Origin of the sequence: Butyrivibrio sp. NC2007, from assembly GCF_000421405.1 — a bacterium.
Taxonomy (GTDB): Bacteria; Bacillota; Clostridia; order Lachnospirales; family Lachnospiraceae; genus Butyrivibrio.
The window spans coordinates 1-57671 of sequence record NZ_ATWY01000016.1; the positions used below are offsets into that span (position 1 = coordinate 1).

The 57671-nt window shown below is 44.5% G+C and carries 41 protein-coding genes, 1 tRNA gene and 2 riboswitches (1 of these 44 running past the window's edge); of the genes, 8 read left to right on the forward strand and 34 right to left on the reverse strand.

Going from position 1 to position 57671, the window contains the following annotated elements:
* Window positions 1–616 precede the first annotated feature (616 nt).
* From G632_RS0112820 to G632_RS0112845, 6 genes are all read right to left on the reverse strand, one after another.
* Window positions 617–3556 carry a glycoside hydrolase family 3 protein gene (locus G632_RS0112820; RefSeq protein ID WP_022769700.1) on the reverse strand — a complete coding sequence of 980 codons (2940 nt, stop codon included), beginning with the start codon at window positions 3554–3556 and terminating at the stop codon, window positions 617–619.
* A gap of 38 nt (window positions 3557–3594) precedes the next feature.
* Window positions 3595–4149: a GtrA family protein gene (locus G632_RS0112825; RefSeq protein WP_022769701.1), complete on the reverse strand. Its 555-nt coding sequence runs from the start codon at window positions 4147–4149 to the stop codon at window positions 3595–3597.
* Between the two features lie 13 nt (window positions 4150–4162).
* The gene (locus tag G632_RS0112830) at window positions 4163–6583 is read right to left on the reverse strand and encodes a glycoside hydrolase family 3 C-terminal domain-containing protein (protein WP_022769702.1); all 2421 of its coding nucleotides are present in this window, start codon (window positions 6581–6583) and stop codon (window positions 4163–4165) included.
* Window positions 6584–6681: 98 nt separating this feature from the next.
* Window positions 6682–7806 carry a GGDEF domain-containing protein gene (locus G632_RS0112835; RefSeq protein WP_022769704.1) on the reverse strand — a complete coding sequence of 375 codons (1125 nt, stop codon included), beginning with the start codon at window positions 7804–7806 and terminating at the stop codon, window positions 6682–6684.
* Window positions 7803–9113, reverse strand: coding sequence for an ATP-binding protein (locus tag G632_RS0112840; protein ID WP_022769705.1), 1311 nt, complete (start codon window positions 9111–9113; stop codon window positions 7803–7805). Before G632_RS0112840 ends, G632_RS0112835 begins: the two co-directional genes overlap by 4 nt.
* A 1-nt stretch (window position 9114) precedes the next feature.
* Complete coding sequence (locus tag G632_RS0112845) at window positions 9115–9819, reverse strand: LytR/AlgR family response regulator transcription factor (protein WP_022769707.1); 705 nt, start codon at window positions 9817–9819, stop codon at window positions 9115–9117.
* A gap of 81 nt (window positions 9820–9900) precedes the next feature.
* Here G632_RS0112845 and G632_RS21350 point away from each other — a divergent pair, with 81 nt between their 5' ends.
* Window positions 9901–10560 (forward strand): 4'-phosphopantetheinyl transferase family protein, encoded by a 660-nt coding sequence (locus tag G632_RS21350; RefSeq protein ID WP_022769708.1) that lies wholly within the window; start codon window positions 9901–9903, stop codon window positions 10558–10560.
* On the opposite strand, the gene G632_RS20035 is transcribed toward G632_RS21350, so the two are convergent.
* From G632_RS20035 to G632_RS0112865, 3 genes are all read right to left on the reverse strand, one after another.
* Window positions 10538–12043, reverse strand: coding sequence for an alanine/glycine:cation symporter family protein (locus G632_RS20035; RefSeq protein ID WP_022769709.1), 1506 nt, complete (start codon window positions 12041–12043; stop codon window positions 10538–10540). The genes G632_RS21350 and G632_RS20035 overlap by 23 nt on opposite strands.
* A 116-nt stretch (window positions 12044–12159) precedes the next feature.
* Window positions 12160–13089 carry a cysteine synthase A gene (cysK, locus tag G632_RS0112860; protein WP_022769711.1) on the reverse strand — a complete coding sequence of 310 codons (930 nt, stop codon included), beginning with the start codon at window positions 13087–13089 and terminating at the stop codon, window positions 12160–12162.
* Between the two features lie 89 nt (window positions 13090–13178).
* Window positions 13179–13250 (reverse strand) — tRNA-Trp (locus tag G632_RS0112865).
* A gap of 123 nt (window positions 13251–13373) precedes the next feature.
* Here G632_RS0112865 and G632_RS0112870 point away from each other — a divergent pair.
* Window positions 13374–13892: a PD-(D/E)XK nuclease family transposase gene (locus G632_RS0112870; RefSeq protein ID WP_278246622.1), complete on the forward strand. Its 519-nt coding sequence runs from the start codon at window positions 13374–13376 to the stop codon at window positions 13890–13892.
* Between the two features lie 59 nt (window positions 13893–13951).
* Here the strand turns inward: G632_RS0112870 and G632_RS21355 are convergent, their stop codons facing one another.
* Together G632_RS21355 and G632_RS0112880 are read right to left on the reverse strand one after the other, a co-directional pair.
* Window positions 13952–16831, reverse strand: coding sequence for a hypothetical protein (locus G632_RS21355; protein ID WP_022769713.1), 2880 nt, complete (start codon window positions 16829–16831; stop codon window positions 13952–13954).
* An 18-nt stretch (window positions 16832–16849) separates the two neighbouring features.
* Window positions 16850–18964, reverse strand: coding sequence for an efflux RND transporter permease subunit (locus tag G632_RS0112880; RefSeq protein WP_051154946.1), 2115 nt, complete (start codon window positions 18962–18964; stop codon window positions 16850–16852).
* A gap of 204 nt (window positions 18965–19168) precedes the next feature.
* On the opposite strand from G632_RS0112880, the gene G632_RS0112885 reads away from it, so the two are divergent.
* A complete protein-coding gene (locus G632_RS0112885; RefSeq protein ID WP_022769716.1) occupies window positions 19169–19792 on the forward strand; it encodes a TetR/AcrR family transcriptional regulator in 624 nt (207 codons plus the stop codon).
* 57 nt (window positions 19793–19849) lie between these two features.
* Here the strand turns inward: G632_RS0112885 and G632_RS0112890 are convergent, their stop codons facing one another.
* From G632_RS0112890 to G632_RS0112950, 13 genes are all read right to left on the reverse strand, one after another.
* Window positions 19850–20605, reverse strand: a complete 756-nt coding sequence (locus tag G632_RS0112890; protein ID WP_022769717.1) for an SDR family NAD(P)-dependent oxidoreductase — start codon at window positions 20603–20605, stop codon at window positions 19850–19852.
* A 134-nt stretch (window positions 20606–20739) separates the two neighbouring features.
* Complete coding sequence (locus tag G632_RS0112895; protein ID WP_022769719.1) at window positions 20740–21789, reverse strand: tetratricopeptide repeat protein; 1050 nt, start codon at window positions 21787–21789, stop codon at window positions 20740–20742.
* A gap of 30 nt (window positions 21790–21819) precedes the next feature.
* The gene (locus tag G632_RS0112900; RefSeq protein WP_022769720.1) at window positions 21820–22194 is read right to left on the reverse strand and encodes a RidA family protein; all 375 of its coding nucleotides are present in this window, start codon (window positions 22192–22194) and stop codon (window positions 21820–21822) included.
* 108 nt (window positions 22195–22302) lie between these two features.
* Window positions 22303–22545 carry a hypothetical protein gene (locus G632_RS0112905; RefSeq protein ID WP_022769721.1) on the reverse strand — a complete coding sequence of 81 codons (243 nt, stop codon included), beginning with the start codon at window positions 22543–22545 and terminating at the stop codon, window positions 22303–22305.
* Window positions 22546–22549: 4 nt separating this feature from the next.
* Window positions 22550–23524, reverse strand: a complete 975-nt coding sequence (locus tag G632_RS0112910) for a GDSL-type esterase/lipase family protein (protein WP_022769723.1) — start codon at window positions 23522–23524, stop codon at window positions 22550–22552.
* Window positions 23525–23539: 15 nt separating this feature from the next.
* Window positions 23540–24901: an MBOAT family O-acyltransferase gene (locus G632_RS0112915; protein WP_022769724.1), complete on the reverse strand. Its 1362-nt coding sequence runs from the start codon at window positions 24899–24901 to the stop codon at window positions 23540–23542.
* The gene (locus G632_RS20045; RefSeq protein ID WP_022769725.1) at window positions 24894–26249 is read right to left on the reverse strand and encodes a tetratricopeptide repeat protein; all 1356 of its coding nucleotides are present in this window, start codon (window positions 26247–26249) and stop codon (window positions 24894–24896) included. The genes G632_RS0112915 and G632_RS20045 overlap by 8 nt, the downstream gene beginning before the upstream one ends.
* 2 nt (window positions 26250–26251) lie before the next feature.
* Window positions 26252–26416 carry a hypothetical protein gene (locus tag G632_RS22175; protein WP_022769727.1) on the reverse strand — a complete coding sequence of 55 codons (165 nt, stop codon included), beginning with the start codon at window positions 26414–26416 and terminating at the stop codon, window positions 26252–26254.
* A gap of 25 nt (window positions 26417–26441) precedes the next feature.
* A complete protein-coding gene (locus G632_RS0112930) occupies window positions 26442–27821 on the reverse strand; it encodes a bifunctional folylpolyglutamate synthase/dihydrofolate synthase (RefSeq protein WP_022769728.1) in 1380 nt (459 codons plus the stop codon).
* Between the two features lie 21 nt (window positions 27822–27842).
* Window positions 27843–30515: a valine--tRNA ligase gene (locus G632_RS0112935; RefSeq protein ID WP_022769729.1), complete on the reverse strand. Its 2673-nt coding sequence runs from the start codon at window positions 30513–30515 to the stop codon at window positions 27843–27845.
* A gap of 36 nt (window positions 30516–30551) precedes the next feature.
* Entirely contained in the window at window positions 30552–32189 is a 1638-nt protein-coding gene (locus tag G632_RS0112940) for a tetratricopeptide repeat-containing diguanylate cyclase (protein WP_022769730.1), read from the reverse strand.
* Between the two features lie 441 nt (window positions 32190–32630).
* Window positions 32631–35126 carry an ATP-dependent DNA helicase gene (locus tag G632_RS0112945; RefSeq protein WP_022769732.1) on the reverse strand — a complete coding sequence of 832 codons (2496 nt, stop codon included), beginning with the start codon at window positions 35124–35126 and terminating at the stop codon, window positions 32631–32633.
* A gap of 85 nt (window positions 35127–35211) precedes the next feature.
* Window positions 35212–35445 carry an HPr family phosphocarrier protein gene (locus G632_RS0112950; RefSeq protein ID WP_022769733.1) on the reverse strand — a complete coding sequence of 78 codons (234 nt, stop codon included), beginning with the start codon at window positions 35443–35445 and terminating at the stop codon, window positions 35212–35214.
* Between the two features lie 246 nt (window positions 35446–35691).
* On the opposite strand from G632_RS0112950, the gene asnA reads away from it, so the two are divergent.
* Entirely contained in the window at window positions 35692–36702 is a 1011-nt protein-coding gene (gene asnA / locus G632_RS0112955) for an aspartate--ammonia ligase (protein WP_022769734.1), read from the forward strand.
* A 49-nt stretch (window positions 36703–36751) separates the two neighbouring features.
* On the opposite strand, the gene thiT is transcribed toward asnA, so the two are convergent.
* Window positions 36752–37453 carry an energy-coupled thiamine transporter ThiT gene (thiT, locus tag G632_RS0112960; protein WP_022769736.1) on the reverse strand — a complete coding sequence of 234 codons (702 nt, stop codon included), beginning with the start codon at window positions 37451–37453 and terminating at the stop codon, window positions 36752–36754.
* 97 nt (window positions 37454–37550) lie between these two features.
* Window positions 37551–37655: riboswitch (TPP riboswitch) on the reverse strand.
* 53 nt (window positions 37656–37708) lie between these two features.
* Here thiT and G632_RS0112965 point away from each other — a divergent pair.
* Window positions 37709–38167 (forward strand): CPBP family intramembrane glutamic endopeptidase, encoded by a 459-nt coding sequence (locus G632_RS0112965; RefSeq protein WP_022769737.1) that lies wholly within the window; start codon window positions 37709–37711, stop codon window positions 38165–38167.
* Here G632_RS0112965 and addA read toward each other — a convergent pair.
* The 4 genes from addA to pdxR form a co-directional block, all read right to left on the reverse strand.
* Complete coding sequence (addA, locus tag G632_RS0112970; protein WP_022769738.1) at window positions 38164–41817, reverse strand: helicase-exonuclease AddAB subunit AddA; 3654 nt, start codon at window positions 41815–41817, stop codon at window positions 38164–38166. The genes G632_RS0112965 and addA overlap by 4 nt on opposite strands.
* Window positions 41818–41822: 5 nt before the next feature.
* On the reverse strand, window positions 41823–45332 hold the full coding sequence (locus G632_RS0112975; protein ID WP_022769740.1) for a PD-(D/E)XK nuclease family protein: 3510 nt from the start codon (window positions 45330–45332) through the stop codon (window positions 41823–41825).
* Between the two features lie 14 nt (window positions 45333–45346).
* Window positions 45347–47455, reverse strand: coding sequence for a GGDEF domain-containing phosphodiesterase (locus tag G632_RS21360; RefSeq protein WP_022769741.1), 2109 nt, complete (start codon window positions 47453–47455; stop codon window positions 45347–45349).
* A 63-nt stretch (window positions 47456–47518) separates the two neighbouring features.
* Window positions 47519–48592, reverse strand: a complete 1074-nt coding sequence (gene pdxR, locus G632_RS0112985; protein WP_022769742.1) for a MocR-like pyridoxine biosynthesis transcription factor PdxR — start codon at window positions 48590–48592, stop codon at window positions 47519–47521.
* A 132-nt stretch (window positions 48593–48724) separates the two neighbouring features.
* On the opposite strand from pdxR, the gene G632_RS0112990 reads away from it, so the two are divergent.
* Window positions 48725–49261 (forward strand): ECF transporter S component, encoded by a 537-nt coding sequence (locus tag G632_RS0112990; protein ID WP_022769744.1) that lies wholly within the window; start codon window positions 48725–48727, stop codon window positions 49259–49261.
* A gap of 32 nt (window positions 49262–49293) precedes the next feature.
* Entirely contained in the window at window positions 49294–49857 is a 564-nt protein-coding gene (locus tag G632_RS0112995; protein WP_022769745.1) for a TIGR01440 family protein, read from the forward strand.
* A 60-nt stretch (window positions 49858–49917) separates the two neighbouring features.
* Here G632_RS0112995 and G632_RS0113000 read toward each other — a convergent pair whose 3' ends face one another.
* The 5 genes from G632_RS0113000 to G632_RS21365 all read right to left on the reverse strand — a co-directional run bounded on the left by G632_RS0113000 (window position 49918) and on the right by G632_RS21365 (window position 56570).
* A complete protein-coding gene (locus tag G632_RS0113000; protein WP_022769746.1) occupies window positions 49918–51678 on the reverse strand; it encodes a methyl-accepting chemotaxis protein in 1761 nt (586 codons plus the stop codon).
* Between the two features lie 10 nt (window positions 51679–51688).
* Window positions 51689–52981, reverse strand: coding sequence for an ABC transporter substrate-binding protein (locus G632_RS0113005; RefSeq protein WP_022769748.1), 1293 nt, complete (start codon window positions 52979–52981; stop codon window positions 51689–51691).
* 122 nt (window positions 52982–53103) lie between these two features.
* On the reverse strand, window positions 53104–54381 hold the full coding sequence (locus G632_RS0113010; RefSeq protein WP_242826726.1) for a phosphoribosylaminoimidazolecarboxamide formyltransferase: 1278 nt from the start codon (window positions 54379–54381) through the stop codon (window positions 53104–53106).
* Window positions 54284–55006, reverse strand: a complete 723-nt coding sequence (locus G632_RS0113015) for an IMP cyclohydrolase (RefSeq protein WP_022769750.1) — start codon at window positions 55004–55006, stop codon at window positions 54284–54286. The genes G632_RS0113010 and G632_RS0113015 overlap by 98 nt, the downstream gene beginning before the upstream one ends.
* Window positions 55007–55140: 134 nt before the next feature.
* Window positions 55141–55227, reverse strand: a riboswitch (ZMP/ZTP riboswitch).
* A 32-nt stretch (window positions 55228–55259) separates the two neighbouring features.
* Window positions 55260–56570 carry a histidine kinase gene (locus G632_RS21365; protein WP_022769752.1) on the reverse strand — a complete coding sequence of 437 codons (1311 nt, stop codon included), beginning with the start codon at window positions 56568–56570 and terminating at the stop codon, window positions 55260–55262.
* A 118-nt stretch (window positions 56571–56688) separates the two neighbouring features.
* On the opposite strand from G632_RS21365, the gene G632_RS0113025 reads away from it, so the two are divergent.
* On the forward strand, window positions 56689–57671 hold the 5' portion of the coding sequence (locus G632_RS0113025; protein WP_022769753.1) for an alpha-amylase family glycosyl hydrolase. 553 nt of this gene lie beyond the right edge of the window; the window shows 983 of its 1536 coding nt (coding positions 1–983); it begins with the start codon at window positions 56689–56691; the stop codon falls past the right edge of the window.

A 57671-nucleotide genomic window follows, 5' to 3' on the forward strand; every position in this document is an offset into this window, starting at 1 on the left:
CTTTTGTGCATATATATAGAAAAATAGCTCAATCATCCTTTTCAACACGAATTTTTTCTATACCCATCAGGCACTTTTTCTCATATATGTAGAAAATTAGATGAATAAAATTTCTTCAGCATCACAACCAGCAGACCACAGATTCTTTGTGATGCATTCCTCGACAATTCAAGACAATCGCCATAGTCTCTGCATAACCCGTGCCCACTTTATCGGCCCGCCTTAGTGACCGACCGCTCATATAAATACCGGAGTCAAGGGACAGTACGCTGGGCGCCGCCCTTTGGCGCCCGGGCAGCCCTTGGGTCCGGTATTTATGTGAGCTACAATCCCATGGCGGCGGGCCTATATCCCCTAACGCCTGCCCCACTCGCTTAGCGAGTCAACAGAACCCTCCCCTTGACTCCCCTTGACTCGCGAGAGTCAAAGAGAACCGTCCCCATTGACTCTCCCTTGACTCATTTTTGTGAGTCAAAGTGAAACGTCCCCGGTGACTCAAAATGAGTCAATCTGAAACGTCCCCTGTGACTCAAAATGAGTCAATCTGAAACGTCCCCTGTGACTCAAAAAAACTCCCCGGCGTATACCGGGGAGTTCTGGAATAATTATCTTTGTTTTATACCTCAGCGCTTACACTCTCTGAAGCCATCTCTTTCTTCTTGGCAAGGTACTTCTTGATTGCCTTGTACTCAAGGAATGCAATCAGAGCAAGAAGAAGTGCATCTACAGCATAGAGGATCTTAACCCATGTAGGAAGTCCTGTGCTGATGTTCTTGTCATAAGCGCGGCTGTTAACAACAGTGTAGAGAATGTTCTTTGAAGCCTGTCTCATGGCAATAACTGATGTAGCAGAAGTCTGATCTGTAACTGTTGACTGAGGTGTCTCATATGTAGCAAGCATCAGGTCACAGCCGTTTCTGATCATTCTGTCTGAATCCTGGTAACCGTAGCCACCGAAGTAGTCAGTCTCTGCAAGACCTCTGAAGCCCCACTCGCCACGAAGTACTGTGTTAAGGAGCTCTGAGCAAGCCTCAGCGGGAACTGTTCCGATGTTGTTGAAAGCTACCATGGTTGCTGCAGGGTTTGCCTTCTTGAATGCGATCTCGAAGGACTTAAGGTAAACTTCACGAAGTGACTGCTCGTTGAGCCATGTGCAAAGGAAGCCTGTTCTGTTGGTCTCCTGATCGTTGGTTGCAAAGTGCTTAACGTATGAGTAAACACCGTGAGCTCTTGCTCCGTCTACTGCCTTTGCGCACATCCAGCCTGCGAGAACGCCGTCCTCTGAGTAGTACTCGAAGTTACGTCCTGCAAAAGCGCTTCTGTGTGTGTTTGTTGCAGGTGCATACCAACCTGAAACATCCATTTCGTCAGCCATCTGTCCGATTGAATCGCCGAATGCATAAGCAAGATCCTTGTTCCATGTGCAAGCGATCATTACTGCTGCAGGGAATCCGATTGAACCCTGGCCTGTGAAGTTGTTGTTGATGGAAGCAGGTCCATCACAGTCATAAGTCATGACTTTGTCTATAGAATCAACTGCTGATGTCTCATATCCGCCGAGTGCGATAAGGGTGTTCATCTCTGAAACTGTGAGCTCATCAAGCAGTGAATCCCACTTAGCATCATCGTAATCTACGCCGCGAAGATCTGCGAGTTTAACTCCGTTCTTAGCGCCTGTTGTAGGCATTACATCTGCATCGTTGTTGTATGTAGTAGGATCATAGTTTGTCTCGTTAAAGTATGTAGCCTTGTAAGCATCTGACATCTCAGTAGTTGCAGGTGCTGCAGTAGCCTCATCATAGTTTGCAAATCCGTCTGCTCTTGAGAGATATGTAAATGAATCTCCCTCAGCAAATCCGAACTGGTTTGTTGCTGCAACAAAGTCAGACTCACGCTTGTTTGACTCGTCGTAAACAACCTTTGTATCTACTGTTACGTTCTCACTTGCGATCTTGTTGTGAGCATCTGTGTTGATTGAGATCTCGTAGTCTCCTGCCTCAAGTACGTAGCATCCCTCGCCGTATGTGTCGTATGAAGCCATATCTTCAAGGGCAAAAGAGATATTAAGTGTCTGAGATGCACCAGCCTCAAGAAGGTCTGTCTTTTCAAACGCGATAAGGTTTGCAGCTGACTTCTCAATTCCGCCGTTTGTATAAGGAGGATTGTAGTAAACTTCAACTACGTCCTTACCTGCAACGCTACCTGTGTTTGTAACTGTTACGTCAAAAGAAACTGTCTTACCGTCGTTGTTTACAGGACCCATCTCCTGAGTGAAGGTTGTGTATGAAAGGCCGTATCCGAAAGGATATACAACAGCGCTGTCATAATCAAACTCCATGTTGCCTGCCTCTGCTTCAGCAAAAGCTGTCTCGTAGAATCTGTATCCAACATAGATACCCTCTACATAGTTAACGAATGTAGGATAAGCCATTCCGCCCTCAGCGAACATGTTCTCATATCCGAATTCTGTCATGTTTGTGTAATCAAAGTCGCCAAAGTTGTTGGCTGTAGGTGTTGCATGAAGGTCAGCAACGAATGTATCTGCTGTCTTACCTGAAGGATTAACCTGACCTGCAAGGATCTCGCCAAGTCCGTCAAAACCTGTCTGACCTGTTCCGGGACAGTAGATAACTGACTTGATCTGTGAGTAGTCATTTACAAAGCCAAGCTCCATAGCGTTAGCTGAGTTTACAATAACGATAACCTTGCTGTAGTCAGATGTAACCTTGTCAAGAAGAGCCTTCTCTCTGTTTGAGAGCTCAAGGTATGACTTGTTTGCATCAAGGTCATCAGCCTGCTCTGAGTAACGTGTTCCTGTTCCACCGAACCAGCTGTTTGGATCATAGTTATATGTGTCAACGCCGTCGTAGTTTACAGGAAGATCGGCGCCCTCACCACCTGAACGGGCAATGAAGAAGATTGCTGTGTCAGAATAGTCTTTTGCTGATGTAAAGAGGTCCCCGTACTCATCAATTGTAGGCTCCGGAATTGTCCAGTCCTGACCCATCATTCCAACTGAAGGTCTTGAATCTCTCCATCCCTTGTAGAAGTCTACGAGTTCCTGGTTGTACTCGATTCCTGCATCTGTAAGTCCCTGAAGGAAATCAACTGTAGGATATGCTGCTGAGAGCGCTCCTGAACCTGTTCCGCCGTAGATAGGATTGGTTGATGACCATCCGAATACGTTTACCTTTGTGCCTGCTGCAAGAGGAAGTGCTGCGGAATCATTCTTTAAAAGAACTATTCCCTCCTCTGCGATCTGTGTGCAGAGCTCTTTTGCCTGCTCAGAGGACTCCTCGGAAATCTTTCCGCCGCCCATTGCCATGTTTACCATGGAATACATAGGTACCAGTAAGATATTGGTAACAACAAGTACCAGTGTCAAAAGAAATACAAGCCATGCCTGCTTTCTTACAAAGCCCTTTAAAGGCTTCTTGATTTTGATTGCTGCGATCGTGCAGATGATAGCTGCGACAAGTACCACCCCAATGATAACCAGCTGTGGGATCATTGTGCCAAGTACTGCAATGACGTCCGCAATGTTGATTTGTAACATATTCTTTTTCTCCTTCCCATTAAAAAAAGCTTGTTATTTTACTCGGCGCTTTTTGGTGTCTCGGGGAATATTATCTTGTTAACAAAGAAGAATACCACCATTGACACTCCGCCGTTTAAAACCGTAGTTCCGATATTGTAAACCCATGCAGGAACGAACTTTCCTGCAACAGCTACCCAGATGCAGTTGATGGAATTTACTATGCAGGTGATAACAATAAATGCCAGCACATACCATGCAATCTGCTTTCCCGGCTTGTCGTGATTTCTAAACACGAAGAGCTTCTGGATTGGAAAATTTATACACTCGCCGATGATCATTGCGATCATGTAAGCTGTGAAGTAAGCAAGTCCGCCATGAGCCTGATCATATCCCAGGATGTTCCACTGGAAAGTCTCTCCAAAGAGTGTCAGCGGAATTCCCGGCCAGCCAAAGCTGCGATCTCCAAGAAAGGCAAATGCAGCCGGCAGAAATGTGAGCAGCAGGTACTTAAATACTGTGATGGCGTTACTTACGATAACGAAGAGTCCGCCTTCCCTGACCCACTTTGCTATGGCAGGATGCTTTGTAGCAAAATCATTCCAAAATTTCATTTCTCTTATCCCCTTACTTTTTCATCTTTGCCTCATAGGCTTTGTTCTTCTTGCTGTTTCTAAAGTAGCCGCCTATTACGGCTCCGATTCCTTTAAAGAAGTGTCCGTTTACAAGATTTACGATTCCGTCCACCATTTCCATGCTCACGGCTCCGCCTGTCATCTTGGCCATAGCCCTGAATGGCATGTTATAAATGAAAAGAGTGTTCAGATCCGGGATACCTTTTTCGTCAGCCTTTTTCTTCATGGCTGTCAGCCTGCCGTACGCAAATCTCGCAAGTCCGCTCTTTGCGTAATACATCTGGCACATAGCATCGTTTCTTGTGAGCTCTCCGCTCCACTTTCCATCAGGTATTGGTCTTCCGAGGAGTTCCTCGAATTCGGAGTCCTTAACATTCTCAATCTTGCCTGTATAGTAGGAAGCCATCTTCTCTTTGTCATAAGGGAAATCAAATGTAGTTCCCTCAATCTCAACATCAGCGCATGCTCTGATATCTGCGCTGCTGCTTCCTATCATCACCCTGTACTTTCCACCTTCAACTTCCCATTTACCGGTCTTTACGTTGTAATAGCGGAATGCTTTATCGTCAAAAGAGATTGTGACCTTCTGACTTTCACCGGCTTTCAAATAAACTTTCTTAAAGCCCTTTAACTCTTTTGCAGGTCTGAAGACATTTCCATCCGTAAGGGATACATAGAGCTGAGCAACTTCTGCTCCGTCCTTATCACCTGTGTTTGTTAAGGTAAAAGACACTCCGCTTTCATCTGCTGTAATGTCTGTATATAAAAAGCTCGTGTATGAGAGTCCGAAACCGAAAGGATAAAGCACAGGAACATCAGCTGTGTCATAGTATCTGTAGCCTACGTAAAGGCTCTCTCTGTACTCTGAGTTCCTCTCCTGGCTTGGATAGTAGCGGTAAGCAGGTGTATCCTCATGTCTTCTCGGTATTGTCTCTGAGAGCTTTCCGGAGGGATTGACCGCTCCTGTAAGGATATCCAGAGTAGCTCCCGCTCCTGCCTGTCCGTTGAGGTAACAGTGGAGAAGCGCCTTGAAGTAGTGGTGCCAGGGCATCTCGATTGCTGAGCCTGCGCTGATAACACCTACCAGGTTTGAATTAACCTGTCCAAGTTCCTGAAGCAGATTTATCTGATTCTGGGGAATTCTCATATGAGTTCTGTCCATTCCCTCAGACTCTGAATTCTCATTAAGTCCAAAGAAGAAAAGAACTATATCAGCCCTTGAAGCAAGATCCAGTGCTTCCTTCTTTGTCTGTGCATCCTCTTCTCCGCTCCTTGAATATCCGCGGCTCATGCCCACAACCTGGAGGTCATAGCCTTTTACCATCTCTGAAATGGTCTCAACCCTGGTTGGATTAACAAGGGAAGATCCTGCTCCCTGGTATCTTGGAACAAAGGCGAAGTCACCGATTATTGCAACCTTGGCTCCCTTCTTAAGAGGAAGAATACTGTCTTCGTTCTTTAACAGGATTGCGCTCTCAGCTGCTGCCCTTCTGGCAATGCCGTGGTGTGCATTCTTATCAAAATCCTCTTTTCTGCCCTTTGCATTTGCAGATAGAGTTATAACTGCATCTAAGAGTTCATCCACTCTCTCATCAAGGTCTTTTTCCGAAATCTTGCCGGAACTTACTGCTTCAACAAGCTCTCTTGCTGAATCCAGACCAGGATTTGGCATCTCAAGGTTTGAACCTGCTGCAACTCCGAGTGCGTGATCATTACTTGCACCCCAGTCGGTAATTACGATTCCGTCAAATCCCCACTCATCTCTGAGGATCTCTTTTAACAGATGTTTATTCTCATTGGCGTAGGTGCCGTTGACCTCGTTGTAGGCCGACATGATCGCCTTAGCACCGCCCTCTTTAACTGCTATTTCAAAGCCTGTAAGGTATATCTCTCTTAAGGTTCTTTCATCCACAACGGAGTTCATGGCCATTCGGCGAAGCTCCTGTGAATTTACCGCAAAGTGCTTGGGGCAGGCATATACGCCCTGTGACTGGATTCCTCTAACATAGGAAGCTGCCATCTTGCCTGCAAGGTACGGATCCTCTGAGAAATATTCGAAGTTCCTTCCGCAGAGAGGACTTCTCTTTATATTAAGACCGGGTCCCAAAAGGACGTTCACGCCCAGCGCCATAGCCTCTTCTCCCAGTGCATCACCAAGGGTTTCGCCCAGGTCCTCGTCCCAGCTGTTTGCAATTGTGGCTGCTGTAGGGAAGCATGTGGCAGGAAGTGACTCGTTAAGTCCAAGATGGTCTCCCGCTCCGGCCTGCTTTCTGATACCGTGAGGTCCGTCTGAACAAAAGATTGAAGGAATTCCTACTCTTTCAAAATCTCTTGTCTCCCACTCGCCCTTTCCGCTAAGGAAAGCTGCCTTCTCTTCTATTGTCATTTTTGAGATAATGTCCTGATGTTTCACGATCTTACTCCTTTCTCATGACTTTATCCTAGCACGCAAAAAAAATCGTGCCGTTTTTGTCACAAACGGTACGATTTTTGTCATGAACGGTAATTAAATTATCTGGAATGCTTTTCCTTCTTTTCCTCATACATGGCGTCATCCATGCGCTTTAGGAAGTTATCGATGGAGTCATGAGCCGGCTGGTAAATGCTGTATCCTAGAGATAGGGAAAGCTTATATCTTCTCTCTTCTGTATCGTTAAAGAGCTTAAGCTCATCCCTGATGCTGTTAACGATGTTCTGGAGCTGTTTCTCCGAGACACCCTTAACAAGGATTATGAATTCGTCTCCGGCAAATCTGATGGCTACTGCCTTGTCCGGCTTACCAAAAGTAAGGATCCTTGCCACGTCTATAAGGGCCTCATCACCATAGGAATGTCCGAAGGTATCATTGATCTGCTTAAAGTAGTCAACATCAATCATGATTCCGCCAAGATTGTTTTTTTCTCTTGTGCTGGTCTCAAGTAGATAGTCAAGATAGGCTCTGTTGTATAGTCCTGTCAGCTTATCGAGGTATGAAAACTCGTTCTGTATGGACATATAGATTGCTGTAAGTCCAACAGCTGTCGATATCCACATCAGTGATACTCCGTAAATAACCACCTGAATGGCACAGCCCAAAACTATTGGACCGATCATAAGATAAAGAGGGAAAAACCTGATCTTTCCGTATCTTCTCTCATAGCCCTTGTAAATAAATATACTGAAAAGAACATATCCGATATCTACAATATAGTACACATAACTAAAGGGAAGCCTGCTGTAAACATTCTGCTCATCAATCCTGAAGATGATGGGCACAAACATATTGACAAGCGCTATAATAACCATTATTACTGCCGGTATAAAGGCATAGGTATAAATTCTTTTTACCCTGGTCATGGAACGGTATAGCTTAAGATCCTCATAAAGACACCAGGAAGCAACAAAAAGAGGATTCGCCGCAAAACAAAACGTATTGGTCAGAATATTGACCAGCCTCATGCCGGGTTTATTTATCCCATCCACATAAAATGAAATAAAGTCAACGACACAGGCCACCATGGTAAGAATAGCTATTACGGTATATATCTTGAATTCCGGGTGTTTGTCATCGGTCCTTCTGATCTTGCTGCTGATAAGCAGGGCAACAAGCAGAATAAATCCCATAAAATCCGATGTGCCTACAGCTCCTATATTCATAAAGTGCCTCCGCGAGGTATTAGTATTTTAAGCTCAAACCAATTCTTGTTTACGTCAAAAGTTACAGTTCCATGATATTTATCGACAGTATAACGTATACTCTTTAACCCAAAACCGTGACTTGTTTTATCGGCTTTTGTTGTCACAGGGTAACCATTCTTGATCTTTATCTGATTTTCGCAATAGTTATTTATCTGTATTATAACAAAATTCTTCTTCGTAGACACTGACAAATGAATGAGTCTCTTTTCCGGATCCTCTATGAGCGATACGCTCTCAATGGCGTTATCAAGGGCATTTCCGAATATCGTACATATATCTGCCACGTGCATGAAATCCAGGATATTGCCATCCGCAACACAGGTCACCTTGATGTTGTTAGCCCTGCAGTTCATCATCTTACCTGCAATCAGCGTATCCAGAACGCTGTTTCCTGTCTCAAGCTCAGGGCTGTAGGACTCAAGCTCCTGCTCCATGTCATCAATCCACTTCTGTCGCTGTTCATCGCTCATCTCCGCACGCAGTCCCGCGATCTGGTGCTTAAGGTCGTGATACTTGACGTTGATCATGTCAAAGGTAGTCTGGTAGTTTCTGTACTTATCGTACTGGGCTTTCAACATTGAGTGGATGTTACTCAACTCTTTTTCCGCAAGGAGCTCACAGATACGGCTCTGGTAAACGTATAGGATCATGATTCCCGCAACGTCAACAAGAGTCCTTATATAGAACACATCCGCAGCAACACCTGCAGAAAAGGGAGTGTTTGAGAAAATGAAGCTAAGGTTACTGAAAGCAAAGATAGCTGCAGCAATGATCACCGCAGCAAATAGTTCGTGGGTGTTTATCTCCAGCTGGAAGATTCCCCTCGTAATGCTCTTTTCCATATGGAGCGCCCAGATAAATACAAAGGCATACACAGCAACGAGGATGATGATCTGAAGTATCTGCGAGTCATTGAGCCTTGCAAAAAAGCATGCCAGCTGCCATTCAAGGGACGCAGCAAGCTCTGCCAGAAGGAAAGCCCTTGCGCAGTAATAGCCGACGACATTTACCGTGTCCTCACAGACACTGTACATGAATACGAACATAAAAAACACAGCCATCAGCATGCAGGGAACCCACATGAACAGCGGAAGGTCTTTTGTAAACACGAGAAAAAGAGACTGCACAATGAGTGCAGTTACTGAGATCAATATAAATTTGTTCCTGCTCACCTTGCGCTTAAGGACAAGGCAATATATAAAACAGGCCAGCCACTCTGCTATGGCTGTGTATAGTCTTGGTATATCCTGATAATAATTTTCCATATTATGATCCTGCCATGTAATCCGTCAGTGCCGCCATGAAGTCGTTTTTCCTGGCGCGGCTGATAAGGAGCTGCTTGCCTGCTATGATGCACGCACCCTTCTCAACACCGTCCACATACTTTAGGTTCACCAGATACCCCTTGTTGCTCCTGAAGAAATTGTAGGGTGCAAGCTGCTGCTCGAAGTCCGAGAGCTTGGCTCTTATGGTAAACTCACCGGCTCCGGTGTAGAAATTCAAGTTGTGCCCCTGGCTCTCTATATAAAAGATATTGTCGATATCAAGCTTTTTAACGCCGGAGGACATCTCTATGGAAATGATGTTGGAATCCTCTTTTTTGACCCTGCCAAGCGCTCTGTCGAGCTTCTGCGAAAAGGCAAAGTAACTCACTGGCTTAAGGACATAGTCAAGGGCGTCAACCTGATACCCTCTTATGGCATAGTTGGTCATGTTGGTGATAAACATAATGACCACGTTCTGATCAAGCTTTCTGATCTCCTCCGCCGCCGTCATGCCGTCCATGAGCTTCATCTCTATGTCCATGAGAATGATATCAAACTGACTCTTATAGCCGTTTGTTATCTCATCTCCATCCTTAAACCTGGTGATCTTGAAATAATTACCGCTCTCCTGCTGATACTTATTCACAAATTCCACAAGCTGGTCCGCGTATGAATCTTCATCCTCTACGATTGCAAGATTTATCATCCGTAATCTCTCCTGTCTCTGTTACGAATTATTATACACTATTTTTGCATTCTTCATTTCTATTGCTATAATGTGTGTATTATGAAGATAGAAAACACATTATACGTTATGAATATAGATATACTTGAGGATCAGGTGCAGTTTGATCTCTGGTATGATAAGATGCCTGAATTCAGGAAGAGAAAAGTCGACGCCCTGAAGCCTCATCGCTCTAAGCTGTTATCTCTCGGAGCAGGAATGCTTTTGGACAAAGCTATGAAAGATTGTGGTTTTGATGATTATGAGATAGAGCTCTCAGAGAATGGAAAGCCACGCATTAAGGGGCGTGGAGATGTCTTTTTCAACATATCCCACTCAGGCGAAATGGTTGTTCTTGGCATTTCGGATAAAGAAATCGGCGTGGATATTGAGAAGGTCAAGCACTTTAAGGAAAGCCTTGTCAATTACGTATTTATGCCACAGGATCAGGATCTGGCAAAAGAGCTGATGATGAGCGAAAGTGACATGGACAAAGTCTACACGAGGCTCTGGACTGTAAAAGAGAGCATCATGAAACACTGCGGAAAGGGAATCTCCCTAAGTCCAAAGAACATTCTTTTGAGGCTTGAAAACGGCAAAATAAAGGCCTCATCAGCCGCGTGCGACTGTGAGGCGCTAAATCTGATACCTTATGAAATCGATGATTATCAGATAACTATCTGTTCAGAGTGCGAAGATTTCACTCTCCTGAAGCCATTTTGAGTTCTTCTTCGTGAAGCTCCTGAATCTCATCTACAGCGGAAAGCATGGGTTTAACGTGCTTTCCTTTTATTTTTCTGTCAACATAATTCTGTGTTATCTTCATTACTGTTCCCGAAAGTGCAAGAACACCTATAAGGTTTGGAATAGCCATCATTCCGTTGAAGGTATCCGAAAGATCCCAGGCAAGTGTAAGGTCCATAGTTGCACCAACCATGATGAAGATTACGAATATCAGCTGATAGATCTTGGCTGACCTGGTACCAAAGAGATACTCAAAAGCCTTGCTTCCATACTGGCTCCAGCCAAGTACAGTTGAGAAAGCAAAGAACAGGATCGCAATGGCGATAAATGCTGCTCCGGCACGACCGTATACTGTTGAGAACGCTTCTGCAACAAGAGCTGTTGATACTGCATCAGAAATAACTTCACCTGTATCGAGATTAACAAGTCCGCTGGAAAGAACGGCGAAAGCTGTAAGTGAGCATACGATGATGGTGTCTGCAAATACCTCGAAGATTCCCCACATTCCCTGAACTACAGGTTCTCTTACGTTTGAAGATGAGTGAACCATAACGGAAGATCCAAGACCTGCTTCGTTTGAGAATACGCCACGCTTCATTCCCCACTGCATAGCATAAGCAACTCCGCTACCTACGATTCCGCCGCCAACTGCTCTCATACCGAAGGCTCCCTTGATTATTGATGCAAATACAGCACCTGCCTTATCAAAGTTGAGAACAATGATAACGATTGTGCAGACCAGATAGATAACAGCCATGAAAGGCACCAGTCTCTCGGTTACGGATGCGATTCTTTTAAGACCGCCTACGATAACGAGGCCTGCCAGTGCCATAAGGAGTGCTCCTGTAAATACGTGAGGAATTCCAAAGGCAGAATTCATGTTGACAGCAATTGAGTTGATCTGGCTCATGTTGCCGATACCAAAGGAAGCTATTACGCAGAACAAGCTGAACATTACTGCAAGAGCTGCACCGATATGGCCAAAGCCCTTCTTGGAGCCAAGGCCGTACTTAAGGTAGTACATGGCGCCTCCGCACCACTCATTGCGTTCGTTCCTTCTTCTATAGTAAATACCAAGGACATTTTCAGAGAAGTTGGTCATCATTCCGAAGAATGCAACGATCCACATCCAGAAGATCGCTCCGGGACCACCTGAAAGAATAGCCGCTGCAACACCCGCGATATTACCTGTTCCGATGGTTGCTGCAAGCGCGGTACAAAGACTCTGGAACTGAGAGATCTGCGTGTCATCCTTACCTGTGTGCGCTGTGACATGCTTATCCTTAAAGATTCCACCGATAGTACTCCTGATCCAGTGCTTAAAATGTGAAATCTGGAATACCTTTGTAAGAATTGTCATAAGAATGCCGGTTCCCACAAGCAGAATCAGCATGGGAAGTCCCCAGACAAAACCGTTTACAGCATTGTTGACGTTCTCAACGTTACTTAGTAAATTGCCCATATACATCTCCTCCTAAAACCACGATAAAGCAAAAAGGCGCACGAAATGAATCGAAACGCCTTTGTTTTGAGATAGTATATCATACTGCACTGCATTAAAGCAATAAAGATTTTTAATTAATCATCAAATAGTGGTGTAGAGAAATATCTTTCTGCCGTATCCGGAAGAACTGTAACCACAGTCTTGCCCGGGCCAAGCTTTTTAGCCAGCTTCAGGGCTGCTGCCACATTGGTTCCGCTGGATATTCCGCACATAAATCCCTCAAACCTTGCCAGGTCCTTGGATGTATTGATGGCTTCATCATCAGTCACAACACAGATGTGATCGATAATGGACTGGTTTAAGATATCAGGAATGATTCCGTCGCCGATGCCCATCTGCATATGGGTTCCAATGTTTCCGCCTGCAAGGATTGCAGCGTTTTCAGGCTCGGCAGCCCAGATCTCGATATCCGGGTATTTATCTTTTAACACTTCACCGATACCTGTAAGGGTTCCACCGGTGCCGATTCCTGAGCAGAAGCCGTGGATTGGTCTGTCTGCCTGCTTAAGGATCTCAAGGGCTGTTCCGTTCTTGTGAGCCATGGTATTGTTGGGGTTCTCAAACTGCTGAGGTACAAAGACCTTTGGATTCTCATCGCGCATCTTAAGAGCAGTCCTTAGGCACTCGTCTATGCATTTGCCTATATCGCCGTCGTCGTGGATAAGAACAACCTCAGCGCCGTAATGCTTAATGAGTTTTCTTCTCTCCTCGCTGACAGAATCAGGCATGATGATTATGGTCTTATAGCCTCTGACTGCACCAACCAGCGCAAGGCCGATTCCCTGATTGCCACTGGTAGGCTCAACAATTATCGTATCCTCATGTATAAGGCCCTGTTTCTCAGCCTCTAATATCATGTTAAGAGCAGTTCTGGTCTTGATGGATCCGCCGATATTGACCCCTTCAAACTTAACCAGTATCTCAGCGCTGTCCTCTCCTGCCATTCTTCCAAGCTTAACCAGCGGAGTATTCCCGACTGCATCAAGTACATTCTCATAAACCATGTGAGCGCTTCTCCTTCCAACAAATACCTATGCAAAGAATAATACAACAAAAGGCTGAAACCATCTAGATTTCAGCCTTTTATAAAGAGCAGGGGAAGCAGGATTCGAACCCGCATGAACGGTTTTGGAGACCGTGATACTAGCCATTGTATGATTCCCCTATTCAGCTTATGTGGCTTTCTTAACGCGAACCACGAAAGCTATTGTAGCATCTATATTGAATCCTGGCAAGAGCAAATATTAAGTTTTTTAATTTATTTTTATGTCTACAAAAAATCTTAAGAATACTTGCATATCTGTGTCGAGAGTTTGACAACCTGGATCATGGCGATGATTACGATAATGTACAACCCACATATCAGGTTGGGTTTCTTGGTTTTTCTCTCTTTGAGGACCACCCTGAATTCTGTGCAAGGTACCAGATGCGCAATGAAAAAGATGGATACCTATATACTGACAGATTCAATCTGATTGTGATAGAATTAATGCATGAAGGACTCGCAACAAAGGAAGACATCGCCTGCGGTATCGATAAGTGGGTACGTCTTTTCAAAGCAAAGACATGGGAGGATCTTAAGATGGTAGCACAAGATAACCCTTATATGACTTCTACTGTTGAATCAATGTATCTATCAAACACAGACAGAAATATCCTGAAAGTTGCAAGGGAACGTGAAGATTTTCTTCGCAGCCAGGCTTATAAGGATAAGAAGCTTAAAACCCAAGAAGCAGAAATTAAATCTCTGACTTCTGAAGTTGACCGCCTTCGCAAGTTATTAGAGGATAATGGTATAACTCCATAACAAATTGATCAAAAATAAACACCAGCTCATCACGAGCTGGTGTTTATTTTTTGATTGCCTTAAAGACTCTTTATGCTGTCAGTCTTGAAGATGAACTTAACGCTGCTGTTCTCCTCTTCGCTTGATCCGCCGAAGCTGTTGTAATTGCTGCCGGCTTCCTGGATAGCGCTCATTCTGTCAGCGAAATCTGAAAGGTCACCGTCGAATGCCTCGTAAAGTCTCTTGATTCCTTCTTCATCAAGCTTGATCACACCATCAAGGAGCTGCTGCATACCATCCTCAAGTGTTACAACGCCGTCATCAAGCTGCTTAGCACCGTCATTAAGCTCTTTTGCACCATCATTGAGGTCGCCTGCGCCCTTTAAAAGCTCCTTAGCTCCGCTGTCAAGCTGACCTGCGCCATCCTTGAGTTCTGCTGTTCCATCGCTGAGCTTGTTTGCTCCGTCAGCAAGCTTGTTTGCACCATCATTAAGTTCGCCGTTCTTTGAAACAAGAGTACCTGTTCCTGCTGCAAGCTTATCAGCACCTGCGCTGATCTCCTGAAGGCCACCATCAAGCTGAGCTACTCCGCCATATACCTGCTTTGCACCGCTTTCAAGAGCTGCTGTGCCATTCATAAGATCACCGGCCTTAGTCTCTACTGTTGTAATGATGCCTGCCAGTTCCTGAGGATCAAGACCGATATTTCCAAGACTTGCAAGTGTCTCATCAATTGCCTTAATTGCAGCATCTGTAGCTCCTACAAGCTGCTCATACTGTGAAACTGCTCCAACGCCAGCCTTAAGGGTAACAATACGATCTCTGTACTGCTTAGCTGCATCATAATATGACTGCATTCCATCTGCTGCTGCCTTAGCCTTAGCTCCGTACTCCTCAGCCGCTGCCTGTGCTGTCTGAGCAGCCTGTACTGCCTGATCAAGCTGTCCCTGAAGTTCAGCAATAAGTGCCTCATATTGAGCTGCACTCATTTCTCCATCTGACTCTGAATCCAGAGAAGTTGTAACTACTGTATCATCACCTGTAGGCTCTACATTAGTAAGATCAAGTGTAGTTGTAACAGGCTCTGCTGCCTTAGGTGTCTCCTCATCATCGATAGTCACAGGTGTTGTCTCGGTAGGCTCTGTTACAACCGGCTCTGTAACCTCAGGCTCTTTATCATCCTCAGTAATTGTATCTGTCTCAACTTCCTGTACAAGTTCATCGAAGTTATCCGGTGTATCTACACTGCCTGTTTCAGTAGTCTCAGTAGTATCTGTGCTTGCCCCTGTCTGAGCAGTATTTCCACCCTGGCTTGTCTGACCAGCCTGATCTGTTGCAGATTCATCCTGAGTAGGCGGAGCAGGAAGCTCCGGTGTCTTCTCAGCAGCTGCTGCCAGAGTTGCCTGTGCACCAAGTACGAGCTCTTTAGCCTCTGCTTCAGATACCTCATGCTTTGCCATCAGAGCCATCATCTCAGCAACGTCTGCATCCCAACCCTCTCCTGTTGCAAGGAAGTTCTGAGTCTTAACAAGCTTAGCTCTCTTTGCTGTAAGAGCTGTAACATTAGCATTCATTGCCTGTGTAAGTCCGTTGATCTTGGTCTTGTAAGCAGGAAGAAGCTGTCCAATACCGCCTACCTTTTCATTCATCTTTGTAGCGCCTTCTGCAAGCGCTCCTGCTCCGGCCTTAAGTGCCTCTGATCCCTGTTTTGCTGTATTAACCCCCTTTGAAAGAGCTACAGCACCGTCATTAACCTGTGAAACACCGTTTGTATAAGCAGAGATACCATCTCTGAGTGTAGCTGTTCCGCTTGCAAGTGTGCCTGCTCCGTCGCGAAGTGTTACTGTTCCTTCGTAGAGCTTACCTGTTCCGTCAGAGAGTGTTCCTGCTCCGTCATAGAGCTTGCCTGTTCCATCATAGAGCTGCGTTGTTCCATCATAGAACTTACCTGTTCCATCCTTAAGCTCTACTGCGCCGTCCATAAGAGCCTGTGCTCCGTCAACCAGCTTGTTTCCACCGTCATTAAGGTCTCCCATATCGCTCTTTAAATCAGCGATCTTATCAGAACCTGTAATATCAGTGAGTCCGAAATCCGAGAGAATATCTGAGCTTGCCATAGTAATGGTCATACCAAGCTCGAAATCAGATGTATCTGCTGTGATCTCGAAGGAGTTTGAAAGCTTCTCTTTTATCTCATCTGCATCATCAAGCTTGTCCCACTTATCTTCAGAGATATCAAGACTCTCCTTAAGTCCGGGGAGTGCAACACCCATAACAACGTAGTTGCCACCTTCTGAAATAACCTTACCATTTGAGATCTCAACATTTGTGAACTTGTCGGCATCAAGCATCATTCCGGATACCATTGCAAATGGTGTGTAGACCTCGATGTCTTTTCCGTCAACATTTACTGTCTGTTTGGCGTTGTTTTCATACTCGAAACGGATTGTTACTCTTCCGCTCTTTCCGGCAAGTTCCTCGGGAGAAATCTCTTTTCCGTCAAGTGTATATGTGATCTTCATGTTTACAGGAAGCTCTTTGTCTGTTGTTCCCTGATAGAAAATGTCTGACCCTTCTGCATCCCAGGTAAGTGTTCCGTCGCCGTTATCCTTGAAGGTCTCATCACCCTTAACATTGACGATATTCTTAAGTTCTGTTGAATCAGCAATCTCTGAAGAAGCTGTAGCGTTCTTGAGCCACTCGCTTACGATGACATCATTTACAGCGCCGTTGGCATCTGCTGTTACGTAGACTGTCTCAACCTTGCCTGCATCTGACTCAGTTCCTGTAACCACTGAGTTCTTTACAATGCTATCTTCAAGAGCAGCTTCCTCAGCGCTCTCTTCTACTGCTGCCACTGTCTGTGTATCTGTGGTAGCCTGGCCACAAGCCACTGTCATAACAGCCAGCATTGTTGCCATAACTACTGATAATGATTTGATTAAATTCTTTCTGATCATGGTTATTCTCCTCCTAAATCAAGCTACTTTATGTCTGTGGAACATTTCTGTAATGTGATGATGTTCTTTATCATCTGTTCCAAGTCCGAATGTTGTCTTCATGATGAGTCCGTCGAATAACATGTACATAGCCGGCAGAACCAGAAGTACGGTAAACATACTGATAATGGCGCCTCTTGCCATAAGCATGCACAGAGATCCGATCATATCGATACTGGAGATAAGTCCAACACCGAAGGTTGCTGCAAAGAAGCTCAGTGCACTTACTATGACTGACTTCATGCTGGTTGAAAGAGCTATCAGAGTAGCTTCCTTCTTATCATGGCCCGAGTTTCTCTCATTTAAGTACCTTGTTGTCATCAGGATCGCGTAGTCAACAGTTGCACCAAGCTGAATGGTTCCGATAACTACTGAAGAGATGAAAGGTATCGTTGTATTTGTGTAGTATGGAAGACCCATATTTACAAAGATTGCAAACTCAATAACTGCTACCAGGATAAACGGCAGTGATACTGACTTAAGCACGAAGGCGATGATCAGGAACACAAGACCGATGGAAACGATGTTTACAACCTGGAAGTCGTGGTCTGTTATGTTGATCAGATCCTTGGTACAAGGCGCTTCACCAACTACCATGGCCTTTGGATCATAGCTCTTTACAATCTGGTCTACTTTTGCGATCTGAGCATTGATCTCATCGGAAGCGATCTTGTAATCAGTTGTTAAAAGAATCATCTTCCACTCTTCACTCTGAAGATCATCCAAAAGATCCTCAGGAATGAACTCTCTTGGGAAAGCAGGTCCCACAACGGAATCTTCACCGAGAACGGAAAGAATTCCGTCTGTATTTTCAAGCTCGGATATCATCTCGTTCATGGATGCTGTATCCAAGTTCTTATCAACAAGGAGCATATATGCGGAGTTCATATCAAAGTTCTCATCGACCTTGTTTGCTCCCTGAACACTCTCAAGGCTGTCAGGAAGTGTCTGAGTCAGGTCGTAGTAAACCTTTGTATGGTTGTTTCCGTAAAGTGCCGGGAAGATCAGTGCCAGGAAGATTGCAAAGAATGCAAGATAATGCTTTGCAATAAACTTGGGCAGCTTTTCAAACTCAGGCATCAAAGGCTTATGTTTTGTCTTCTCAATAAGGCCGTCAAATATAAGGATCATACTAGGAAGGATTGTTACACATCCGATTACACCAAAGATAACGCCCTTAGCCATTACAACGCCCAGGTCAATTCCCAGTGTGAAGCTCATAAAGCAAAGAGCAACAAAGCCTGCGACTGTTGTTATTGAACTTCCGATAACTGACTGGAAGGTGGCTGAAATTGCTGCTGCCATGGCTTCGTTCTTGTCAGATGTCTTTTCCAGTTCTTCCTGATAGCTGTGCCAGAGGAAGATTGAATAATCAAGGGTAACTCCCAGCTGAAGTACTGCACTAAGTGACTGGGTAATAAAAGAAATCTCTCCCTTAAATATATTCGTTCCCATGTTGTAGACGATTGCCATTCCTATACTAAGAAGGAAGAACAGCGGAATCAGGTAGGAATCCATTGTCAGTGAAAGAACTATGACTGCCAGAAGAACTGCGATACCCACATAAATAGGTGTTTCCTTCATGGCCAGGTTCTTGGTATCTGTAACGATGGCGCTCATTCCGCTCATGAAGCACTGCTTGTTGGAAATCCTTCTGATCTCCTCAATGGCATCCATGGTGCAGTCCTCAGATGTTCCGGAATCAAATATTACAAACATCATCGTTGCTGTGTCTGAGTTGAAGGCTTCATAGACCTTACTTGGAAGCATCTCCATTGGTACGCTCAGATCCATGAAGGAATCGTACCAGAGTACATTGGCTACATGGTCCACATTCTCTATTTTAGTTTTCAGAGCTGCAACATCTTTCTCTTCCATGCCCTCAGCTACATATAAGACAAAAGAGCCTGTCCCGAACTGGTCAAGAAGAATATCCTGGCCCTTCATGGTCTCAATATCCTTGGGCAGATATGTCAGGATATCGTAATTGACTCTTGTGTTAAAGTAACCGATTGCTGATGGAATCAGAAGTGCTACAGCTGCGATCAGGATTACATATCTCAGCTTTACAATCAGTTTTGAAAGCTTATTCATAACACTCACTCCTCTTTTATTAAAAATAATTATTGACCGATGGTCACTTTCTGTATTATGGTATATCACATAAATGACCACTGGTCAATAATATTTTTGACCATTAGTCATAATTTTATTTCATTTTAATAATTTTCATTTGAAATAAATGGAAACGAGCGCTTTGACGCTATGCTATAATATGTTTAAAAGGGAAGTGAACAAATGGGAAAAGCAGATCTAAACAAGAAACTGAAGATGGAAAACCTTCTAAATGCCTCCTTTGAGCTCTTTACATCTCAGGGCATCAACAAGACTTCTATCTCCGACATAGTGAATAAGGCAGAGGTTGCCAAGGGAACCTTCTATCTTTATTTTAAAGACAAATATGATATAAGGAACAGGCTCATCGCCCACAAGTCCTCGCAGCTCTTTATGCAGGCCTACAATGCCCTTCAGGAATCGGGCATAACAGACTTTGAAGAGCGTATCATCTTTATAATGGACCATGTCCTTGATGAACTTGCTGCCAACAAGGGACTTTTATCCTTCATCTACAAGGATTTGTCCTGGGCAGTGTTTAAAAGAGCTCTCATCACCCCTATGAGTGATGAAGACGTGGACTTTACCAAAGTTTATGAGAATATGATCGCAGAGTCGGGACTAAACCTTAAGGACCCGGAGGTCATGCTCTTTATGATAATTGAACTTGTTGGTTCAACCGGCTACAGCTCCATAATGTACAGCGATCCCGTAAGCCTTGAAGAGCTTAAGCCCCACCTTGCAGAAACCGTTAGGGGCATAATAAGAGCCCACACAGACAAGCCCAAAAAGAATAAGACTAAATAAAAAAGCCCTACAGACTATCATGAGTCTGTAGGGTTTTATTATATGCCTGATATTTAATTACTGAAGAACGAATCCACCGTTAGGTGAGATAACCTGTCCTGTTACGTAAGGTGCTGTAAGGAGATATCCAAGAGCGCCTGCGATATCTGAAACGTCACCGATGAATCCTTCCGGAATAGTTGCTGCAAGAGCATTGAGCTCATCCTGGTTAACGCCGCGGAGCATATCCGTCATGATCATTCCGGGAGCGATAGCATTTACTCTAACGCCTCTTCCTGCGAACTCAAGAGCAAGAGCTCTTGTAAGACCGATGATACCTGACTTGGATGCGCAGTAGTCTGCCTGATTGATAACACCTGTAAGTCCTCCGACTGAAGATGTGTTAACGATGCAGCACTGGTTGTCCTTGCTTGAGTGGTTGATCATGTGAGGAAGAACAAGGTGTGTCATGTGAAGGAAGCTCATAAGGTTTGTATTGATAACGTTCTCATACTGCTCTCTCTTGATGTCGATCCAGTTACAGTTATTTGTGATGCCTGCGTTGTTTACAAGAACGTCGATATTCTCACCGAACTTATCTACTGCAGCCTTTACAAGTGCTTCGCAATCCTCATACTTACTAACGTCAGCTCTAACTACTAAAGTCTCTACTCCATACTGCTCAGAAATCTTAGCTGCAAGATTGTCTGAAAGAGTCTTTGAAGACTCACTTCTGTAGTTGATAACTACGTTGTACCCAAGCTCTCCAAGCTTAAGTGCCATTCCTTCTCCAATACCCCTGGAGCCGCCTGTGATAATTGCTGTTTTTGCCATTTTTACATACCCTCCTGAAAATATTTTGTAATCCCCCGTGCCCGTTTACGGACACTAGTATATGATAACATATTGATATTTTTTTGTCAATTTAGTGAACACAAAAAGCCATGCAAAATTGCATGGCTTATACATCATCTTGTGGATAGGAATATATTTTCTCTTATGGCTTCCTGATCATCAGGGTACTTGGCAAGATAGGTCTCCATCATGCTCTGCGCCACATCAAAATCACCGCTGTATTCATAGGCAGTGATCTCATTGAGCATAAGCGCCTGATTGAGATTCTTGTCATCAAGGGCAAGTCCGGCTTCAAAGGAAGAAACAGCAGACGAATAATCCCCCTGCCTGATCTGACACATACCCAGCTGATTGTAAACAAGAGCGCTGTCAGGCTCTTCGCTTAAGTAGTTCCTGTAAACACTGATGGCATAGTTATAGTCGCCCTGTTTTTCTCCGGTCTGACCAAGAAGAATGACAACAGGCTCTTTTTCCTGGTTTCTCTCGTTGTTGGCAGCCTCCAAATAGCTCTGGGCCTCTGCATTGTTCCCCAGGTAGTAGGAAATCTGTCCCTTTTCAAAATTGGACATAAACTCCCTGCCGTTGTCGATGGCAGTCTGAAGAATAGCTGTAGCCTCATCGGTATAGCCATACTCATCAAGTGCCTTATAAATCATTATGATCATTGAATAATCTCGGGAATTAAGTGCTATAGCCTTGGTAAAATCCGAGTATCCGGCATCATGGTTGCCTGAAGCCAGTTCTGCTGTGCCTCTTAGGTAATAGGCGTTGCTGTCATTACTTCTAAGAGACAAAATGGCGTCATACACCTCTTTTGCCTTGTTATAGTCCTTGGTGTTTAAATAGGCTTCTGCCAGGTAATAGTTGGTATCAAAGTCCATATCATCAACTATTCCCTCATCTGCAGCAAGAGAAGCAAGAAGATTCTCAATAGCTTTGTCGTACTCTCCCCTGTTAAGGTATGCAATGCCTCTTCCCCTGTAAATAAGGCATTTATCCTCCTCACCCTTCTCAGCCGCATCAAAGCTCTCCAGAGCGCTCTGATACTCATGGCTCTCGATATAGCTAAATCCCGAATCAATATTGTGTCTGCCGTTTAGGCTTCCGCATCCGGTCAAAAGTACCGCTGCAAGCGCCGTGCAGGCAATAATATGATATCTCAAATTGATTCCCCCATGTATATCGCCAGGTAATTACTTAAGGTACGCTACAACCTCAACTTCGCAAAGAACGTTTCTCGGAAGCTGTTTAACTGCTACGCAGCTTCTTGCAGGCTTTCCTGTAAAGTATCTCTCGTAAACAGCGTTGAATGCTGCAAAATCGCTCATCTCAGCAAGGAAGCAGGTTGTCTTTACAACGTGCTCATAGTCTGTGCCTGCTGCGTGAAGGATCTCACCAATATTTCTGCAGACTCTGTCAGCCTGATCAGCAATAGTTGTTGTATCGATCTCTCCATCCTCAGGATTGATCGGAATCTGTCCTGATGCATAGAGAAAATCTCCTGCCTTGATGGCCTGTGAATAAGGGCCGATTGCCTGTGGTGCCTTGTCTGTTGAAATGTATTCCATGATTTCTCCTCCTTTTATTTATGTGCTCTGCTCTGGGATTCTCACCAGGCTCGAAAATACCTCGCCAGGTGTTCACCCATGGCTCGCACTAAGCTCGAAAACACCTCGCTAAGTGCTCTGCTCACCAAAAACAGCTGTAACATAGAATCCTCTGGCGTTTTCTTCTACCTTGGTCACTACACCTTCTCTCTCGAGCATCCTCTCACGGAACGGGAAATTACCGCTCATTGCAAGGGATGGATCGATGGTATAGTAATAGTTACTTGGAAGCACTCCCTCCGTTACCGTTACATGATCTCCCTCGTTTAACAGTCCCGGTCGCTCCATTTTAAAAACCATCTCTCTAGCCATTTTATCACCTCACTATAGCATTATGAAGTAAAAACTCATGCCATCTTTCATAAGCTGAAGCTTTTAAGTGAACATCATCTGAAGAAAGCGTTGAATCAAGGTTTCCTTCCTCATCATCCACCGACTCGTTCATATCTATGAAAAAGATGGTCTTATTGTCTGCAAGCTCCGCAAGTGATGCGTTTCTTGAATTGATCTTTTCATTGTTGAAGTTCTTGTCGACCCTACTCTTTGCAGCAGCAACGTGCATAATGCCCTGAATGTAGATTATTGCATCCGGCTGAAGTTCTCTGATCTTATTTATTACCTCAGCATAGGCATTCTTGAAATACTCGTTGTCACCGGTTCCGATCTCGTTAAGTCCCAGCATGATATAGACCTTGCCGTACTGATTCTCTGTAAGGGCCTGTTCGAGTCCAATCTTGCCGTCATCAGTCTTGATGTACTCCTTCTTGAACACATCATAGATGGTCAGGGATACCTTGGCATAGAAGGTTGCACGTGTATCCAGTGGCTCACAGTACTCTGAAAGTCCAACGGTCCTGGAATCGCCTATAAATACTGCATCTGTAAAGTAATCATCGTCAACCTCTGTAAACTCATAGGTAATATCCTCAGAATTTCCCGAAACATCGTTACCTGAAATATCATTTCCTGAGATGTCATTTCCGGAGATATCAACAACCTCTAAAGGTTCTTCGCTTCCTTCCGGTTCACTCTCCTCTTCAGTAAGCTCTTTTCCCTCATCAGGACCTTGTGTATCCTCAGGTAAAAGAGCTTCCTCCTCAGTGCTGCTCCATGGAAAAATCTCATCTGTCGCACCCTTAAGTGCCAGAGCCATAAGAGGTATATCACCGGACTCATACTTATCGGCATATCCGGCATATACAGTGTCCTTGAAAATCAGCGACACTATCGATAATGCAATTGTAATGACCACAATTCCCACAAGGATCGGGCATTTCTTTAGGATCTTCAAATCATTTGCCTTTCATCAGAACTTAAAATACATAAATGGATTGCCTGCTGCTCCTGCAAGGCTGTAGATACATGCCCAAAACAGGATCAACCATAGGATGTTAAATATCCATCTGTTCCTGCGATTTACCCAAAAGTCATAGACTTTCGGAATCAAGAGAATTAGCGATGGAAGCAGAACAGTCCAGTAAATACCGATATTTTTCAAAAAGTCGCCCTGATTTACCGCTATTCCCGAACCTGTAAAGGGAAACAGCCTTGAAAAGTATGTTCCAAGCATGTCGAAATCAGATATAGCGAATACTACCCAGGTAAGCGGAATGAGAATAAGTACATTCACTTTGCCAACAAATTTTGAAAGAGGCGCAGGAAATCTCTTAAGCACAAAGAGCCTCTCGCAGATGATAAGAAAGCACAGTGAAAGTCCCCAGATGATAAAGTTTAAGGTTATTCCATGCCAGAAGCCGGTAACGAGCCAGACAACCAGGAGGTTAAAGACTGTCCTTGCTTCTCCCTTTCTGCTGCCGCCCAGAGGAATGTAGATATAATCCCTGAACCAGGATCCAAGGGTTGCATGCCATCTTCTGTAGAATTCTGATACACTGCCACTTCCGTAAGGGTGGTCAAAGTTTGTGATAAAGGGAAATCCGATCATTACGCCGATTCCTGCTGCCATAAGCGAATATCCCCAGAAATCAAAGTAGAGCTCAAGTGAATAGGTAACGGCTCCAAGCCAGGCAAGAGGCGTTGAAATACTCTCATAGCCTATGGTTCCGATATCCTTCCAGAGCATGGCCAGGTGGTCGGCCAGAAGAACCTTCATTGCAAGACCTGCCACAAAGAAGCGAAGTCCGTCCTCTATGGACTCTGCTATCTGACTTAAGGATGTCTTTTCCCTAAGGGCGGTATTCTCAAGGTACTTGTCAAACCTCATGATAGGTCCTGATACCACCTGCGGGAACATGCAAAAATAAGCCGCAACATCAACAAATGATGCGTCTTTTTCTACTTTGCCCCTATATACATCCATCTGATAGCTGATCATTTTGAAGATGTAGAAACTGATGCCAATCGGCAAAAGAGACTTGTCCACATACTGACCAAGGATCTTGAATTCTATGAGCATTCCTGCGTCTATTGCAAGAACGAAGAATAAAAGAGACTTACTCTTTTCTCCAAACTGTGCCTTGGCAAAGAGGAAGTTTACTATAACTGCCGCTAAAAGGGCAGGGAACATCCTAAGGTCTCCCACCGCATAAAACAAAAGACTCCCAAAAAGAAGAGTCCATGTTCTAAATCTAACCGGTGTAAGATAAAAAGCCACCAAAAATACAGGTAAAAACCTGAATATAAAATTAAGGTCAGAAAAATTAACCATTTGAGTTGTTTATCTCCGCAAGCTTAGTTTCAGCTGCTGCAGCGCTCTTTGTGTCCGGGAAATTTGTAACCACAGCATCAAAGACCTCTTTGGCCTTATCAATATCACCACTGTCATTGTAAGCATTTCCCAGATAATACAATGTGTTGACGTTGGTGTTGTCGTACTGATAAGCCTTCGAGAGGTTGGCAATTGCTGTCTCGTAGTCCTCACTCTTATATGCTTCATAACCTGTATTGTAATAGGACTTGGCAAGCTGAGGTCCAACCTGGGACATCAGATAATCGTAGAGTGAAGTAAATTCCGAAGACACATCTGAACTGATGACATCAAGGTCTATGCTGGCAAGAGCTTCTGCCATACCCTCGTAGTCCTGTGAGTCCTCCATGTAGATGTTAACTGCCTTCATAAGTGAATTCATGGCTGCAGATGTTGAATCCACGCCTTCATATTCTGTAACGGTAGCTCCGAGCTTGTCGATCTCTTCCTGAAGAGATGCAATCTGCTGCTCATAAGCTACTATCTGTGCTGACTTTGAATCTGACTCCTCGCTGATCTGAGCAATCTTTTCCTGATTCTTGGTATTGATGCTCTGAATGCGCTGAGGAAGTATAAGGAAGCACGCTACTGCCACTCCCAGTACTATTCCAAGAAGGATTCCCCAGATGGAATTACTTCTTGCGATAGCAGATTTCTTGACAGGCTGAATGATCATCTCATTGCCACTGTTGTATCTGATCACATCATCGCTCTCGGAGGAAGCAACGTCAGATACGAGCTTGCCACTCTCACCCGGAAGCAGCATTGAATCGGCTTCCTTGAGGTAGCGCTTGGCCATAAGATTGCCTGTATCGAGCTTAAGTGCCTTCTGAGCCTCGATCTTGGCTCTGTCAAAGTTTCCGTTCTTCAAGTATAAAAGCGCAAGCAAAAGATGCGCTTTTATAAATCCGGGATTTAAAGAAAGCACCTTCTTAAGCTGGATCACTGCAAGATCAAGGCTGTCCTGATTGCAGTAATTGAGCGCTATATTGAATTTCTTAATGGTCTGATTGATATTATCGAACTGACCGGGATTACTTCTGACCATATCCATGTAGCTGTCGGCCAGGTTATCCTCAGGCTGAAGGTTCTTGCTGATTACCCACTCGGAAAGGGCAGGTACAGCCTCACCGGTCTCATAGTAGACAAGACCTAAAAGGTTTCTTGCATCAATGTTGTTCTTGTTGAGCTTAAGACTCTGGCGAAGTGACTCCACAGCTCCTGTCATATCTCTTACTGTGGCCTTTTCAAGTCCTTCGTTGTAATATCGGTTAGACAAACTTTCGAGCTTTTTCTTGGTGGTTGCCATTATTACTTAGACCTCTTTGCAGTATCTGCTTCTACTTTTGCATCTTTCAGGAGCTTGACCAAAACATCGGACATATCATCGATATCCTGGTTGTAGATTATCTCCTCTGCATCCTCGATCTCGAGGCTGGGTCTGAACTTTTTAAGCTCTTCGTCAAAATTTAGCATTACTTTTCCCTCTAAAAATACACAATCAGATGACTGACTTTATCTGTCCTGCCAGGTAAAGCGAACCTGCGGCAAATACATAGTCACCGGATTTTCTCATAGCTATTACATCTGTTACAGCATCCCTCACGTTGCTGTAATACTTAATGGGCAGGCCGATAATGCCCAGCTCATCCTTGCAGTCCTCAAACGCGATCTTAAGGTCTGATGTGGATACCGTCCTGCTTGTTTCAAGAGTCGCCACATATATGGAATCAAAAAGACCTCTCTTAAGGATCTCGTATACGATATCCTTGTACTGCTTGTCGCCTACGATGCCAAAAAGCAGCATCTTGCGGCCATCACAGCCTATGTCCTCCACGCTGTCGAGGAAAGCCTCGATTCCGTCAAGGTTGTGAGCCCCATCCACATATATGCCGGGTCTCATCTCTTCCATCCTGCAATCCCACTTAGACGTAAGAAGTCCCTCCCTGATATCCAGTTCGGAAATATTAGCTCCTTTATCTCTGAGCACCTCTAAGCAGGTAACAGCCACAGCTGCGTTCTGAGTCTGATATTTAGCCTCTGTTGAGAGCTTTAAATCAGCATATTTATCATAAAGGGAATTATATGAAAAAGCAATGTATTTGTTGCCGCTCTCATCCCTTGTGATCTCTACGTTTTCTATGCTTTTTGCTTCTACAGCAATGGCTCTTGAATCAAGTTCCAGAGCTTTACTTTTAATAACGCCGGTGCTCTCAGGTCTTTTGTCAAAAAAGACTACGGGAACTCCGCGCTTTATGATGCCTGCCTTCTCAGCAGCGATCTCCTCGATGGTTGTTCCAAGATACTGCATGTGATCGAATCCAATCTCGGTTATGACTGTAAGAATAGGATTATCCACCGCATTTGTGGCATCGAGTCTTCCCCCAAGTCCCGTCTCAAGTATGAGATAGTCCACGGGATAAACATCATAAAGTATCATTGCCATAAAGAACAGGAATTCAAAGTAGGTGGGGAAATACCCTTCCTTATCATACTCCATGACTCTTCGCAGGGTCTCAATAAAGACTTCCACAAAGACTCCCTCTGAAATGGGCTTACCATCAATGGCAAAACGCTCATTGACAGCCACCAGATGTGGAGAAGTAAACATTCCGACGGTATAATCCGCTTTGGCCAGCACGGAAGAGAGGTAATTGCATACCGATCCCTTTCCGTTAGTTCCCGCAACGTGAATAATCTGAATGTTCTTCTCCGGATTTCCCAAATACTCAAGGAAACTCCTGGTGTCTTCTATGGTGTGCTTATCGCTAAAGCTCGGAATCTGATTTAAAAACCTGTCACACTCTGAAATTGTAATCTTGGCGTTGTTATCGGCTCTCTCAAGGAGCTCTCCGATCTGCGCCAGTAGCAAATCGTCCATATGTAACCTACTTGCCGCCAATCACTTTGAAAGCTGAGCAAGTCTTTCTGTTATCTGATCATATGTCTGCTGATATTTCTGCTGTTTCTCTTTCTCCTCAGCGATCTTCTCAGCAGGAGCCTTAGAGAGGAACTTCTCATTGCTGAGCATGTTCTGGGATCTCTTAAGCTCACCCTCTAGCTTTTTCTGCTCCTTGGTAAGACGCTCTATTTCTGCAGAGATATCTACAAGATCTGAGAAAGGAATATATACAGTAGCATCTGCAAGTACTACAGATACTGCGTCATCAGCAATTCCGTCCTTGCCGGACTGGCAAACAGACTCTGATGCATAGGCAAGTGCCTCGAAGAAGAGCTTACCTGTTGTAAAGATATCAAGAACTTCCTTGTTATCACTTACAACAAATACCTTGGCCTTTCTTGAAGGAGCTACGTTCATCTGTGTACGTACGTTACGGATTCCGCGAACTGCCTCCTTGATGGTCTCGATAGCCTTCTCATCGGCTGCAAAATTCCACTCATCCTTATATACAGGCCAGTCTGAAACCATGATGGATTCTTCCTCATCCTGAAGAGTGCAGAAGATCTCCTCTGTAACGAATGGCATGTATGGGTGAAGGAGCTTAAGTGCATTTATAAGTACGGTCTGAAGTGTCCAAAGAGCTGCCTCATGAGATGCCTCGTTGTCTGAGTTGTAAAGACGAGGCTTAACCATCTCAATGTACCAGTCGCAGAACTCATCCCAGATGAAGTCATAAACCTTCTGAACCGCGATACCCAGCTCAAACTTCTCCATGTTCTCTGTAACCTCTTTTACAGCCTTGTTGAGCTTAGAGAGGATCCAGTGATCAACAGGCTCAAGACCTGCAGGCATTGGCTGGTGAATTGCAGAAGGAGCATCTTCCTTCATGTTCATCATGATAAATCTGGAAGCATTCCAAACCTTATTAGCAAAGTTACGGCTGTTCTCTACTCTCTCGTTGTAGAAACGCATGTCGTTACCCGGCGCATTACCTGTAACGATGGTAAGACGAAGTGCATCTGCGCCGTAGTTATCAATAACCTCAAGAGGATCAATACCGTTTCCAAGGGATTTACTCATCTTTCTTCCCTGGGAATCCCTGATAAGACCGTGGAAAAGAACTGTCTTAAATGGGTAGGTTCCCATATGCTCGTAGCTTGAGAAGATCATTCTGATAACCCAGAAGAAGATGATATCATAGCCTGTTACAAGTACGTCTGTAGGGAAGAAGTACTTAAGGTCCTCAGTCTCATGTGGCCATCCAAGAGTCTCGAAAGGCCAGAGTGCTGATGAGAACCATGTATCAAGAGTATCGGGATCCTGAGTAAAGTGCTCGCATCCGCACTTAGGGCAAACCTTAGGTGCCTCTTTGGATACAATAACTTCTCCGCACTTATCGCAGTAGTATGCAGGGATTCTGTGTCCCCACCAGAGCTGTCTTGAAATACACCAGTCTCTGATATTATCTGTCCAATTGTAGTAGATCTTGTCCATTCTCGGAGGAATAAGCTTGATCTCGCCCTCTTTAACTGCCTTTACAGCAGGCTTAATAAGCTCATCCATCTTTACGAACCACTGAGCCTTGATCATAGGCTCTACTGTGGTGTGGCAACGATCGTGAGTTCCAACGTTGTGAGAGTAGTCCTCGATCTTAACAAGAAGACCCATCTCATCAAGTTCTTTTACAATTGCATCTCTGCACTCATAACGGTCCATACCCTCAAACTTGCCACCGTTTGCATTGATTGTGGCATCGTCGTTAAGGACGTTGATCTCAGGAAGGTTATGGCGCTTTCCAACCTCAAAGTCGTTAGGGTCGTGAGCAGGAGTGATCTTAACTACACCTGTTCCGAACTCCATATCTACATAAGAGTCCTCAACAATAGGAAGCTCTCTGTTAACTATAGGAAGAAGAACCTTCTTGCCTTTGAAATCTTTATATCTGTCATCCTCGGGATTAACTGCTACAGCAGTATCACCAAGCATTGTCTCAGGTCTTGTGGTTGCAAACTCGATAAATTTGGTTGTAGAAGCTGATCCGTCATCCTCGATAAGAGGGTACTTGATGTGCCAGAGATGTCCGGCCTGCTCTTCGTACTCAACCTCTGCATCGGAAATAGAAGTCTTACATATAGGACACCAGTTTACGATTCTGCTTCCTTTATATATGTAGCCTTTCTCATGCATCTTAACAAAGACTTCAGTAACTGCCTCATTGCAGCCCTCGTCCATGGTAAAGCGCTCTCTGTCCCAGTCGCAGGAAGAGCCGAGCTTTTTAAGCTGTGATACGATGGTTCCGCCGTACTCTTTCTTCCACTCCCATGCCTTCTCAAGGAATTTCTCTCTGCCGAGCTCTCTCTTGTCGATGCCCTGCTTCTTGAGCTCGTTAGTGATACGAACCTCAGTAGCAATGCTGGCATGGTCTGTTCCGGGCTGCCAGAGTGCGTTGTAGCCCTGCATTCTCTTCCATCTGATAAGAATGTCCTGCAGAGTCTGGTCAAAGGCGTGACCCATGTGGAGCTTACCTGTGATATTTGGCGGTGGAATTACGATGGTAAAAGGCTTTTTAGTCTTATCTACCTCAGCGTGGAAATATTTCTTTTCCTCCCATTTCTGATAGAGGCGATCCTCTATTTCCCTGGGATTATAGGTTTTTTCGAGTTCTTTCTTCATTATATTCTCCTCATCTATGGTAAAAAATAATAATAATCAGCTGTGCTGTGCTTCGTCAAGTGACTTCTGAGAAATTATTGCCTTATGGAGCAGGACAACCTCTCCCTTTTTGTGCTCCTTGACATCATACAGCGCGTTGTCGGCAGCATACATGTAATCCCAAAGCTTGTTGGTCTCGCCCGGTACCGAGTTCCTTATGCCTTGGGAGATGGTGACGACAGGTCCCGACGGATAGCGTCTGTTGTCAAACTTAAGGGATGCCACCTGATCACGAAGGGATGTGGCACATTCCATTATCTCTTCGTCATTCATATTTTCATATATCAAAACAAACTCATCACCGCCGTATCTGTAAGCATGTACAGACTTTCTCACGGTGCAGAGGTTGCTTATGATCTCAGATATCTTCTTAAGACACAGATCGCCCACCTGATGACCATAGGTATCATTGTATAGCTTGAAGTTGTCCACGTCCAGAATTTCAACTGCAAGTGAATACTGACCTGCGTAGGCTTCCTCAAACGCCTTATCAGCGTACTTATTAAGACCGTATCTGTTGCCAAGTCCTGTAAGCGGATCGGTCTCAGCCTGCTTTATCAGCATGATATTTTCTTTTTCTATGGAAGAGAGTCTGTTCCTTATATTCATAAAGAACTTGTAGTTGACGATACTCTCTTTTTCCTGCTCGAGGGATGCGTTGTAATAATCCAAAAGAGCCTGATTCTTCTCTTTAGTCTCTTTCATCTTCTCGTAAAACTCTATTCTGAGCTTGGCATGCCCTTTTGCAAGGTTTGGAATATTGAGCTCTTTAAGGCTTCGCTCCGAGTTCTTGATTATCCTCTTGACCTCTCCGTATCTGCCCACTTTCATAAAGAATCTGCAGACCACGTAAATGTCTTCCATACTGTCAAGCGGGAACTTGTTGTTCTGGAGCTGGTAAGAGAGCATATCTGAATACTTCTCGTAGAGTTCCATCTCACCGAGATAGTGATATCCACGCATCTTGATATCAAGTACCGGAAGATCCTGAAACAGATCAAGGTTAACACCGTCGGCCTGTTCAAGCTGCTCTATGCCCTGAAGGCACTTCTCGACTGAATCTTTTTTGTCCAGAATGATGTAACAGTCTGCCTGGAAGCAGTAACAGTAAAGAAGGTTTCTGTAATAGAGACTGTCCTTCTTGTTCTTGCGAATATCTCTGTAAGCAGAGCGGATATAACCAAGCGCCTGCTTGATCTCTCCGTTGTCGTAATAGATCTGTCCGATGTTGAACTTAAGAAATCCCGGAATACTGCTGTTCTTGTCAATATCCTCACAGTATTTTAGACCGCTTAAAAAGAAATCAAGAGCAAGCTCGGGATTGCCGTGATTGAGCGCATCAATACCAAGGAGGTTGTAGCATCTTGCCAGATGCTCATTGTCTCCGCATGTCTGAAGGTATTCGATTGCCTTGAGAAGATTGGTATTGAACTTACGATAGTCAGTACTTAAAAGATAATAAGCATCAGCCACATAATAGTAGCTGTAGCCCAGAAGATTTATATTATCAATTTCCTTGGCACGTTTGAGAAGCTTGTTGCATGCACCTATAAGGTTACCAGACATTTTGGCTCTTTCGGAAAGCATCTCTTCATTAAGAAGAACTACATCCTGACCATAGTCCTGTATCTTCATACTCTGCTCCTCCTTCTTACGACATATTAGAATTTATTTTACAACAACTCTTTAGCACTATCAAGAAAGTTATTTTCATTGCTGAAGCGCCCATAAATACTGGGCTGTAGCGTTTTTATTGACACTCATGTCATTATTTTTGTTGGTTTACATATATGTATTGACTATTCTGGTCATACACCTGATTTATACCCCGGGCTGGGGTTATTTTATCAGCCGATTTAGAATGCCTATTTATGCGGTATTTTGAAAACCATTTTCACAATAATCCCCAATTTCCACAGAGTTATCCACATGACTCTGGTGTCATTTATCTATGTCTTTTGTATCATTTATCTGATAATTTAGTGTATTTTTTCACATCTTGGGACAAAAGGGCTAAAATTATGGTTTACATAAATTTATTGATTTCTGATTTATGTAAACTTAATTTCCGATTTTTTATGATTTTGGAGTTTTTTGAGGGTCTAAATCTGCTTCAAATCCTCTCCAGAAGCGGGAAATCTCGCTATTGACCGAAGTGGTCGAAACCGTCTTATATCCTCTCCATTCTCTCGGGAAAAGAGCCTTATAAGTAGCCTGAAGGAACCTGTCATCAAGGAGCGCAACAACGCCAACGTCCTCGCTGGTCCTTATTACTCTTCCGGCTGCCTGAAGGACCTTATTCATTCCCGGATACTTGTAGGCGTAGTCAAAGCCATCAAGGCCCTTTTGATCAAAGTAATTTCTTATGACTTCTCTCTCATTGCATACCATGGGGATTCCCGTTCCAACAACTATAACGCCTATGAGGCTGTCATACTTAAGATCGATACCCTCACTGAAGATTCCGCCCATCACACAAAAGCCAAGGACATTTTTGTCCTCCACAACTTCCATGTCCATGTGGATAATCTCCGACAGATCAAGACTGTTCCCCTCAGAAAACCTTCCCAGGAAGTCTTCTCTGGCTTCCTCGGTCATATAGCTCTTTTGCACAAGGATATCTGTCGTATCGGGATCGTAGAAATTATCCTCGTATGCGATGCAAACCTCCTCAAGGAACTGATGCGAGGGGAAGAATATCAGATAATTTCCGCTTCTGGCACTGACAACGCTGTGGATGTAATTAGCAACTTTATAATACATATCATCGCTTCTCTTGGAATATCTGCTGGTCACATCAGAGCCGATGAATATTCCGAGTCTTGCAGGGTCAAAGATGGACTTGGCATAAATCTCGAAGTCCTTGTCATCTCCGCCAAGAAGCCCCTTGTAATACTGAATGGGCAGAAGTGTTGCGGAAAAGAGTATCGAAGATACGCCTCTGCTCATACAGGCAGAGAGATTCCTGGACGGATCTATGCACGCAAGTCTAAGCAGAAAACTTCCGTCCTCTGTGTATTCTCCGTAGATTGTATAGTGGTCATCCAAGAGGTCATATATAGTAAGAAATCTTGATATATCAAAGTAAAACTGCAGTATTTCATCCCTAAATGGCCCTTCTGAGTGATCTTCAAGGTATTCGTTCATGACCGCGGAGAGTCTGTCCAAAGGCTGAATAAATCTTTCGATAGAGCCATATACCTTCATCTCATCGCACTCTCTTTTCAGTTCCAAAAGAGCACTGTTGCACTTGGTCAGGGCCGATACGATTCTCGGGTGATAGTCTTTGATTTTGTTCTTGAGGTCCAAAAAGCTCTCTTTCCGAAGGACGGCACTGTACATCTCCCTTCCTCTCTCAAGAAGGTTGTGGGTCTCATCCACCAAAAAGGCATAGTCGTGCCTTATTCCGTCAGCAAAGAAGCGCCTTAAATATACAAAAGGATCGAAGACATAGTTGTAGTCGCAGATTATGGCATCGCTCCAAAGGCTCATGTCCAGAGACATCTCAAAGGGGCATACTTCGTGCTTTTTGGCATACTCTGTGATGGTGTCCCTGTCAAAGTTATCCTCATGGGTAAGCATATCAAATATGGCATCGTTGATGCGGTCATAGTGCCCCTTGGCGTAGGGACATGCCACGGGATTACAGTTCCTTGTGGCTTCATCGATAAAGCAGATCTTATCTCTTGCTGTTATGGTCACGGTCTTGAACTTAAGATCCTGAGATGATCGCATGATGTTAAAGGCCTCTTCGGCCACAGTTCTTGTTATGGTCTTGGCTGTCAGGTAGAAGATCTTGGAGACCTTCCCCTCTCCCATGGCCTTTACCGTGGGAAATACGGTGGAGATGGTCTTACCCGTGCCTGTAGGCGCCTCCAAAAACAGCTTTTTCTTGTGTACAATGGTTCTGTAAACCGCAGCTGCAAGGTCTTTTTGTCCTTCTCTGTAGGTGAATGGGAAGTTTACGGCCTTTATGGACATGGTGCGCTCAAGCCCCCAGTCGCACTCAAAATCCGCCCATTTCCTGTACATCTCGATAAGGCCTGAGAACCACTGTGTTATCTCGGCATATGTAAAGGTGAAGTCGAAGAACTTTTTCTCCTCTGTGTCCAGGTTGCAATAAGTCATCCTGACGTCAACTTCCGGATAGTGACGGTCAAGAAGATACATTGCTGCATAGCACTTGGCCTGAGCCAGATGCACTGATACAGGCTCCTTCATCTTGGCAAGTTCCCTGTAGGTGCCCTTTATCTCGTCGATCATCGGCGCATAGCGCTCTGTTGGCAGGAAAGAACTCTGCCCCTTCTCCAGTGCGCTGACAGGCTGATCCATATACTTATCCAGGATTCCGTCTGCCCGGCCTTCCACGATCAGATCATACTTTTCATAGCTCTTTTTATATAAAAGAGGCTCCTCGGCATGGTAATCAGGCCCCATGCTCTTCTGGATCATACGGTGGATCCTTCCGCCTTCCTGCATGGCATCTGCACTTGCCTGATGTATTCTATTGTCTATGTCACCGGATCTTAGGATAAACTCCACAAGGCCCCTGACTGATATTCTGATTTCCATAAAAAAGCTCCCTATGGTATTTCACTCAAAGATTATACCATAGAGAGCCTCCTCCTATTTCCCTATTTAACTAATGCAAGCCTTATCAAACAGCCATGGCGTTAAGAAATGTCTCGAAGTTCTTGTTGTAACCTCTGTACTCCACTGTAAGAGGCTGTGTAAGATCAAGACCAAATACGCCCAGGATTGACTTAGCGTCAACAACATATCTGTTGTAGTAGATGTCCACATCAAAATCACACTTCGTTGCAGCATCCACAAAATCCTTAACCTGAGCAGGCTTAAGCATAATGTGCTTTTTAATCAATTCTCCTAACATAAAACATCACTCCTTACTACCATAAAACATAATACAAACTTTAAGTTTCGAAATCGTTTTCGAACTTCAAAATATATTATATTTTTAAGATTGGTTTGTAAATAGAAGTCTGTGACCATTTTGTGAATTGTTTTTGAAAAAATGTTGTTGAAAAACAGAACCCGGATAACAACTTTTTCTTGCATTAATACGCTAAAAGTTATTAAATTGTAGGAAGAAATTAAAATTTGAAGAGGAATAAATAAGATGGAAAACCTTAAGATCCCAAAGAACTACAAATCAGCTCTTGATCTTCACGACACACAGGTTGGAATCAAGACCGTCAAGGACTTTTTTCAGGGAATGCTCGCAACAAGGCTCAATCTTCAGCGTGTAACAGCGCCCCTGTTCGTAACTCCCGAGTCAGGACTTAACGACAATCTTAATGGCGTTGAGCGCCCTGTAGCCTTTGATATTCTCAATGAGAATGAGCGTCCGGCTGAGATCGTGCACTCTCTTGCTAAATGGAAGAGATATGCCCTTAAGAAGTACGGATTCAATGTTGGCGAAGGTCTCTACACAGATATGAACGCTGTAAGACGTGATGAGATCCCTGACAATATCCACTCAATCTTCGTTGACCAGTGGGACTGGGAAAAGGTTATAAATAAAGAGGACAGAAACCTTGATTTCCTCAAGGAAACCGTTAAGAACGTTTACAAGGTTCTTAGAAAGACTGAGAAGTTCATGTCCATTCAGTATGACTACATTGAAGAGATCCTTCCCGAGGATATCTTCTTTATCACAACCCAGGAACTTGAGGACATGTTCCCGGACAACACTCCTAAGGAGCGTGAGTACTTCATTTCCAAAGCCAAGGGTGCTGTATGCATAATGCAAATCGGTGATGAGCTTGCTTCAGGTGATAAGCATGACGGAAGAGCTCCGGACTATGACGACTGGGCACTTAATGCCGACATCATCGTTTACTACCCTGTTCTTGACATTGCTCTTGAGCTTTCAAGTATGGGCATCAGAGTTGATGAAGAGTCACTTAAGAGCCAGCTTGAGAAGGCTGGATGCACCGAACGAGCAGAGCTTCCTTTCCAGAAAGCAATTTTGGACAAAGAGCTGCCTTACACCATCGGCGGTGGAATCGGTCAGTCAAGAATTTGTATGTTCTTCTTAAGAAAAGCTCATATTGGAGAGGTTCAGTGCTCTATCTGGCCTGAGGATATGGTTGAAGAAGCTACCAGGAACGGAATTCAGATACTGTAAGATAATAAAAGCCCGGCACTTTCGATGTGCCGGGCTTTTTTTGACTTATTTATACTGCCTGAGCAGTTTTTACTACGCCCTTTTCAAGAGCCTCATTTTTAATTCTGTTGAGAGCAACTCTTACTGCAGGAATGCAGAGAACTACAATAGTAAGAACCGCCTCAGCTGCAAGGTAGCTTCCATTGTAAGCTACTGAATAGCCAATCGGTGACATTCCCTCAGGTGTATAGTCTGCAAAGAATACAACTCCGGAGAGCACTGCAAATACAAATCTTCCGAATACACCAACCAGGTATCCCTTGTACATTCCAAACTTAGTGTTGTGGAAGAATCCTGCAAGACCGAGAGCTGTGAAAGCAAGCACATAGTCGCACAGAAGCTGAGGAACACTGATGATATAAGGATCAACGATCATCTGAAGAAGTCCGTAAGCAAATGCTGATGCAAGGCTTACTCTGGGTCCGTAGAGATATCCGATATAAGTGATAAAGAACATGCTGAATACTGTAACTGATCCGCCCATAGGAAGCTTAAAGAGCTTAACGTTTGACAAAACAAATGCAAGAGCAAGGCAAAGAGCTGATACTGTGAGCTGCTTAACGCTGAGCTTTCCTTTGCCATCAGCATTTACAAAGTAGCTGATACCCAAAAATGCAAGGATTGCAAGAACAACCACCAGGATATATCCACCTGTTGTGATGTTGTAAGATGTGTAGCCGTCTTCAACGACCTTTTCAAGAAATAAACTCATAAAAAAATCCTCCCTTTATATGACCGTTATCTTGGGAGGTTTCCTGACGTTGATATTCCATAAACATTAAAAGCACAGTATAATGTACTCTGACGTCTATGAGTTATCGTTGCTTCCCTACGCCGGTATTATCCGGGTCAGGTGATAAGGGTTAGTCGTGCATTGCACGAGCACTCTCAGCATAGCTCCCCTAGCGGTTTATTTTTAATTCAAGTCAATTAAACTATTATGCCCAAGGATTGTCAATAGCTTTTTATGAATAACAGAGCATTTACCTTAAATCAAATAAAACTCCATGCCATATGGGCCCTTATCGGCGCTCTGTCAGCCCTTGCACTGACTCTTATATTTAATGCCACAGGCCTTACAAGCCTTGAGTCCTTTCAGGAGCCGGAGAGCCGCCTCTTAAGCATATCAAGCGAGACTGCCATACTGATCATGGTGTACTGCTTTGCCACTCCATTGGTGGAAGAGATACTGTTCAGGTTCTTTCTCTTTAACTTCCTGAACAGACACATAAAAAGAGCTGCCATCGCAATTATCCTGACAGCAGCCCTGTTTGGCATTTATCATCTTCACCCCGTACAGGCCCTATACGGCTTTTTGATGGGGCTTATCATCACCTACAGCTATTACAGGCATAGGACCCTGAGCATCCCTCTGGTGGTGCACATAGCAGCCAATGCAGTGGCTCTTGGCTATACTCTGCTTTAATCCAGCCTTATGACGCTTTCAAGGGTAAAGGAGTAGATATATACTTCCTTTACCTTTTTTCTTGTGGCGGCTTCCAGAGCCCTCTTATAAAGCTCAAGCTGAACAGCATATCTGTCCACCAGTGCCTTGCCATCCCTGACCTTATCGGTCTTGTAGTCAAGAAGCACTATCTCGCCGTCCTCTATAAACCAGGCATCCACAATTCCCTGAACCAGCACCATCTCATCTTCCGGAAATCCCGGATCAAGCTCTTTTGCCGAAATCCCCATCATGAAAGGTTTCTCACGCATGAGCTCGCCTCTGCCAAATGCTGCTCCCATGCGAGTTCCAAGGTCCGTTAAAAGATATGTCCTTATATCCTCCGGTTTTACCACCTCACAGTACTCATCAGGTATCAGGCCTTTCTGCGCCGCTTTCGCAATCCAGTCTCCAAGGCCCTCTGCAGATGTATCCGCAAATGCATCACTATCCAAAAGCTCCATAACCCTGTGGTAGGCACTTCCGCGCTCTGCGCCGGTAAGAGTGCCCTTAGGCTCCTCATCTGCAGCATATGGAGCAGGAACCACCCCAAACTCATCCTCATCCACCATGGCCTTCTTTTTGAGCTCAGATACAGTGGTCTTGGTGAAAAGACCTTTCAGATAAGCGTGAGGGTACTTTGCAAAGAATTTCGCCTTAAGGCTCTCAAGAAGCTCTTCATCAATGTTTCCGCCATTTTCCAAAGCCTGTCTGCGCATAGTTGCCTTAAAAGCTCCGGCTCTGATACCGTCAAGAAGATCCTTATCTCCCACGGAGCTAATCTTAAGCACCGGCGCTTCACCCACGCCTTCCAAAAGCGCGTCATAGTCCTGTCTTGGCAGCTCATACTTATCAAGAAGTCCTCCCATTGAGGGATGAAGCATGAGTGATGGAAGTACCATGGAGAGATAATTACCCGCGCCTACTCTCATGGAATATGGAAGCGCCTCATCTGCAGCTCCCAGCACTGATAAGTCTTTTAGCTGTGATTCCAGAGTTCCTGCAAGATTCTTGACGTAGGAGGTCATTATGAGCTTCTCCTTGGCTCTTGTAAGGGCAACGTAGAGCACTCTTATCTCCTCACCAAGGTTATCTGTTCCTATCTTGCCGGCTATGATCCTGCGCTTTAATGTGTCGTACTTAACACGAAGGTCAGTATTTATGCTCTTTACACCTATGCCCAGATCCATGTCGATTATGAGATCGCCATAGGTATCTCTTTTGTCAAAGTCCTTACTAAGGCCTGCCACAAAGACAACCGGGAACTCTAATCCCTTACTCTTATGTATGCTCATGATGCGCACAACATCCGAGTTCTCGTCAATGGTTCCAGCCTCGCCGTAGTCCACCTGAACAACCTTGATGTGCTCTATGTATCGTACAAAGTGGAAAAGTCCTCTAAAGCTGGTCTTCTCAAAGTCTGCTGCCTTGTTAAGAAGCATCTCAACATTGGCTCTTCTCTGGGTTCCGCCGGGCATTGCCGTCACTATCTGTTCATAATCCGTATCATCAATTATGATCTGCAAAAGCTCATGAACAGGCGTGTAAGTGGACATGCGCCTGTACTGCTCAAGTGTATCCGTAAACGCCTTAATCTTGGCCGCAAGGTCATCTGAAAGCTCAAGGTCACTGATAAGTCCGTCATAGAGCGTCTCTCCCCTTAATAGCTCTTCACCTTTATTCATCGCTATGCGGATAAGAGCAAGCTCCTCATCACTAAAACCGCCAATGGATGAGTGCATGACAGCTGTCAGTGGCACATCCTGCCTGGGGTTATCGATAACGCTGAGGAAGTCCAGCAAAATAGCCACTTCCGAGGCATCCAGATATCCGCTCTTGGAATCGATATATGTGGGAATCCCCTGGCTTTCCAGGACATCTTTAAAGGTTTCATCCCAACCTGAAGGAGCTCTTAAAAGGATTACTATGTCCTTAAACATAAGAGCAGTGTTCTCTTCCCTTAGCTTATTTATTCTCTCGGCTATTAAAAGAGCTTCCTTCTCCTTGGAAGACATATCCCTGATGCCCTCTTCGTCCGGCGAATCTTCATCAAGGGTATCTGCTCCGTCGATAAATATCATCTCAGGTGTTACGTCAAAACAAGGCTCCTCGAAATCTCTTCCGCGAACCAGTCTGGCATCTTCATCATATTCAACGCCGCCGAGGTCTTCTGCCATCAGCCTCTTAAAGATATAGTTAGTTATATCCAGAACTTCGCTTCTGCTTCTGAAGTTCTTGTGAAGGTCGATCCTTCTGTCAGAGGCTTTTTCATCGCGGTCGTAACTTCTGAATTTCTCCATGAAGATCTCAGGTCTTGCAAGTCTGAACTTGTAGATGCTCTGCTTGACATCTCCAACCATGAACCTCTCGCTACCAGCTGCCTCTTCTCCGGAAATTGCCTTAAGGATCATCTCCTGGACATTGTTTGAGTCCTGGTACTCATCGATAAGAACCTCTTTGTAGTAGTCCCTGTACTCAAGTGCAACTAAAGTGGGCTCTTTGGTATCCGGATCCACCAAAATCTGCAGGGCAAAGTGCTCCATGTCGGAGAAATCTATGATCTGTCTCTCTCTTTTGAGTTCATCAAATCTGGATTTAAATTCCAATGTAAGCCTGCACAGTTCCTTGACTGCCCTGTCACACAGCTGCATGTTTGCAAGAACCGCCTCGGAAGGAAGAGCAAAGTAATCTGTGATGAGCTTCCCTATTCTGTCTTTAACATCTCCGCGAAGGTCCTTAGCTAACTCCCTCTTATCGGCATTCACCGAAGGGTCCCTTTTTGTCGACAATCTATCGAATGTAATCCCGCGAAGGCCGTCAAACAGGGCATCGTAGGTATCATATCGCAAAGCTGCATAAATACTGTCTTTTTCAGCTTCAAGCTGATCTCCGTACATGTATGGCCCGTCGGGCTCAAGGCAAATCCTGTCGGCTCTGTCTATCTTATCAGCACACTCCTTAAGGGTATTCTTTGCATAACGCATGCACTCTTTTACCCAGGGAAGTTCGTCGAAGGCTTCGTCTGAAAGTTCGTAATCAGACGCCCTCTCCCTGATCCATTCCTCAGGCCATGCGCAACTGACAGAAAACTTAAAGAGATCATTAATAAACTCCACGGCCCTTTCATCTCTGCTGCCCTGACTGAAATAATCCATGAAAAATATGAAGTCGCTGTCCGAGGCCTGTTTGGCAGCCTCATATTCCTCCTCTATCATGCTGCTCATGACTTCTTCCTGTAAGAGCTTAAGCTCTCCCTCATCCGCAACTCTAAAAGACGGATCAAGCCCAATGGTGTTAAAGTTGTTCCTTATAACGTATTGGCAGAAAGAGTCAATTGTTGTTATCTGAGCGTTATGTATCAGTGTCTCCTGCTTCTGAAGATGCTCGTTGTCAGGGTCTTGTGCCAGCTTCTCCTGTATGGCTGCGGTGATCTTCTCCTTCATCTGGGCAGCTGCTGCCTTGGTGAAGGTAACCACCAGAAGATGATCGACATCAAGGCCTGCCAGAACCATGCCGATAATGCGCTCAACAAGTACAGCCGTCTTACCCGATCCGGCTGCTGCTGATACCAGTATGTTGCAGTCTCTTGCGTCTATGACTGCCTGTTGTTCTTTTGTAAATTCCACTCCCATAAATCTTAATTCCCATTCATTATGCGCATCATTGCTTCGTCTGAAGTTATATCAAGCTTTCTCTTCCTATAACCGCTTATGCGCTCATCAAATCCACAGATATGCTTGTAATCGCAGTAAGTACAGGACTGCATTTTGGTATCTCCATAAGGATTGACGGAAATATCACCGTTTAAGATATTCCTTCCAAACTCCTTGACCTTCTCGTTAACAAAGCCCGAGATAGCTTCATACTCATCTGAACTTGCTGTCTGAGATCTTGCACTTGGAGTTCCGTCCTTCTTAAGTTCCACCGGAATGATGTCAGACTTAGTTGCAAAGCCGGTATCCAGCTTCCTGATAATGTCCGTATTATCATTAACCAGTCCGGTCATTTTCAGCTCTGAAATTATCTCTTTATTGATATCATCTGTTACTGTATCCGCTTTTCCCTCAATCATGGGATCTTCCACGTGATAGTACAAGATCGCTGCAGGAATAACATCTTTGTCCGGATGTTTTTTCTTCTCACTTGCGACTGCAACATTCATATACATAACAAGCTGAAGCTGAAGGCCGTAGTAGAGGTAAGCCAGGTTAAACTTGTGCTCGCTGGACTTAAAGTCCATTACCTTCACATAGATTTGATCACCTTCACTGCATAGATCAACTCGGTCAATCTTTCCCTTAAGTTTCATTTTCTCTGTTATGTTTTTCTTTTCATCTTCTGAGAGAGCCACATTAATTTCATCAAGGCTTCCTGCCTCCTGAAAACTCATCTCAACATATGCAGGATTGAACAAACTGCTTGCAATCTGGTATTTAAGCGTATCTACGGTTCTTGTAAGGATCTTCCTGATGCGCTCTATCATATGCTGATTCTTGGCGCTGCTCCTTAAAATGGTATCGCCGTACGCATCTACGCATTCTGTTAAAGCACGATTTAATATTTCGTCAGATTTTTCCTTGGAGAGCTCTCTCCAATCAATACCTTTTGTTATTATTTCTCCGGTATACTTCTCAAGTACCTGATGGTACACGTTTCCAAGGTCAGAAGCCTCGAAACTGTACTCCTGCCTGTCATTTAAAGTAAGTCCGTACTGCAAAAAGTGTGCATAGGCGCAGCTTGCATACTTCTCAAGCCTGCTGACACTGTTCTCCAGAGTTGCTCCATAGAGAGCCAGAGCCACAGCCTTGGCAATAGGTACAGACTCATAGTGAATAAACGCAGCCTCAGTCAGCTTCTCAACGAGTTTGTTGTCCTTGTTCTCAGACAGCACCTTCCTCAGGGTAAACATCTCCCTCTCCTGCAGACTTGATAGCCTTCCTGAAGCATATTCCCTGACAAGCTCTGAATAAGCATCCATTCCGTCATCTATGCTGACCATCTGAGCTTCAAAACCATTCTCCATGGGCCTTTCTATTTCAAGGTTCTCAAACATCTGTCTGAGCTTAGGAATAAGATATGCCTGTCTTAAGCTCTTTCCGTCATTACCAAGCTCTGAAAAGGACAAGAACAACTTATCCGTAGGCTTAGTCAGGTTCATATACAAATAGAGCCTTTGAATATACATCTGTTGCCTTGGCGATGGTGCAAACTCAATATCCGTGCCAAGATCCTGCAAGAACTGCCTGTCTATGTCAGACAGAATTCCACCGCTTCCTGCGTTTGACGGGATATTGCCGTCGTTGACTCCCACGAAGAACAGGATGCGAACCTCTTTAAGTCTTGTCCTCTCAATATCTCCGACAATGATCCTGTCAACGTCCTGTGGTATCGTACCAACTGATATCTCACCAAAGCCTGCGCTTAGCACATCCTTGTACTCAGCCATATCAAGCTTCTCATCACCTATAAGAGCATTCATCTGCTCCAGAAGCAGCATTACCCTTGTATATATCTGATCGTATTCTTTGGCCTTTTTCAGGTCTCCATTTTCCTCAAAGGTATTTCTGTACTCCTCAAGCTTTTCTTTTAAATTTCCGGCCTCTACGACACTTATAAGGGCATCAGTGATCTCCTTTACCGTTCCGCCCTTAGCATCGAATAACGGCTTTAAGTCGCTGCTTATCTTCTCCCTCATTAAATCGAGCTTCTCAAGGAGCATCTGGTCCTTCTGCTCAAGGTCCTGCTTTCTTGATTTAAACTTCCTTGGCATTCTGCGAAGGAACCTGTCTTCCCACTGCTTCCTGCCCTTAATTCCAAGGGCTCTTACATAGTTCTCCAAAAGATCCGTATCCCCGGCATCAAATCCGGTCATACCACTTCTCATGTAATGGAAAACGTCCTCGTACCTGTATCCTGAAATGACGATATTCAGGGCACTGGTTATATATTCAATAAAGGGATTGAGCATCAGCGAGACGTTTGTATCCACATAAACCGGAATTCCAAACTTCTGAGCCTGCCTAGTGATAATATCCCCGTAAGTATCAAGCGATCCGCACACAAGCGCAATATCCCTGTACGCATAGCCCTCATCCCTCACAAGATCGGCAATCTTGATCATGGTCTGGCGTATTTCTTCAGAAGGAGTCGTGGTCTGATAGAGGAATATCGAATCATTCTCCCCGGTAAATTTCTCGGGATTATAGCGGAAAAGAGCTTTCTCAAGAAATGCCAGTGGTGCATTATTCTTAAGCCTTGCTACAGGCTCCTCGCGGTAAAAGATATCTGTCACTTCACTGTGTCTAAGTTTCCTATATGTCTCAAAATCAGGTATATTTGAGCCTTTCTCCTTCTGTACCTCAAATTCAAGCCTCTCGAGGTCTCGAACGGTCTTTTTGCTCAGCATAAAGAGCTCCTGCTCCTTATAATCATCTGCATAAGGGTCCTCATCCGGACTTATGGTCACGGAAAAGACCACTTCCCTGCACAGGGACAAAAGCTCTTTGATGACCCTGTACTGAATAGGTGTAAAGCCTGTAAAGCCGTCAAAGACAATTACGCTGTCTCTTATAAGAGCAGACTCAGGAAGTGCCTTGCACAGGATATCAAGGGTTTCTTCTGCAGTGATAAACCTTCCGTCTATGTACTCAAGAAAGCTCTTATAGAGGAGCCTGAGGTCCTTCAGCTTAGCATTTAATGCGCCTTTTTTAAGGCTCTTTTCCTCAAGGACGGAAAGTGCCTTATCATCGATTCCGTACATCATGAACTCGGAAATCGTGGATTTGACCTCATCCAGATATCCGCTCTTATGCATGTTTCTGCCGATAACCAGGAGCTTGTCTCCGAGCATGTCCGAAACGTGCCTCAGTACCAGGCTCTTACCCACATCATCGAGCACAGAAAAAGAGCCATGGCCCGTCTCCTCGAAAACTCTGTGGGAGAGTCTGCCAAAGCTCAGTACATCTATGTTCATGATGGCCCTCTCGGGATGCAGTTTAACTACATCCTTCTGGGTCTGCATCGTGAACTGGTCCGGCACAATGATAAGAAAATCAGTGCCCGGCTCCTTATTGCTTCTTTCTATTATTTCTCTGTATAAACCGGTGCTCTTCCCCGCGCCGGAAGCCCCAAAACAAAACCTCAACATAAACTATCATCCAATCATTTTAAATCATCATCCCTAATCTCATCTGCATATCTGCAGAGAGAAATAAACTTCCATTTGCCATTATAATAAAACGGAAGTATCATATACATCTGCATTCTTCCGTTATCTCCCGGTGTTGCAGAGCGATAATAATCAACAACATATGCACTTTTTGTGTTTTCTATCCTGTCTCGGACTGTAGTAATATCATAGAATTTCTTGAAACGTTCCTTATCCTCAGGATATATATACATTTCAGAGTACAGTCTTACTGCCTCTTTAGCATCTCTTGTATAATCAGAAACCGACTTCTGATCTGCGTTCAGGAAGATATTGTCAACAGTGCCGTCCTCATCAAAAAAGTCAACTCTGAAGTACTGGTTAAATACGTGTGCCATGGCAACACGAAGACTCTCTGCCGTGTCACTTTCCTCATGAATAGAGGTGTTTCTTGACACAACTGCAAAAGCCTGACGATTTCCGCTGTCGAACAGGAATCTAATCTTGTGATTGACGGTGTTGCCATTAGTTACTATATCAGCATATGCCCTGTGGTCCGGGCTTACCTGTGCACGCTTTAAGCATGCTGTAAACTCAACAATATCCGGGTGATTTGTAGTTCCGTATATGCTGTTGGCTTCTGATAAAGACGCAAAGCCGAGTGAACTCAGGTAATCAAGATACGCTCTGTTGGCATAGATACACTGCGCTATATCATCCTGAAGCTCAATAATAGCAAGAGGCAGGTTATTAAATATCTCAAAGCTCTTGTCTCTAAGTGGCGTATTTCCAAGGAAATTGACCTCTCCGATCCTGTCATAGTAGGACGCAAGAGAAAAGTCCTCACACACATCAAAGCTGCAATCCACCGCTCTGTTAAAATCATCTACAGGCGTAGGCTTACCGAATAAGTACCCCTGGAGCTTCTCACAGCCTATTCTGCGAAGGAACTCGTACTGCTCCTTAGTCTCAACTCCCTCAGCCAGAGTGTGGATTCCAAGCTCCTTAGCCATATTTACGATCATGGCAAGGATAACCGGTGTCTTTTTATTGGTATCAAAGGTGCGCAGAAAATCCATATCGATCTTGAGCACATCTATATCAAAGGTCTTAAGGTTGTTCAAAGAACTGTAGCCGGAGCCAAAGTCGTCCATCCAGATCTCATATCCGGCCTGCCTGAACTTCTTGATCTGCTGATCAAGGAAATCTGCTCCGGTGGTAAGGGCACTCTCAGTAACCTCGATATGCAGAAGTTCAACCGGAATGTCATACCTGTCCCTGCACTTATCAATCTCTGCCATGATGTCACACAGCTCAAAGTCAAGCTGGGAGAGGTTTACAGAAACAGGTTCAACGGCATATCCGCTGTTGATATCATCTCTTAAATCCTTACAAACCATGTCAATTATGCACAGATCAAGCTTGTGTATCAGATGAACATCCTCTAAAACCTCTATAAAAACCAGAGGTGAAATAATTCCTATAACCGGGTCCTGCCATCTGGCAAGAGCCTCATACCCGCATACCTTGCCGGTCAGAGCTCTGACTTCCTTCTGGTAGTAAACCTTGAAATATCTGTTCTTAAACGCACTCTCAAAATTATCAATAACATATTGCCTTAGCTCATTCTTCTTGCTAAGAGCTTCGTCATAGAAGTTTATGCTCTTGTCATAGACCCTGATGATATCATCACAGGCAATCTTGGCTCTGTCGACCATGATAACAGGGTCTGTCTCATCTCCTGTCTGCTGATAGATTCCGGCCTTGATATGAAGGCGAAGCCCCTTGTCATGCCTTGCAGAAGCTTCTGAAAGCATGGTAAGCCTGTCCGTTATTTCTTTTTCATCAAGGGAATTTGCAAGAATAATAAACTGATCACCTGCCGTTCTGGCAATCAGTTCCTCGGGGAAAAGACCTTTTATCTCCCCTGCAAGACCTCTTAGGAATTCATTACCTCCAACAAATCCGTATCTCTGGTTGAAGGATTTGAAATTCATAACATTCAAATAAATGATAACAATGCTGCCTTCAGCAGCTCTTGTTTCATGGCCCTGCAAGTGACTTAAGATTCCGTTCAGATTATAGAGCCCGGTGAGCTCATCGATATTATCGTACTTTTCCATTGATCACCTTCGGCATGTGTATGCGACTTGTTATTCAATTATAGCATATTTCTGTACTTCAAATCATTTATTACGGTTATATCTCCTCACTTTGTTAATGTGTCTTTCAAAGTCTCCGCTGTCGATAAGGCTGGCAATGACAAGCTGGTCAAGTGTCGGCACAGGGCACTCGTAAAACCCGGTCTTATCAGCAAACTCGCCGATCAGATTCTCCGGTAGCACCATATATGCACACCTTGCATAGCTCCCAATAGTCCTGGTAAAGGTGTTGACGTAAATAACTCGCCCCTCCTCATCCAGGGAAAATATGGTTTCTTCAGGCTTACGGCTGGGAGTAAACTCTGACTCAAAGTCATCTTCTATGATGTATCCGCCGTTCTTCCTGCTCCATCTGAGGTACTCCCTCTTCTTGGAAGCAGATGCCGTAACTCCACTGGGGAAGCTCCTGTAAGGGGTTATGTGAAGTATCTGTACATTGCTGTTCCAGAGCTCATCGCTCTCTATTCCGTCGTTTCCAAGCCGCAGCATCTTAAGCCTTGCTCCGCCTGCAGAATATACCTTGGCAATCTTCTGATAGGACGGACTCTCAACGCCATAGAGCACATCCCTTCCGAAGGTCTGGACAATAAGGCCGTAGAGGTACTCCGCTCCTGCGCCTATTATTATCTGATCAGGAGAGACCTTAAGTCTTCTGGACCGCAGAAGATACCAGGCAATGGCACTTCTTAGCTCAAACATCCCGTTCTTGGGAGATTTCTGCATCAGATACTCCTCAAACTCTGCGAGAACCTTCCTTACTGTTTTAGCATAAATTGAGTACGAAAAAACGGGCTCATTGCTAACACTTTGTTCCGGAGCCGGTTCGCGGCGTCTTGGCGCAATAGGCGCAACACTTTCCACCCCCGTATATATGTCGCTGTCATCAAAAGAGACATAGTATCCGCTCTTCTGCTTTGGAACAATGTACCCTTCATCCGAAAGAAGCTCATAGGCATGCTCAACGGTAATGACGCTCATGCCCATTGCATCAGCCATTACGCGCTTTGAGGGGAGCTTCGTGCCCACAGGATACGTGCCTTTTATTATGTCTTCCTTAACCTGTTCATAGATTCTCAGATAGCGTTTTTCCTTTTCCATAATTTCTCCCAAAATCTGGTTATATAAAATAATCCGTTTTTGATATTTTTAATACTATCAGTTTGATGATATATTGATTGAAGTTTGTTAGTCAAGACGGAAAAATACTACTATTCGGGAGGAAAAATCATCATGGGGAAGACAGTTTCAGAAAAAGTAACGCTAAAAGAGGTGAACAAGGTCAGATGGCTGACCGTGACCGCCATATTTATGGCACTTAACATTGCAATGTCAAGCTTTGGCATCACAGTTCCGGGAGGGCATCTGTATCTGTGCGATCTGATCATATGCACTGCGTCCATCCTTCTTGATCCTCTGGCAGCTTTCATTGTCGGCGGCGTTGGATCGTTTCTTGGGGATATGATCTTCTATCCGCTTCCGATGTTTGTTTCACTGGTTGTACACGGACTTCAGGCAGCTACCATTTCCTATATGGTTCATAAGGGAAAAGAGTCTTTTGCCAAATCCCTTGTTGCCACTCTTGTTGGTGCTGTTATAATGGTAGTTGGGTATACGCTAGGCAAGACCTTTGTCTACAGCACATTTGAATACGCTATGATGAAGCTCCCTTACGAGATCGCTCAGGCCCTCATCGGCGTTATCGGTTCACTTCTTCTGTGCTACAAGGCTGGTCTTCTTAAGATCTTTAAGAAGATGGAACTTGCTTAACTATAGAACATTATCAAAGGCAGGCGATATAAATGAATTATTCAGAAGTAAAGGCCCAGGCAAGGCAGGCAATAACAGAGATTTTGGAGAGTGCCAGGCTACGGGAGGGTTCCATTTTCGTAATCGGCTGTTCCTCCAGCGAGATCCTCGGAGATCAAATCGGCACAGCCACAAACCTCGATTCCGCAAATGCAGTATTTGATGGTATCATCCCTGTTCTCAAGGACAGAGGCATATTTGCAGCAGCTCAGTGCTGTGAGCATTTAAACAGAGCCCTTGTAGTAGAAAGAGCCTGTATGGACAAATACGGATTTGAGCAGGTAAATGCAATACCACAGCCCAATCACGCAGGCGGAGCCTTCGGGACCGTATGCTATGAGAGATTCGATGATCCGGTACTTGTAGAAGATATCGGTGGCAGAGCCGATGCAGGAATAGACATAGGCGGAACCATGATAGGAATGCACATGCACGCAGTTGCAGTTCCCATGAGAATATCACTTCGCAAGATTGGTGAAGCCCCCATTATTTGCGCACGTCACAGGCCCAAATACGTAGGCGGACAAAGAGCCATCTACGACCAGAACTTAATATAAACAAATAAAAAGCTCCCATCGGAATCACTCCAATGAGAGCTTTTATGTTTCTTCTGCAGGTTAAAGCGTTACGAATTTCTGCGTAGTATCGCTAAGCTGCTCTGTAACCTCATTATTCTTATCAATAGCTTCTGTAATCTTCTTGATACCACCTACAATTTCCTGAGAGCTCTCAGCCGACTGCGAAATTGCTTGCGAACTCTCCACAACGGAAGTACTGATGAGCTGAACAGACTCAACCATCTCAGTCATTATATCATTAAGGTTTTCAGCTTTGTTATTGAAGCTTCCAAGCATTTCTTCCATAATATCCGCTGTATGCTCGTACTTTTCTCCTGTAGCAACAAACTCATCATAGTCACTTATAACCTGACCGTTGATGTAATCAAGTACTGCCTGAGCATTCTTGGCCAGATTATTAACCGCTTCGGTAACTTCGTTACTGATAACCTGGATATTTCCGGCTGTCTGCCTGCTGTTATCGGCAAGAGCACTGATTTCGGTTGCAACAACCGAGAATCCCTTTCCTGCTTCTCCGGCTCTTGCAGCCTCAATTGAAGCATTGAGTGCAAGTAGATTTGTCTGGCCTGCAATATCAAGGATAACCTTTGTAAGCTCATTGATCTGCGCAACCTTTTCGGACTCATGCACCGATTCCATAAGCGTTGCGGAGAGGTTTTCCACCTGTTCTCCTGCTTCTGCCTTTTTCTTGATCACTCTGGCCTTAAGTTCATCGGCCTCAGCCTTGATATCTCCCGCTGTCCTGGTACCTTCCGTTGCCTGATCAGCAATTTCCTGTGCAGCATTCTTAACGCTCTCAACTGATTCATTGATATGCGAAACGTTTCCTGATACGGTTTCCATGCTTGCGGAAAGCTCTTCAAGAGCAGCTGAAGTATTGGTCACGTTATCATCTGCGACACGAAGCTGTGACACCACTTCCTCCGAAGATTCTGTCAGAACTATCGATCCGTCCTTTACATCTTTCATGATTCCCTGGAGAGTCTCTATAAAGTGGTTGACACCCGTAGTTATATACAAAAGCTCTGATCTGGCTTTAGTCCTTATCCTGGCTGTAAGATCACCTCTGCCTTCTTCAATGTTTGAAATAATGACATTAACTTCATCCGAGATGCTTCTGATCTTCTTAACAATATTCTTGTAGCTGATAAGGAAGCTGAAAATGATCAGCGCTATAATTACAATAATGCCGATGGCAGCCGTCACCTGTCCGGAATTAAACAGTGCCTGCATCTTCTGAGTCGTAGCTGATGCAGACTCATTTATTGCCTCATCAAGAATATTTGTGGAGTGGAAAATAGCAACCTTTTGAATCTCGGCTTTATCAAAAAGAATGGAATAAGCAGAATCCTTGTCTCCCGAATCACACTTAGTCATGGAAGAATCTATAAACTTACTCATTCTCTGATATTGCCCTCTGATCTCACTCATCTGGGCAATTGCCTTTTCATTCCCAATTGTCTGGAAGTCATTTTCCAGTGCAGATATATCTTCTTCAATGGTAGCCTTAACAGCATTTATCTGCGGCAGTAATGCCTGTTTGGTCTCATCAGCAGAGGCAGCCACATAACCGGTTGTCTGGTCATACAAAGACATGACGTCGTTCTTAAGCATAGCTTCATGCTGTGTAAGTGTCATCATGGTTTTAAACATTGAGATACTGCTGCTTGTAGAGGTATCCATCGATGACATGACAAAGGACATTACAATGACAAAAGCGATCAAAATGGCCACATTTGCAACTGCTATCTGGAACATAATAGAATTGATTTTTTTCACTTTGATTTTTTCTTCTCTCATGCTCCCCTCCTTATAATTTCGAATACCATTCTGTGGCAACTTTCTTGAACTCTTTTACAAAGCCGGATACATCAAGTTCACCCTTTGCAAATTTCTGATACACAAACGACAATCCCTTCTGCCCCAGACCCTCAGTCATTTCCATCCAATGCCAGCTGGAGGTCTTTCCCGATGAAATGTAACTTGAAATTACAGGAGCAAACGGATCGGAAGCCACATATTTACAGTCTACAAAGGGACTTACGAAACCGGCTTGTTCAACCAGTATCTGCTGTGCGCTATCCTCAGAGCACCACTGAAGGAACGCCAAAGCCGCATCAACATTGCCTTCCTTTGGTACCGCCCACCAGTTGGGTGCGCTTGTAAGAATTGTATCCATCCCATCTTCAAATGCATATGGCACCATACCCACTTCAAAGCTTCCTGCCTTAGCATAGTCATCTGAACCTGAAAGAGTTGCTCCTATCCAGGAACCCTGAGTAACAAATGCATATTTACCAGCAGCAAACCCAGCCACCTGATCATCATATGTTCCGCTTACAAGAAGATCCGGATCTGAGTACTCATTGAAAAGACCTATCATCTCTGCGTAGTGCGTAAGACGATTTTCATCCACACCGCCGCCATTAGACATCAGGTCAATATAGGTAGTATCCGATCTTGAAAGGCCCGAATCGATATAAGCTCCTGTCAGGTGGTTACCTGCTGACCATCCAAGATTTTCCGGCTCAGCAGAATAGCCGATCACTGCCTTAAGACCAAGCTGTTCTTTTTTAGCATCGATAGTCTCAAAGGCTTTTTTCATGGCGTCAGGACCTGTTATTGAAGCCGGATCTACACCGGCTTTTGTAAGAATGTCTTTATTATAAGCAAGTCCAATAGCCTCTGTTGTATATGGAAATCCTAAAGTTCCGTATGTCGAATCTTTATAAGCAGCATCGGTTCTTGATGCCCACGCCTGATCGCTCATATCTACGAGAAGGCCTTCCCAGTTTCCAAATCCCGAAGACTCGCAAGCTATAATATCAGGCATCTGATCTGACAAATAATATCCTTTGAGGGTAGCCTGCGCATCAACACCACTCTGCACAGTCATTATATTGACCTTTACCCCCGTATCCTTCTCATATTGCTGAGCAAGGGCCTCCAATTGGCTTGCGACCTCACTCTTGATATTTAATAAAGAGATAGAGCTGACACTTTCAGTGGTATCTGCTTCTATCTCTTTATTTTGTCCGCAGCCTGACAATATGCAAGTTAGCATGATCACCAGCGCCAGCGATAAACTATAAAGTTTTTTCATAGCGCGCATCCTTTCTTTTCACAAAACAAACCAAGGGGTGTACATATAAATTGTACGTTATTGCGCGCATATAATCATGTTTTTTGAGTTTATTTAATCCATTTTTAACACATTTATAAATATTAGTGGTGGAAAAGACGAAGGCCTGTGAATGCCATAACCATGTCGTGGCTGTTAGCAGCTTCTATTACATTGTCGTCTCTTACTGAACCTCCGGGCTGAGCAACATATTTAACACCGCTTCTGAATGCTCTCTCGATGTTATCTCCAAATGGGAAAAACGCATCTGAGCCAAGAGCTACATCTGTATTTTTATTCAGCCAGGCTCTCTTTTCCTCAGCTGTGAATACAGGTGGCTGCTCCTTGAAGATGTTCTGCCACTTGCCGTCTGCAAGTACGTCCATGTAGTCCTCGCCGATGTAGAGATCGATGGAATTGTCTCTGTCAGGGCGCTTGATGGAATCAAGGAAAGGAAGATTCAGAACCTGAGGTGCCTGACGAAGGAACCAGTTATCTGCCTTGTTTCCTGCAAGTCTTGTGCAGTGGATTCTGGACTGCTGTCCTGCTCCGATACCGATGGCCGCTCCGCCCTTTACGTAGCAAACAGAGTTTGACTGTGTGTACTTAAGGGTGATAAGAGCAATCTTGAGGTCGATGAGTGCTGCCTCAGGAAGGTCCTTGTTATCTGTAACGATGTTCTCAAACATCTTGTTGTCTATCTCAATGAAGTTGTGACCCTGCTCGAAGGTGATACCGAAAACCTGCTTCTTCTCGATATCCTCGGGAACATAACTTGGGTCAACCTTGATAACTGCGTAGTTTCCGCCCTTCTTAGCCTTTAAGATCTCAAGAGCCTCGTCTGTATAGCCGGGAGCAATGATACCGTCGGAAACTTCTCTTTTAACAAGACGAGCTGTATCAGCATCGCACTCATCTGAAAGAGAAATGAAATCACCAAAGGATGACATTCTGTCTGCGCCACGTGCTCTTGCGTAAGCGTTTGCAAGAGGGCTGAGTTCTCCAAGATCCTCTACCCAGTAGATCTTCTTCTCGATATCTGTAAGAGGTGTTCCTACTGCTGCGCCGGCAGGTGATACATGCTTGAAAGATGTAGCTGCAGGAAGTCCTGTTGCCTTCTTAAGCTCAGAAACAAGCTGCCAGCCGTTTAATGCATCAAGAAGGTTGATGTATCCGGGACGACCGTTAAGTACCTCAATTGGAAGGTCTGCGCCGTTTTCCATATATACACGTGAAGGCTTCTGGTTAGGGTTGCATCCGTATTTTAACTGAATCTCGTTCATCTTATTTCTCCTCCTTCTTGAAGTTCTTGTTGTAGATCCTTGTCTCTTTTGCTCCTGTTGCGATATCGATATATCTTGTGAAAAGAGATACCTTGTTATCTGCGTTAAGTGCTGTCCAAACATCATCTGTGAACTTGTTGATATCGCCTGAGATATTCACCTGTGTAGGTTCTCCCTCAAAGCTTGGAAGCGGATTGCCATCGCCCTGGTAGGTGTGGATGAAGTATCCCTCTCCGGCCTTGGGATTCTCGTATGTGTAAGTAAATCTCTGGCATGATGACGGATCGCCGTGGTTACTCTTAAGGATTGAAAGAGCAAAGTCATATTTTCCGCCCTTAACGTTCATGATGCCTGAAATTCTGGGTGTGTAGTTAGGAGCATCGGGCTCGAACTCTCTTGTTCTGAGTGACTCCTCAAAGCTCTGTCCAGCCTGCATAAGCTCGTAAATTGTATCTGTCTGATCACCGTTTGTAACAATGGTTGATGTTCCGCGAACACGAACAGGTGCATAGATGATAAGGCTTGGGTCCTCCATCTTGGACTCATCGAAAGCCTGGGTGCGGATTCCGTCTCCATCCTCTACGAATACTCTGTTTCTTGAGTTCTCGCTTCTTCCCATAATGAAGTATGCGCAAACTGCATACTTGCCATCCTCGGATGTGCCAAGGATGATGCCCCTTCCCGGATAGGTAGTGCTGCTAAGTTCTTCTTTGAGATTAAACATTTGTCCTCCTTCTCCTTGTCCCGCTGCACTAAACTCGAAAATACCTCGTTAAGTGCACGTGACTGGTTCGCACTAGGCTCGACAATACCTCACCAAGTGCTCTACACAAAAAACCGCCTGAGCATGCCACTAAAAGCGGTTGCCCAGGCGGTCGACTGTTCAAAATTATTATCTGTACTCCCATGTGGTTACCCACTTATCCGCCAGTTGTACAGACACATATAACATACACTTTTGAGGCCAAAATTTCAAGTCAATTTTTGGGAATTCTGATCTCAATTTTAGTTCCTTTGCCAACTTCAGAGTTTATGAGCATGTCGGCATTTTCCATGATTTTTATCCTGTCTCTGACGTTGCGAAGACCGATGTGTTCACCGGGAAGCTTGTCCATTTTGTTGTATTCGTCTACATCAAAGCCTGCTCCGTTGTCTTCTATGCAAACCCTGAAATAATCTCCGCAGTCATCGGAAGAGATGATAAGGAGTCCTTTTTCTCCGTTCTTCTTTTTGCAAAGTCCGTGCTTTATGGCATTTTCAGCCATGGGCTGGACGGTAAGTGCCGGTATGGTGAAGTTCGTGGCATTTATTCTATATTCCACATCGAATCTTCCATCGAATCTGACCTTTTCGATGTCAAGGTAAACCCTGGTGTGTTCAAGCTCTTTTTCAAAAGGAATAGGCTCTTTGCTCTCGATAGAGCCGATGCTCTGACGGAGGTAATCCGCAAGATTGTTGACCACATACTTGGCCTTATCCTTATCAACATCGCACAGAACATAGATCGAATTCAGCGTATTGTAGAGGAAATGAGGCTTTATCTGAGAAAGCGCTATTCTCTGTCTCATATCTTCCAGCTCGTCATCCTGTCTTTTGATCTTCTCTCTCTGCTCGATCATGGTCAGAACATTGTCCTGCAAAGCCTGCATGAACATGATCAGCACACAGACGCAGATTGCATAGTTTGAAAGAGACATTCCTATAAAAAGATTTACTATGGCCGTAAGTGTCGGAATGGCGGCAAAGATGACTATTACTGTAAACCTTCTTTTGTTGAAAAGATGCCTGTGAGTAATAACGTACACTACGGAAATAAGGACAGGTATAAAAAACAGAACTGACCAGATGGTAAAGCCGGGGCCTCTGGAGTACAGATTTGTCATGGGATCTATCCAATATATAAATTTGTTAAAGTATGAGATAACATGAAACAGGAGCGTTGCTGTTGAAATAGCAACAATCCCGCGCAAAAGTCCCTTGCCTCTTCCCTCATCACTCATGGATTGAACAATATACAGGCAGTACAGGACAGGAAGAATCGCTATCAGAGAAAAAGTCATGAAATTGCTAAAAATATTTAAATAATAAGCACTCTTGCCCGGGGTTCCGTTGAAATACCATGAAACACCATCACAAAGCAGAAGAATACCAACCAAAAGCTCAATGGACCCGAGAGCTCTGTATTGTTTTTTGATGTAAGAACTGGTTAAAAACAGATAAACAGCAGCGACAAAAGAAAGCACTGCGCTAAGGATTTCAGTACTGGCATAGATGTATTTTGCAACCATTGCAGAATCTCCCCGCATTTTCCGGAAACGTTTCCGAATATTCTGGCAAGAAAAACTTTTATGTGTTATTGTTAATAATAATATATCAAAATTTAGAAAATTTGGGGAGGTAATTCCAATGCCCGGTTGGTTAAAAGATGCAATATTTTATGAGATATATCCTCAGTCCTTTAAGGATACAAACGGAGACGGAATCGGAGATTTTAACGGTATCATTGAAAAGCTCGATTATGTAAAAGAGCTTGGCTGCAATGCGCTTTGGATCAACCCCTGTTACGATTCTCCTTTTAAGGATGCCGGCTATGATGTTCGCGACTATAAGAAGGTTGCAGAGAGATACGGCAGCAATGAGGATCTCTACAATCTCTTTAAGATAGCCCACGAAAAGGGCATCCACGTGCTGCTTGACCTTGTTCCCGGACACACCTCCGAGGAGCATGAATGGTTTTTGGAGAGCAAAAAGGCTGAGAGAAATGAATTCTCTGACAGATACATCTGGACAAACGGCTGGATCGAAGGAATCGCAGGACACCCTTATATAGGCGGAGAGGCTGACAGAAACGGCTGCTATATGCTCAACTTCTTTAAGTGCCAGCCTGCCCTTAACTACGGCTTTCTTAAAAGAACTGAAGAGTGGCAGAAGGCTCCCGATGATCCGGCATGTATCGCCACAAGGGAAGCCATGAAGGATGTTATGCGCTTCTGGCTTGATAAGGGATGTGATGGCTTCAGAGTTGACATGGCTGATTCTCTGGTTAAAGACGATGACGAGAACAAGTCCGCAACCGGCGCTATCTGGAAGAACATCAGAGAAATGCTTGATAACGAGTATCCCGAGGCAGCCATCATCTCCGAGTGGAGTAATCCTAAGCAGGCCCTTAAGTACGGCTTTCATGCAGACTTTTACCTTGATCATCGCGGAAACGGCTACAACACTCTTCTTCGCGACTATGAGACCGATGGCGGCGATAAGAGCTTCCTTAAAAAGGATGGCCACGGCGATATCATGAGGTTCTTAAACGACTATCTGCCCAAATACGATGCCACCAGAAAGGACGGCTATATCAGCTTTATCACCTGCAACCATGACACTCCAAGACC

Excerpts from the sequence above, each read along its gene's own strand:
- G632_RS21365 (WP_022769752.1), bottom strand. The coding sequence starts at position 56,570 with ATGGTTGCAAAATACATCTATGCCAGTACTGAAATCCTTAGCGCAGTG.
- G632_RS0113015 (WP_022769750.1), bottom strand. The coding sequence starts at position 55,006 with ATGTTTAATCTCAAAGAAGAACTTAGCAGCACTACCTATCCGGGAAGG.
- G632_RS0112940 (WP_022769730.1), bottom strand. The coding sequence starts at position 32,189 with ATGAAGATACAGGACTATGGTCAGGATGTAGTTCTTCTTAATGAAGAG.
- G632_RS21355 (WP_022769713.1), bottom strand. The coding sequence starts at position 16,831 with ATGATCAGAAAGAATTTAATCAAATCATTATCAGTAGTTATGGCAACA.
- addA (WP_022769738.1), bottom strand. The coding sequence starts at position 41,817 with ATGGGAGTGGAATTTACAAAAGAACAACAGGCAGTCATAGACGCAAGA.
- G632_RS0112880 (WP_051154946.1), bottom strand. The coding sequence starts at position 18,964 with ATGAATAAGCTTTCAAAACTGATTGTAAAGCTGAGATATGTAATCCTG.
- asnA (WP_022769734.1), top strand. The coding sequence starts at position 35,692 with ATGGAAAACCTTAAGATCCCAAAGAACTACAAATCAGCTCTTGATCTT.
- G632_RS0112885 (WP_022769716.1), top strand. The coding sequence starts at position 19,169 with ATGGGAAAAGCAGATCTAAACAAGAAACTGAAGATGGAAAACCTTCTA.
- G632_RS0112995 (WP_022769745.1), top strand. The coding sequence starts at position 49,294 with ATGAATTATTCAGAAGTAAAGGCCCAGGCAAGGCAGGCAATAACAGAG.
- G632_RS0112950 (WP_022769733.1), bottom strand. The coding sequence starts at position 35,445 with ATGTTAGGAGAATTGATTAAAAAGCACATTATGCTTAAGCCTGCTCAG.
- G632_RS0112835 (WP_022769704.1), bottom strand. The coding sequence starts at position 7,806 with ATGAATATAGGAGCTGTAGGCACATCGGATTTTATGGGATTTATTCTG.
- G632_RS0112905 (WP_022769721.1), bottom strand. The coding sequence starts at position 22,545 with ATGGCTAGAGAGATGGTTTTTAAAATGGAGCGACCGGGACTGTTAAAC.
- pdxR (WP_022769742.1), bottom strand. The coding sequence starts at position 48,592 with ATGGAAAAGGAAAAACGCTATCTGAGAATCTATGAACAGGTTAAGGAA.
- G632_RS0112945 (WP_022769732.1), bottom strand. The coding sequence starts at position 35,126 with ATGGAAATCAGAATATCAGTCAGGGGCCTTGTGGAGTTTATCCTAAGA.
- G632_RS0112845 (WP_022769707.1), bottom strand. The coding sequence starts at position 9,819 with ATGATAAATCTTGCAATCGTAGAGGATGAAGATTCATACGCGGACCAG.
- G632_RS0112825 (WP_022769701.1), bottom strand. The coding sequence starts at position 4,149 with ATGAAATTTTGGAATGATTTTGCTACAAAGCATCCTGCCATAGCAAAG.
- G632_RS0112915 (WP_022769724.1), bottom strand. The coding sequence starts at position 24,901 with ATGGTTAATTTTTCTGACCTTAATTTTATATTCAGGTTTTTACCTGTA.
- thiT (WP_022769736.1), bottom strand. The coding sequence starts at position 37,453 with ATGAGTTTATTTCTTGAAAAGGTCGTTGAAGACGGCTACACATCTTAC.
- G632_RS22175 (WP_022769727.1), bottom strand. The coding sequence starts at position 26,416 with ATGCTAAATTTTGACGAAGAGCTTAAAAAGTTCAGACCCAGCCTCGAG.
- G632_RS21350 (WP_022769708.1), top strand. The coding sequence starts at position 9,901 with ATGAAGATAGAAAACACATTATACGTTATGAATATAGATATACTTGAG.
- G632_RS0112820 (WP_022769700.1), bottom strand. The coding sequence starts at position 3,556 with ATGTTACAAATCAACATTGCGGACGTCATTGCAGTACTTGGCACAATG.
- G632_RS21360 (WP_022769741.1), bottom strand. The coding sequence starts at position 47,455 with ATGGAAAAGTACGATAATATCGATGAGCTCACCGGGCTCTATAATCTG.
- G632_RS20045 (WP_022769725.1), bottom strand. The coding sequence starts at position 26,249 with ATGGCAACCACCAAGAAAAAGCTCGAAAGTTTGTCTAACCGATATTAC.
- G632_RS0112935 (WP_022769729.1), bottom strand. The coding sequence starts at position 30,515 with ATGAAGAAAGAACTCGAAAAAACCTATAATCCCAGGGAAATAGAGGAT.
- G632_RS0113005 (WP_022769748.1), bottom strand. The coding sequence starts at position 52,981 with ATGAAAAAACTTTATAGTTTATCGCTGGCGCTGGTGATCATGCTAACT.
- G632_RS0112890 (WP_022769717.1), bottom strand. The coding sequence starts at position 20,605 with ATGGCAAAAACAGCAATTATCACAGGCGGCTCCAGGGGTATTGGAGAA.
- G632_RS0112975 (WP_022769740.1), bottom strand. The coding sequence starts at position 45,332 with ATGTTGAGGTTTTGTTTTGGGGCTTCCGGCGCGGGGAAGAGCACCGGT.
- G632_RS0112900 (WP_022769720.1), bottom strand. The coding sequence starts at position 22,194 with ATGGAATACATTTCAACAGACAAGGCACCACAGGCAATCGGCCCTTAT.
- G632_RS0112990 (WP_022769744.1), top strand. The coding sequence starts at position 48,725 with ATGGGGAAGACAGTTTCAGAAAAAGTAACGCTAAAAGAGGTGAACAAG.
- G632_RS0112930 (WP_022769728.1), bottom strand. The coding sequence starts at position 27,821 with ATGGACGATTTGCTACTGGCGCAGATCGGAGAGCTCCTTGAGAGAGCC.
- G632_RS0112840 (WP_022769705.1), bottom strand. The coding sequence starts at position 9,113 with ATGGAAAATTATTATCAGGATATACCAAGACTATACACAGCCATAGCA.
- cysK (WP_022769711.1), bottom strand. The coding sequence starts at position 13,089 with ATGGTTTATGAGAATGTACTTGATGCAGTCGGGAATACTCCGCTGGTT.
- G632_RS20035 (WP_022769709.1), bottom strand. The coding sequence starts at position 12,043 with ATGGGCAATTTACTAAGTAACGTTGAGAACGTCAACAATGCTGTAAAC.
- G632_RS0113000 (WP_022769746.1), bottom strand. The coding sequence starts at position 51,678 with ATGAGAGAAGAAAAAATCAAAGTGAAAAAAATCAATTCTATTATGTTC.
- G632_RS0112965 (WP_022769737.1), top strand. The coding sequence starts at position 37,709 with ATGAATAACAGAGCATTTACCTTAAATCAAATAAAACTCCATGCCATA.